Genomic DNA, 42,955 nt, shown 5'->3' with positions numbered 1-42,955 from the left:
GCCCGCCGTGCCGCGCGGCACGGCGGGCCTCACCCCCGGGGACGTGTCAGCCCTTGATCTCGGTCCAGGCCTGTACCCACCGCGAGTACGGCACGCACTTGACGTCGGTCCGGCCGTCGAGACACTGCTCGATCGGTGTCGTCCAGAACGCGATGTCCTTCCAGTAGCTCTCGTCGGTGGCATGGAAGGTGTCACAGAACGCCGGGTCGCTGGTCTCGTCGCAGGACTTGATGTTGGAGGGTGCCTCGCCGTAGTACTCGGCGACCTCCGCGTTGACCTTGGGAGAGATGATCCAGTTCATCCACTTGTACGCGCAGTTGGGGTGCTTCGCCTTGGCGGACAGCATCCAGGTGTCGGACCAGCCGGTCGCGCCCTCCTGCGGAAGGACCGCCTTGACCTTGGCGCCCTCGCTCCGTGCCAGGTTGGCTATGACCTGCCAGGTGGTGCCGATGACCGAGTCGCCGCTCTTGAAGGCGGAGATCTCCTTGAGGTAGTCGTTCCAGTACTCGCCGACGCTGGGACGCTGCTTCTTCAGCAACGCGACGGCCTCGTCGAACTGTTCCTGGTCGAGCGCGTACGGATTCTCGATGCGGAGCCCCGGCCGGGTCTCGCGCAGATAGAGAGCCGCGTCCGCGATGTAGATCGGCGAGTCGTACGCCGTGAGATGTCCCTTGTACCGGGAGGCGTCGTCGAACACCGCGGACCAGGACGATGGGGCGGGGGAGACCTCACGCGTGTTGTACATCAGCAGATTGGCGCCCCGGCCGTGCGGGATGCCGTAGGCCGTGCCGTCGACGGAGTTCCAGATCTGGTCTTTCAGCCCGAAGAAGACGTCCTTGTAGTTGGGCACCAGATCCGTGTTCACCGGCGCCGCCTCGCCGGAGGCGATGAGCCTGAGGGAGGCGTCACCCGACGCGGAGACGGCGTCGTAGGCGCCCGTCTTCATCAGCTTGACCATCTCGTCCGAATTGGCCGCCACCTTGTTGCTGACCTTGCACCCCGTCTGCTTCTCGAAGGGGGTGACCCAGTCGGCCTTCGGGTCCGTGGAGCCGTCCTCCACATAACCCGCCCAGGCGATCAGATTCAGCCGGCCTTCCGTGGAGCCCAGCGTCGACTGCGCCTTGAGATCAGGTGGGTCGAAGCCCGCCGAGGAGGACGCGTCCGACTCGGCGAACAGCCCGCAGGCGCTGACGAGCAGCAGTGAGCAGGCGGCGGCCGTCGCTTTCAGGGATCTGTTCAGGCGCACGGAAATCTCCACGGTGTGGGGGAGTGGGGGGAATCGGGGGCGGATGTGTGGCGGCGGGTGGCAGCGGGTGCGTGGGGCGAGCAGGATGCGACGCGGACGGAGATCGCGGCGGTGCGGCCGTGCACGGCATCCGGCGTCGGGACGGGGCTGGCTGTGGGCCCGGCAGTCCGCCCGCGGGGCAGGGTGACGCCGTCGGCCGGACTGGGGTGGCCCACACCATACGGAGCGTCGCCATTTCGATCAACTTGCCTCTGTGTAGAGCCAGTTGACGGAGAGTCAAGATGCGGTGAAGCGAACCGGGCGTATACGGTCGAGGTCATGCCCGACTTCCCGCAGCAGACCGGCTCTTCGCCGTGCCTCGCCGTCCCCCAGGCCGTCCCGACGGGCTCGAGCCCCACCGTGAGAGACGGCGGCCGTGGCACGGGTGCGGCCACGGCGACGCTCGGCACGGACACGGAGGCCGGCGTGGCGGCCCGGGTCCGCGGCACCCTGGAAGCCGTCTTCGACACCGTGTCCCGGGTCCGGGCCGACACCACGGCCCTGCTGACCCGTATCGCCGCCCAGGGCCGTTCCCCCGTGACCGCCGACCTCGCCGAGCTGCGCCCCGGCCTCCATGGGGACCTCGCCCGGCAGGAACTGGTCTCCGGCGTCGGCTTCGTGACGGTCCCGGGACTGCTCGACGACGCGCCGGCCTGGCTGGAGTGGTGGCAGAGCGGCTCCGACGGGGTCGTCCGGCCGCTGCTGCTGGACCTCGATCCGCGGCAGTCCGCGTACTCCGACTACACGCACTGGGACTGGTTCACGCTGCCCCGCGACACCGGCCGCCGCGCCGTCGCCGGACCGTACGTCGACTATCTCTGCTCCGACGAGTACAGCCTGACCCTGTCAGCGCCGGTGCACCTGGCGGGCCGGTTCGCCGGGGTCGCTGCGGCCGACATCTATCTGCGGCACTTCGAGGCGGCCGTGATGCCGCTGCTCCAGGGGCTGCCCGGGCCGGCGCACCTGGTCAACGCACGCGGACGGGTGGCGGCCTCGGCCGACCCCGCCCACCTGGCCGGCTCGCTCACCAAGGGCCCCGACTTCGGCGCCCTGCTCACCGAGGCGCGACCGGACCGCCACGAGGGAATGCGGCTCGTCCCGTGCGACGGCATCCCGCTCGTCCTCGTCGTCGCGGAGGGCTGACCCGACCGAGCGCCACCGCCCGGCGTGGGCCGGCACCCCTGTCGCCGGATCAGGCGCGTGGCGCCGCGCCGAGCGCCTCCGCGGCCGCCGCCGCGACCGTCTCGGCCACCGCCGCGAGCGCGGCGGACTCCAGTTTCCACTGCTGCCAGTACAGCGGGACGTCCGACGGCCGGTCCGCGGCCAGGTTCACGAGCCGCCCGGTCCGCAGCAGCGGCCCGGCCTGCTGCTCGGGCACCAGGCCCCACCCCATTCCGGCCGCGACGGCGTAGACGAACCCCTCCGACGTCGGCACGAAGTGACGCCGCGTGCCCGCTCCTTCGGCGGTCCGCAGATCATGCAGGAAGCGGTCCTGGAATTCGTCGCGCCGGTCGAAGGCGACGACGGGCGCGTCGCCGATCACCTCGCGCAGCGGCACCTCGGGCCATCCGCCCAGCCACCGGTCGACGAACCCGGGACTCGCCACGGCCAGGTACCGCATCCGTCCCAGCTGCCGCACGCTGCACCCCGCCACCGGCTCCGGCGACGACGTCACGGCGGCCATCACCCGCCCCTCGCGCAGCAGCGCGGCCGTGTGGGCCTCGTCCTCGCGGCGCAGTTCGAAGCAGATCCGCAAATCCTCGGGCACCCGGGCGAGCGCCGACAGGAACCAGGTCGCCAGCGAGTCCGCGTTCACCGCGATCGACAGCCGTGTCGTCTCCCCGGTACCGGTCATACCCAGCTCGGCGCGGGCGTCCCGCTCCAGCCGGGCGAGCTGGCGGGCGAACCGTACGACCACCTCACCCGACTCGGTCGGCCGCACCGGCTTCGTCCGGGTCAGCAGTACCCGCCCGGTCCGCTGCTCCAGCGCCTTGACCCGCTGGCTCACCGCCGAGGGCGTCACGTGCAAGGCGCGCGCGGCCGCGTCGAACGTGCCCTCGTCCACCACCGCGAGCAGCGTCCGTACCTGGTCCAGAGGGAGCTCCCACATCACGAGCGCTAAGGATACGTAAGGATCTTTAGCTGTACTTCCGAAACTCTTCCTCCTTAGCGTGCCTGTCATGACCCACGCACTGACCGCGCTCGTCGCCGGATTCGGCACCGGACTGTCCCTCATCGTCGTGATCGGCGCCCAGAACGCCTTCGTCCTGCGCCAGGGACTCCGCCGCGACGCCGTCCTCGCCGTCGTCGGCATCTGCGCCCTGTCCGACGCGGCGCTGATCGCGCTCGGCGTCGGCGGGGTCGGCGCCGTCGTCGTGTCCCGGCCCGGGGCGCTGACCGCGGTCGGCCTGATCGGCGGCGTCTTTCTGCTGGTCTACGGCGCCCTGGCCGCCCGCCGGACGCTGCGGCCCTCGGCCCTGCTCCTGGAGGGCGCCTCCGAGCGCTCCCGCAGGCGAGCCGTGCTCACCTGTCTGGCAATGACCTGGCTCAACCCGCACGTCTACCTCGACACCGTCTTCCTGCTCGGCTCCCTCGCGGCCGGCCACGGCCCGCTGCGCTGGACGTTCGGGCTCGGCGCGGCCCTCGCCAGCCTGAGCTGGTTCGCCTCCCTCGGCTTCGGCGCCCGGCTGCTCGGCCGTTACCTGTCCCGCCCCTCCGCCTGGCGCGTGCTGGACGCCGTGGTCGCGGTGACGATGATCACAACCGGCGGCCTGCTGATCGCCGGAGCCTGAACCCGAAGCCGGGCCCGAGCCGACGGGGCCGCCCCGCGCGGGGAGCACCAGCCCATCGGTGATAGTGAACCGGGAATCAAAAGGTGTACGAGGCAGCTAGGAAGTCCGTGGACACGAGCGAGAGCACCACCGACAACGGAACAGCGGCGCAGGGCGACGGGCAGAACGGGACGGGAGCGAGAGGACGGGGCTGGCGCCGCTGGGCGATGGACACCCGGCCGCTACGCCGTCCCGCCTACCGCCGCCTGTGGTCCTCGACGATCGTCACGTCGGTCGGCAGCCAGCTCACCGCTGTCGCCGTGCCCAAGCAGATCTACGACATCACGGGCTCCTCGGCGTGGGTGGGCTACGCGAGCCTGGCGGGCCTCGTGCCGCTCGCGCTGTTCGCCCTGTGGGGCGGTGCGATCGCCGACAGCATGGACCGTCGCAGACTCCTTCTGCTCACCAACTCCGGTCTGGCCGTCACGTCCGTGCTCTTCTGGGTCCAGGCGGCCATCGGTCTGGACTCGGTGTTCGTGCTCATGGCGCTGCTCGCCCTCCAGCAGGCCTTCTTCGGACTCAACTCACCGGCCCGCAACGCCTCCATCGCCCGCCTGGTCCCGGCGGACGAACTCCCCGCGGCCAACGCGCTCGGCTCCACCGTCATGCAGACCGGCCTGGTGGCGGGCCCCCTCCTGGCGGGTGTCCTGATCCCTGTGATCGGCTTGTCCGAGCTCTATCTGATCGACGCCGTCGCCCTGTGCGCGACGGTGTGGGCCGTGATACGGCTGCCCGCTCTGCCGCCCCTGACGACGGCGGCGAAGAACAGCGCCGGCTGGCAGGCGATAGCCGAGGGCTTCCGCTACATCTCCCTGCACAAGGTGCTGTTGCTGTCCTTCCTCGCCGACATCATCGCCATGGTCCTGGGCATGCCCCGGGCGCTGTTCCCGCAACTCGCCGCCCGTACCTACGCGTCCTACGGAGAAGGCCTCGCCCTGGGACTGCTGTTCGCGGCCATTCCGATCGGCGCGGTGCTGGGCGGCCTGCTGTCCGGCACCTTCTCCCGCGCCCGCCGCCACGGTCTCATGGTCATCGTGTCGGTGATCGCCTGGGGGGCGGCCGTCGCCGGCCTCGGGCTGACCACCAACCTCTGGGTGGCCGTGGCCTTCCTGGCCGCCGCCGGAGTGGCGGACATGGTCTCGATGGTCTTCCGCGGCGCCATCCTGCTGTCGGCCGCCACCGACGAGATGCGCGGCCGGATGCAGGGCGTGTTCACGGTCGTAGTCGCGGGCGGCCCGCGTCTCGCGGACGTCCTGCACGGCACGGTCGGCTCGGCCCTCGGTGTCCGGGCGGCCATCGCGGGCGGTGGCCTCCTGGTCGTCCTGGCCACCCTCGGTCTCGCCGTCGCGACACCGGCACTGCGCGACTACCGGATCTGACCGGCACCCCATCGCGGAATACAGGGCCGGCGGGACCGGTCTTCCCCGGACGAATCCCCGGACGCACGGCACCCGTACTTCCAGCGGTTTCCCCGGGATTCCCGGGCAATTCCCAGGAATTCCCGGGGGCGATTCCCATTCCGCGGGGGTATGGTCAGGTCATGAATACGGTGAGCTTTGTACTCCTGGCCGTATCGCAGGAACAGATCAACGTGTTCGTCGCCTTCATCGGCGGCATGGTCGTCTCCGGGGCACTGATCTGGGCCGTACGGGTCGGCATGACCGTACGGGACCAGGAACCGGAACCACCCACCCCGGAGGAGCAGCCCCACCTGCCCGACGGCGGCGCGGTCCTCGAGGAACGGGAGGTCCGGGAGCCGGAAGAGGTACCGCACGCCGCGCAGGAGAGCGAACGCCTCATGCCGTACCAGCTCCACCACGCGGCGAGCAAACGCTGCGACGACCAGCACCGCAAACGCTGGCTCCCCGGTTCCAGCGGCGCGTTCGGCAGCGGCGGCCCGGGCCACCACTGAGCGGCCGGCCACCGCCCCGGCACGCCACAGCAGCGCGTCCGGGACGCCGGGCCCCGGCGCCCGTCACGGCAGATCGGCCGCCGACTCCTCCGGCGTCAGGTCCGGTCGCATCCGCAGCCATGACGGCTGTCTGAGCAGACCGGACCGGGTGCGGGTGCTGTAGCGGACCTCGCCCACGAGTCTCGGCAGGACCCAGCGGGCCCCCGGTACCCGGGGGTCGCGGTCGAAGGGGCACACCCGTGACTCCACGCCCTGAAGCATCCGGGCGAGCTCCACTCGCTCGGCCTCGCTCCAGCCCGTCCCCACCCGGCCCACATAGCGCAGCCGCCCCGCCTCCCGCTGCCCCACCAGCAGCGCCCCCGGCAGGCCCGACAGCCTGCCTTGGCCTGGCAGCCAGCCGCCGACGATCACGTCCACGGCCCGTACGTTGCGGATCTTGATCCAGGACCGGGACCGCACCCCTGGCTCGTACACCGAGTCCAGCCGCTTGCACACCAGCCCCTCCAGACCGTTCTCCCGGGTCGCCTCGAGGGCCTGGGCGCCGTGTCCCACGATCGCGCCCGGGGTCGACCAGTGCGGCCCGGCCAGCGCGAGCGCCTCCAGCTCCTCCCGTCGCCGTGCGTAGGGCAGCGCGGTGAGGTCCCGCCGCAGGAACATCACGTCGAACAGCACCAGGTGCACGGGCGTCTGCGCCGCGCGGCGCGCCGCCAGCGCCGGGGAGTGGGCCAGCCCCATACGGGACTGGAGCCGCTGGAAGTCGCCCCGCCCCCGCTGGTCCGGCGCCACCACCTCCCCGTCCAGCACGGCGGGTGTGGCACCCAGGACGCCTCCCAGCGGACGCAGTTCGGGATACGCCCCGGTGATGACCTCCCCGGACCGGGCGCGCAGTTCCAGGCTGCCGTCACCGGGCAGATAGACCACCGCTCGCTGACCGTCCTGTTTGGTCTCGTACGCCCAACGGTCGTCCTGCCGGGCGGGCGGCAGCGAGCCGGGAGTGGCGAGCATGGGGGCGATCAGCGGAAGTCTCACGGGTCAGTTGTGGACGCCACCGGGCGCCGCCACGCGCCCCGGCCCGGCGTTTTCCCCTGAACGGCGCCTGAGCTGTCCCTGTGCGGCCTGAGCGATCAGCTCCTGGAGTCGCAGCCCCCGCCGGGCGTCCAGCTCGCCGGACACCCCGGCGCGCACGGCGGTGGCGAACTCGCGCCGCAGCATCGGCCAGGCCTCCTCGTAGTCGAGCCCGTCGGAGTCGTACACGAGGGGAGGCCGCGGTCCGAACAGCTCGATGCGGGTGCCGCCCTGCGGGACGTTCACCGAGCCCGACAGCGAGCACTGGCTGATCGCCCCCGTGGTGTGCTCGCACGTCAGCTCGATCCAGTGCCGGGGATCTCCCGTGCCGCGTACCCGGGCGACGGGACCGACCGCCGCGTCCAGCAGGTCGAGCAGATGCGGCCCCACGTCGAGCAGCGCACCGTGCTCCAGGCGCCACGGGGTCGCGAAGTCTCCGCCCAGGAAGGCGCCGCTCAACCCGTGGGAGCGCGCGCCGGCGACCTCCGTCTGCCGCGCGGCGGCCAGGAAGCGACGGGCCGCGGGGTGGTAACGGTGGGACAGAACGAGCTGCGAGACGACACCCGCCTCCCCGACCGCTTCCGCGAGCCGCCGCGCCGAGGGCAGATCCGGTCCGAGCGGCTTCTCCAGCAGCAGGGCCTTGCCCGCCCCCGCGGCTCGCCCGGCCAGCTCGGCCTGGACCGCCGGGGGGACCGAGAAGGCCACTGCCTCGCACGCGTCCAGCAGTTCCTCGAACCGGGTGGTGGCTTTCGCACCGTAGAGGGCCGCGATCTCGCGGGCCGCCTCCTCGCGGCGCGCCCACACCGCCGTCAGACGGGTCTCGGGCCCGGCCGCCAGCACCCGCGCATGCACCGCGCGCGCCCAGGGCCCGGCGCCGACGAGCCCGACCCTCACAGGTTCCCCGGTCCACGGTGGCAGCAGGTCAGTCATGCAACGAACTCCATCACGTCTCCGCGGGCTTGAACAGAACGGGCATCGGCGGAGCGGGCATCGGCAGCACGCGCATCGGCGGAACCCGCACTGGCGGAAACGGCAGCGGAAACGGGCATTGGCAGCACGGGCTTGAAGAGTAGGGGTATGAGCGGATCCGCCTCGCGATGTGTGTTCAACGGGCCTGAAATTCAAAGGACTTGACCAAACACCGGTGATTCCGGAGCAACGCCGGCCCCCTAGGCTGACGGCCGTTGGCCACCACCTCCACAGGAGTCACCGTGACGCCACACCGTCGGCAGACCCGCAGACGCAGCACCGTCCTTCCCCGGCAGGCCGTCGCAGGAACGGTCCCCGTGGCGCTCGCCGCCCTGCTTGCGGCAGCGGGGCCCACCGCGGCCGGCACCGTGGGCTCGTCCGGCGCGGGAGACCCGTACTTCCCGTTCGAGGGCAACGGGGGCTACGACGTCCGTCACTACGGCCTGACCCTCGGCTACGACCCGGGCAGCGGCCATCTCGACGGGCAGGCCGTTCTGCGTGCCCGGGCCACCCAGCGCCTCACCCGCTTCGACCTCGACCTCAAGGGCCTGACGGTCACCGGGGTCACCGTCGACCACATGAAGGCGTCCTTCCGCCGCGACGGACAGGAACTCCTCGTCTCCCCGAAGCACACGCTGCGCAGGGGCCAGGACTTCCGTGTCGCCGTGAGCTACCGGGGCAGGCCCCGGCCGGTCACCGACCCCGACGGCTCGCTCGACGGCTGGCCCCACCGACGACGGCGCGTTCGTGGCGGGCGAGCCGCAGGGCGCCATGACCTGGTTCCCCACGAACGGCCACCCCCGGGACAAGGCGTCGTACGACATCACCATCACGGTCCCGCAGGGCCGCACCGCCGTCTCCAACGGTGTCCTCCTCGGCCGGAAGAGCGCCCACGGGCACACCACCTTCCACTGGCGCCAGTCGGAACCCATGGCCGCGTACCTGGCCACCGCGACCGTCGGGAGATTCGAGGTCGAACACTTCACCACCCGGGACGGCATCGAGGTCTACAACGCCGTCGACCCGCGTACCGCGTCCGCCGCGGACCCCGTCCTCAAGAAGCTGCCGTCCGTCCTCGCCTGGGAGAGCAGGCTCTTCGGCCCCTACCCCTTCCGCGCGGCCGGAGCAATCGTCGACAAGGCCCCGCAGGTCGGCTACGCGCTGGAGACGCAGACCCGGCCCCTCTACGACCGGGCGCCCGACCTGAGCACCCTGGTCCACGAGAGCGCCCACCAGTGGTTCGGCGACTCGGTCGGTCTGGTCCGCTGGCAGGACATATGGCTCAACGAGGGCTTCGCGACCTACGCCGAGTGGCTCTACGGCGAACAGCACGGAGGCGCGACGGCGCAGCACACCTTCGACGCGCTCTACGCCCGCCCCGCGAGCGACGGCCTGTGGGCCTTCCCGCCCGCCGATCCGGGCAGCGGGGCCCACCTCTTCGACACACCCGTCTACGCCCGGGGCGCCATGGCCCTGCACCGGCTGCGCACGGCCGTCGGCGACCCGGTCTTCTTCCGCATCTTGCGCGCCTGGGCGGCCGGGCACCGGGGCGGCCACGGCACCACGGCACAGTTCGTCCGTCTCTCGGAGCGGCTGTCGGGCAAGGACCTGGGCGCGCTGTTCCACACCTGGATCGGCGCCGCGGGCAAGCCGTCCAGTCCCCGGCTCAGGGGCGCCGGAAGATCGTGATCGAGTGACCGATGTCGTCGATCGCCGTGCTGCCGCGGATCAGCCGCTTCAGCCGGCCCTCGGCCTTGGCGATCGACGTGTCGGACACGACGAGCAGTCCGTGCACCCGGTCCGGCGGCACCTTCAGCGGGTCGCGGCCGTGGATGCCGTACCAGGAGGGCACGCCGCTGCCCTTGTAGACGAGCCAGACGTCCCGCTCCCGCGGGTAGCGCTCGCGCAGCCGGTCGGCGAGCCGCCCCAGGTCCTGGCCCCAGTCGACGTTGGAGTCGTGGAGCCTAAGATGGGTCTTCGAGGGACCGCCGAAGGCCTCGTTGGAGTACGGCAGGTAGTACGGGTAGGTCCGCAGTGAGCTGACCGCGACGAACACGACGAGCACCGCCGTCACGGCGTACGCCCACCGCCGTCGCAGAGCGAGCACACAGGCGGCCGCGACGGCCAGGAACACCGGAACGAACAGGGCGTAGCGCACCCCGAGGTCGCGCGAGCCCTGCATGGCCGCGGCCAGCAGCACCGCCGGTACCACGAGCACATACGGCACGGCGGCCCGCAGCGGGGGCACCGCCGCCATGGCGCCGGCGCCGGCCAGCCACAGCGCCAGCATGCCGAGCGGCGTCTTCACCAGCAGCGCGGCCGGCAGGTAGTACCACAGGGCACCGGTGTAGAGGCGGCCCAGCAGATAGCCGCGCCATCGCGCGTTCTCGAAGCCGAACTGGATCCGCATCCCGTCGCGGTACGCGTCGGGCAACGGCAGCCAGTCGATCAGCATGCCCCGCAGGCCGTGCACCGCCGGCACATCCGCGGGTGTCGTCCACCGCAGCCGGGGATCCACGGCCAGATACACCGCCCACACGACTCCCACCAGGATCAGCGCGACCCCGGCCGCCGCCGCCAGGGCGTGCGCCGTACGCCGCCACCGGGGAGCCGTACCTCCCGTCGCCCGCCAGTACGACCAGGCGGCCAGTGCCAGCAGGACGGGGACCGCGGGCAGCGTGCTCATCTTCGTGGCGACGGCGGCACCCGCCGCCGCACCGGCGAGCGGCAGATACGGCAGCGGCCGTCGCCGGGCGCGCCACAGCATCCACGCCGCGGTCACCACGAATCCCGCTGCGGGCACGTCCAGGGTGGCCAGGGAGCCGTTGGTGATCAGGTCCGGGGAGAACGTGTACAGGGCCAGCGCCGCCAGCCCGCCCAGCCGTCCCGCGAGGTCGCGCGCGAACCCGAAGACGACCAGCCCGAACAGCAGCGTCACCACCATCACCGGCAGCCGGGCCCAGAACATCACCCGCCACGGGTCGTTGCCGGACTCGTACAGCAGCCGCCGTCCCAACTGCCCCTGGTCGCCCTCGAAGCCGGGCTTCAGGCGCGGATGCGCGAACACCGCGCCGGTCGCGACGATCAGCTTGCCGAGCGGCGGATGCTCCGGGTTGAAGCGCAGGCTGTGCTCCCGGGCGTACACCACCGCCGTGCCCACGTAGACCGGTTCGTCGATGGTGGGCGTCTGCCGTACGGCGGTGGTGACCATCGCGACCGCCATCTGCGCGAGCAGGGTGACCACCAGCAGCGCGAGCAGCGGCCGCCGGTGGCGCCGCAGCCGCTCCCGGCGGAGCCGGCCCTCATGCCCGCCGTCCGACGCGGCACCGAAGGCAGCGGTGCGCCCGTCGTCGGCTGTGAGGAGCGACCGCTGTTCGTACATCGTCATGCCCTTTGCTACGTCGGCACGGTATGACCTTGCTCAACGGCGAAGGGGCCACGTCGCCCGCACCGGAACGGCGAACGACGGACCGCGGCCGCCCGGGCCGTTCAGGGCCGGGCATACTCCTGCCGCACGGTGGAGGCGAGGTGGGCGAGGGCCTCCTCGGCGCGGGTACGGTCGGCGGCGTCCAGGGCCGCGAGCGCGTCGGCGGCGGCTTCCCGCACCGGCCGGGGCACTTCGTCGAGCGCGGCCATCCGGTACGCGACCGTGCGCCGCGCGGCCCGCTCCTCCGCAGTGACCCCCGCCGGTCCCGTGCGCGGGAAGACCGCGGCCTCGTACACGGCGACGTGCAGGAGCACCCCGTGCGCGATGCCTTCGGCGTAGCCCCGTACACCGGCCTGCCGCCGGGCCGCGGCGAAGTGCGTCAGCGCCCGTCGGCGGAGGAAGAACGCGCAGAGCGCGGTCGCCGCACCGGTGCACGCCGCGGCGGCCAGGGCGATCCGGGCCCCGCCGAAGAGCGCGCCGACGAGAGCGCCGCTCGCGGTGGTCAGGCAGACCAGCCCGGTGACGAGCAGGCGCAGTGCGCGGGCGGGCGTGATCGGGGCCATGGCGTGCAGTGTGCCAGCCGCCGCTGTGACCCTCCGAAAGCGCCCCGTGGCCGGTTCTTTGCGGGTGGCGTTCTGCGTGATGTGCGACACGTGCGCGATCGCCCCTTCCGGGTCCTTCGGGCGATCCTTGCTGCGCACGGCTTGATCGGTGATCAAGAGCGGCAAAATCGCTGGCCACGTGGTGTTCGGCGCATTTGACACTTTGTTGCGCGCGCGGATAGGAAACATGGCGCGGAAGTGGAGAGGTGGACTGTGCGCGAGCCCCAGGTGATCGGTGACTGGCAGGAATGCTCGGACGAGCATGCCGGTCTGCGTGTCCGCGTACACCGTCTGGAAAAGGCGGAGCCGCCGCGCGGGCGGGACGATGCGGCCGAGGGCCTGACGTATTTCCGCTTCCGGGTGACCGTCGAGAACCGGGGAGGGGACGTCGTCGGCATCCACCTCGAAGACGGTCAACTCGACATCCGCACCGGCGCCGACGGCGAGAGCGCTTTCCTCGACTGGCGCAACTCGCAGTTCATCGAGGGCTTCGATCTCTATCCGCTGCGCCGCGCGACCGCGGTGCTGTACGCGGCCGCTCCGGAGTCCTGCCTGGCCCTCGTCGACATCCAGGTGCAGATCAAGGCGGGCGACGAATGGGCCGACCGGTATCTGTGGTCCGGCGATCTGAGCGCGCCGGACGGCATGCCCGGAACGGGTGCCCGTCCCGACGGTGTGTCGGAGATTCTGGCCGGACAGATCAGCACGTTTCTGCGCGAGCAGGCGGAACGAGGGCCGAGCTGACCCCAGGGGCCGAGGCGACGCGCCCTAGTCGCCACGGTGCCGCCAGTACCACACGGCACCGGCCACGAGGGCGAACAGGAAGACGAGCGGCACGATCAGGCCGGGGATGCGAGCCGGGCTCATGGCGCCGCCCGGAAGACGGGGCCGTGGCGCGGTGGTGCGGTCTTTCCCATGGCTGTGATGGTGCCCTGCTCCGGGGCTCCGGGCGATGCTCCTGGTGTCCGGAATTGCGTACGAGGTGGTCCCCGCGCCCGGTGGCGGCTCCACCGGCTCACTCGCGGTAGACGGTGAGCACGGCTCCGTTGACCTCGATGCGCTGCGGGGTGGGTCCCTCGCCGCGGCGGAGCATGGCGAGGCACTGGTCGAACAGCGCGAGTTCGTCCTCGCTCAGGACGGCCGCCGCAAGATCGAGCAGTTCACCGATGGCGGCGTCGGTGAGGTCGGCCGGCAGTTCGCCGGAGAGCAGGACCACGGATTCTCCCGTCGGCCCTTTGACGATGGCGGTGGTGGGGCCGCCGTGTACGAAGAGCAAGGTTCCCCCCAGTAAGCCCGGGGCGAGCGGCTCACGGACCCGGGCAGGAGGACGAGACTAGCGGCGGATCATGGGTGTTTGGGCGGGAGTGGCTTCTTTTTGCGGAAGTGGCCGGTGGGGTGCCGGTCCGCTCCGCTTGGCGCCGACTGCGGTCAGGAAGCGTCCGAACCGCGCTTGAGCAGCGACTCGACCAGCGCCGCGACATGACGGCGGTCCTCCGCCGACAGGCGCTGCACACTGGCGATGAGCACATCCACCTCGGGGTCCCCGGAGGCGTCGGAGACGGGCGCCGGCTCGCCGGCCGGGGCGTAGAGATGGATGCCGCAGGCCTCCGCCGCGGCCTGGCGGATGGTCCGCAGGGGCAGTCCCAGGCCCTGCGCCAGCCCTTCGAGGGTGGCCGGCTGGGGCATACGGGTCATGTGGTCGGCGGTGGCCAGGTGGTGGACCGTGGAGCGGGGGATACCTCCGCGGCGGGCGACGTCGCCGTACGACCAGCGTTCGCCGTCCAGCCGCTCGCGGATGATCTGCTGCAGTGCGTTGGCCACCGATGGTCACTTCCTGCTCGCCGCCGGGCGGAACTCTTCCGTGTCGGATCATTCTAGGGGCGACTTGGGTGAGTGACGGAAGGTGTTCTCCCGAACCGCTTGCGTCACAGCGGTCGCGGCGCCTAGTGTCCAATCTCGTTGGACAGCCCGTCCGACGGAGTTGGACACGATCCGGGGGGACCTGATCGTGTCCGACGGGAACACATCGCGAACCCTGAGGGGGAATCGATCATGATGGATCCTCGTGAGCTGGACGCCGAGTCCGCGGAGCTGCTGCCGGGCCGTGAGGCCCTCGGTCGGCTGAAGTTCAGCTTCGGCAAGACGGTGAACGTCACCAAGCACGTCGCCAACGTCTCCGCGCACAACGAGTCGGCCGCGCTCAACGACCACTCCCTGTGGTCGGTGGCGGACTCGGGCGCCGCCCAGTCCATCAACATCAGCCAGTGATCCGGTGCCGCACGGGTCGGCGCCCCGGCACCGTGCGGCACCCGGTACCGCCGCGGCGACGCATCACCACACACCTCCGCCCGCCGCGGCGGTACCCCCACCTGGCTTCGCAAGCCGACGACACGTCACCACCTCTCGCCGGGCGGTACCTGAACCCGCCCGGCCCCATCAAGCCTGTCAACGAAGTTCTTCAGGAAAGGACACGCCATGAGCATGAACGCGTACGAGCTGGAAGCCGAGTCCGCGGAGCTGCTGCCGGGCCGTGAGGCCCTCGGTCGGCTGAAGTTCAGCTTCGGCAAGACGGTGAACGTCACCAAGCACGTCGCCAACGTCTCCGCGCACAACGAGTCGGCCGCGCTCAACGACCACTCCGCGTGGTCGGTCGCCGAGTCCCAGGCCGCTCAGTCGATCACCATCAAGCAGTAACCCCCGTAAGACGAGGGCACATTCGGCGGACCGCGCTCAGGGCACGCGCGGTCCGCCTCTTGGGGGAGGAAAGGCGCACATGACGCTGCTGGGGGACAACGCCGCGGCACTGTACGACACCGGCCCGGTACCCGGGCCCGGGGGGATGCCGGTGACCTACGAGCAGGTCGCCACCGGCGGCTCGACCGTCGTCGGCCTCGAGAAGCCGGTCGTGCCGCGGCTCAGTGCGGGACTGCAACTGCACGGCGAATACCAGGGATCGGGGTTCACCGAGCCCAGGTACATCGCCCGTCGGGGGGACGGGCAGGTCGTGCAGCTGACCCGGCTGCTCCATCTGGTCGCGTCGTCGATCGACGGCAACCGCGACATCGAGACGATCGCCCACCGGGTCAGCGCCCGGTTCGGACGCGAGGTCAGCGCGGAGAACATCCGCTACCTGATCGAGAACAAGCTCGACCCGCTCGGTGTGACGGTCCCCGAGGGGCAGGAGGACGACCAGGTCTCCGCGCCCCGATCGGACCTGCTCCTGGCCCTGAAGGGGCATCGCGTCCTGTTCAACGAGCGGCGTGTGGCGAGGATCGCCCGCGCGCTGGCCTGGCTGCACCGGCCCCTGGTGGTCATGGCCGTGCTCGCGGGGATCGCCGTGCTGGACGTCTGGCTGTTCCTGTTCTTCGGCGCGATCACTCCCGTGCTGGAGGTGCTGGACCAGCCCGTGCTGCTGCTCGTGGTGTTCGTGCTGACCGTGGCGTCCCTGGTCTTCCACGAGTTCGGCCACGCCTCGGCCTGCCGCTACGGCGGCGCCCGGCCCGGCTGCATCGGCTGCGGACTGTTCCTCATCTGGCCCTCGATGTACACGGACGTCACCGACGTCTACCGCATCGGGCGGGTCGGCCGGCTCCGCACCGACCTCGGCGGCGTCTACTTCAACGTCGTCTTCATGCTGGCCATGGCCGGCGGCTACGCCCTGAGCGGCCAGGCGTTCTTCCTGGCCGCCGTCTATCTGGGGCACTTCGAGATCCTCGAACAGCTGATGCCGGCCGTGCGCCTGGACGGCTACTACATCCTCGGCGACCTCGCCGGAGTTCCCGACCTCTACGGCAAGATCAAGCCGATCCTGCTGAGCCTGGTCCCGGGAGCCAAGGGACGCAGGGCCCGCGCCGAGGTCGCCGCGCTCAAGAAGTCGGCCCGTGTCATCGTCGCCACCTGGGTGCTGACGATGGTGCCCCTGCTGGTCGGCGAGCTGGGCTACGCACTGTGGAACCTGCCCCGGATCACCACCACCATGTTCCGTTCGCTGACCGAGCAAGTCCTCGGCACCGGCGGCGCGTTCGCACACGGGCAGATCGCGGCGGGCCTGATGGGCGTGGTCGGCTGCGTCATGCTGCTGTGCCCCATGGCGGGCGTCGTCTATCTGTCGGTGAAACTCGGCGGGCGCCTGTGGCGGGGCGCCGCGAAGTCGACGGCCGGACGGCCCGGACTGCGCGTGGCGTTGTGCGGGGTGATCCTGGTCGGACTGGGCGGCCTCAGCTACGCCTGGGTGTCGGGTCTGACGCCGGAGCCGCTGCCGAAGAAGCCCCCGATCGCCCCGATACTGCAACCCGGTGTGTCCACCTCCGCCCCGCCCGCACGGCGCGCCACGACACCCGGCCAGCCCGGCGTCACGCCCTCGGCGACGGTCTCGGGCGTGCCCTCCGGCACGGTGTCCCCGAGCGCCTCGGCCGGTCCCTCCGCCTCCGTGAGGCCGTCCGGCTCCGTGAGTCCCGGGCCCAGCCCCTCGAACCCGCCGTCCGGGGCCCCCGGCGGCAAGCCGACCGGCAGTCCCGACCCGAGCGGGGGCCCGGCGTCGGTTCCCCCGACCCCCGCCTCCGCCTCGCCCTCCACGCCGTCGTCTCCGGCCGACACCCCGTCCGTGCCGGCCGCGTCGAGCGAGCCGCCCGCCGGGTCGCCCACGCCCACCGCTTCCTGAACACCCCGGGCCACGCCCCGGGGGTCGTACGGACCGGTCCCGGTCCTGGGCCCGGGACCGGTCCCCGCCACCGGCCGGCGGTGCCGTGCATGCACCCCGGTCCGGCGGCGCACCGTCCGTCGACATCACTCCAGCGGGAGACCCAAGTGAACCAGCACCGCAAACCCCGTACGCATTCGGCGTTCACCCAACGCGCCGTCCGCATCGGTCTGTTCGCCGCCGGCGCGGCCGGCATCGCCACCGCCGTACCCGCGCAGGCGGCGACGGGAACGCCTGAGCACACGGCGGTCGCCGTCGACCAGACCTTCAGCCGCGCGGACTTCCATCACCACGCGCAGGCCAAGGACTCCTTCACCGTGCGCCAGTTCGGCACGGTCGACGCCGCGACCGTGCGCAATCAGGCCAATGCCGTCGGGGTGGGCTGCTCGGTCGACGACCACTGCCGCTCGGTCGCCCTGTCCTTCCAGATCGTGACGATGGCGGGGGAGCACACCCATCTGACCGCCCTGAACCGCGGTGACGCGGTCAACAACCACTGCGGCGGCTGTCAGACCCTCGCCGGCGCCTACCAGTTCGTCGTCTCCACGCCACGTCCCCTCACCCTGGACCAGGAGACCAGGCGGCGCCTCGCCGACATCCACGGGCGGCTGGACGCGCTCACCCGTTCGACCCTGCCGGCCACCGACCTGAGGAAGCGGGCCGACGCCCTGGCCGCCGAGGTCAACACCGTGCTCCACGACGCGGTCGCGCACGCGCCCAAGGGCGCCGAGCAGCCGACCGTCACCCTCCACCGCCACCTGGACGGCTGGCCCGCCCACTGACCGGGCCGGCCCGGTCCGCCGCCCCCGGAACGGCGTGGGGCGGCGGACCCATGCCTTCGGCGACCCGGCGCCAGCACGCGACGCACGATTGGCCGGAGATGGACGTTCCGGCTGTGTGGCGCAGTACATACGATGCGGTCGCTCCCGGCCTTCACAGCTCTTTCACAGGCCGGGTGCTGCGCGTGTGATTGGCATGCGCATGCTCGGTACGGCTCGGTATCTGATCCAACGCACCTGGTCCGCGACGGTCCCGCCTGCCCGCGGGACCGCACCCCCCAACACCCGGCGGTGCGTACCGCCGGAGAACCGATGCAACGGATGGGAGAACCATGGCTGGTGGACTGTTCCTCGGCGGCGCGATCGCCGCGCTCGTCGCCACCGCAGTGCCCGCGCAGGACCCGTCCGGCGGGTTCACCGACCCGCCCCCGGACAAGATCGTCATCAAGGTCGCCACGGTGAACGGCTCCGGCTGCCGCCAGGGCACCGCAGCGGTGGCCGTCTCCCCGGACAACACCGCCTTCACGGTGACCTACAGCGACTACCTGGCCCAGGTCGGCGGGAACGCCGACCCCACGGCGTTCCGCAAGAACTGCCAGCTCAACCTGATCGTGCATGTGCCGCAGGGCTTCACGTACGCCGTCGCCAGCGCCGACTACCGCGGCTTCGCCGCCCTCCAGCGCGGGGCGAGCAGCACGCAGAAGGCCTCGTACTACTTCCAGGGCTCGTCGAGCACGGCGGCGCGCACCCACCCGTTCTCCGGTCCGTACAACGACAACTGGCAGGCCACGGACAGCACGGACTGGGCGCAGCTGGTGTGGGCGCCCTGCGGAGTGCAGCGCAACTTCAACATCAACACCGAACTGCGCGTCAATGCCGGCACATCGGCGCCCGGCAGCTCGAGTTTCATGACGATGGACTCGACGGACGGTGACATCAGCACCATCTACCACCTGGCCTGGAAGGAGTGTCCCGAGTCCTGACGTCCTGCCCGTCCTGCGTCACCGGCTTCCTCGCACCGGAGCCGGTGACGCAGGACGCAAGGCGCTGCCCGGCCCAGGGTGGCCGGCCGTCAGGTCCTGCGGGCGCGCAGGGCGGCCAGCGCCCGGTCGGCGTGCGCGCTCATCCGCAGTTCGCTGCGCACCACCTCGAGGACCGTGCGGTCCTCGCCGATGACGAAGGTGACCCGCTTGGTGGGGGCGAGGGAGAAACCGCGCCGGACGCCGAAGCGCTCCCGGACCGTCCCGTCCGCATCCGACAGCAGAGGGAATCCCAGGGCGTGGCGGCCGGTGAACTCCCGCTGCCGGTCCACGTCGTCACCGCTGATGCCGACCGGCCGCGCCCCGACGGCCGCGAACTCGGCGGCCAGGTCCCGGAAGTGGCACGCCTCGGCGGTGCAGCCGGGCGTGAGGGCGGCCGGATAGAAGAAGAGCACGACCGGCCCCTCGGTGAGGAGTTCGGACAGTCGCCGCTGCGTCCCGGTCTCGTCCGGCAGGGCGAAGTCCTCGATCCGGGTGCCCACTTCGATGCGATCCGTCATGATCTCTCCTCTGAGTTCCTGGCCACGCCACGCGCCCACAGCACCAGCGGCACCTGGAGCGGCAGCCGGGCCAGGGCGGCGGCCCGCAGGGGTGCGGGACGCTCGCTCCAGTCCACGGCCATCTGCACGTTCGCAGGGAACACGCCGACGAAGAAGGCCGCCGCCGCCCGTGCGGCCGTACGGCGTGTACGGGGCGACGCCACCCCGGCCGCCAGCGCCAGTTCCACGGCACCGCTCGCATAGGTCCAGGCCCGGGCCCTGCCCGGCAGGGCGCGCGGGACGATCGCGTCGAACTGCCGTGGCGCCGCGAAGTGCCCGACGCCCGCGGCGGCCAGCAGGCCCGCGAGCAACAGGGGTGAGCGTTGCGACCGTGACACCGTTCCTCCTCCGGACAGGCTCGAGCGCATATTACTGGAGGGTACGCGTCCGGGTGGACGGCGTACTTCGCCAGACGGCTGGCACCGGCCGACGACCCTTCCCTAGGATTGGGACGCCCGTCGAGCCGGTCCCGACGGCATGGCATGGATCTGGGGGAACGATGCAGCCAGGAAGGCAGTTGTCCACGTCGATCGACGCCACGGTGCCGACGGCCGCCCGCATGTACGACCACTACCTGGGCGGCAAGGACAACTACACGGTCGACCGGGCGGCCTGCGAGGCGCTGGACAAGGTCGTGCCCAGCACGCGGGCGCTCGCGCTGAACAACCGGAGGTTTCTGCAGCGCGTCGTGCGGACCCTCGCGGGGGAGTACGGCATCCGGCAGTTCCTCGACCATGGATCCGGACTGCCCACCCAGGACAACGTCCACCAGGTCGCGCAGCGGATCGACCCCGGCTCCCACGTGGTGTACGTCGACAACGACCCCATGGTTCTGGTCCATGGCCGGGCGCTGCTGGAGCAGGACGAGCGGACCGCGGTCATCCAGGCCGACATGCGGGACACCGAGGCCGTCTTCTCCCACGCGGAGACCCGGCGTCTGATCGACTTCTCGCAGCCGGTGGCCGTGCTCTTCAACTCGGTCATGCACTGCATTCCGGACAGCGAGACCGACGGGCCGCCCGCCCTGGTGCGCCGTGTGGCCGAGCGTCTCGTGCCCGGCAGCTACCTGGTGATGTGCCAGCTGGTCAGCGAGAACCCCGAAGTACGGGACTTCGTCACCGATTTCATGGCCCAGGCCACCCAGGGGCACTGGGGCCGCGTCCGTGAGGAGAAGGACGTCGCCGCCTGGTTCGAGGGGATGGACATCCTCGAGCCGGGCCTGGTGGAGGTGTCCACCTGGCGACCCGACACTGAAGTGGCGCCGCGGCAACTCACCCAGGAATGGATCGAGTTCGGCGGCGTGGGGCGCATCCGCTGACCTGGCCGGAGACCGTGGCCCGCTGATTTGGCGTCAGCGGGCCGAGTAGCGATCCTCCAGCGTCGTCCGCAACCGCTCCAGGGACGCACGGGGGTTGAGGGCCTCGTCGGCGAGCCGGTCCAGCACCACCCGGTACTCCTCCGTCTCGTCGCGGTCCTCCAGGAAGTTGGCGCTCCTGATGTGCTCCAGGTAGACGATGTCCGGCAGATCGAGACCACCGAAGCGCAGATAGGTCACCGGGATCGCCGGGGCCGACGCGTGCGTCACGTCCAGCGGCACGATCTGCACGGTCACATGCGGCAGCCGGGCCATCGCGACAAGGTGCTCGAGCTGTTCGCGCATCACCTCGCGGCCGCCCAGTACCCTCAGCAGGACCGACTCGTCGAGAATGGCCCACAGCTGAGGGGCGTCGGCGCGCGTCAGCAGCTCCCGCCTGCGCATGCGCAGTTCCACCCGGCGTTCCACCTCGGCGGCCGACGCGGTCGGCAGACCCCGCTCCACCACGGCCCTTGTGTACGCCGCGGTCTGAAGCAGTCCGGGAACGTATTGGATCTCGAAGGTACGGATGGCGGCCGCCGCCTCCTGGAGCCCCACCAGACGGTCGAACCACTCGGGCATCAGACGCTTGTCGTAGCGCTGCCACCAGCCGGGCTCACCGGCGCGTTGCAGCAGCTTGACCAGGACGGTGCCCTCGTAGTCGTCCGCTCCGTAGAGCCGCAGCAGCGCGCGGACATCGCCCTCCGTGGGCGGCCTGCGGCCCTTGCCCGCCTCGATGCGCGACAGCTTCGCGGGACTGAAACCCAGAGCCCGCGCCGCCTGTTCCTGCGAGAGTCCGGCAGCCTCCCGGATGCCTGCCAACTGCACCCCGACCAGCATCTTCAGCAGAGTCGGAGCGGGCTCCGTCCGCGTCAGATACGGTTCGAGGCGGGAGATGCGGTGCGACTCGGCGGACATCGTGGCTCCCAGCTGGCCGACGGAAAAGCGGAGCCGCAGTATCGCATCCGTCCGGCCCTCGCCGCATGCGCCGATGAGACGACTTTCCGCACCGCCTCACGTCAGATGGTCGAACTCCCCGTCCTTCGCGCCGGCCAGGAACGCCGCCACCTCCGCGGGCGTGTACACGAGCGCGGGCCCTTCCGGATCGCGCGAGTTGCGCACCGCGACGCTGCCGTCGGCCAGGGCGGCCAGCTCCACGCAGTTGCCCTCGGCGTTGCTGTGCCGGCTCTTTATCCAGCGGGCTTCCAACGCGCTGGCCCGCACTCCGTTTGGCACTGAAGACACCGCAGTCTCCTCACTGACGTTCCGTCACGGGACCGGAGCACGCGGGCGTGCCCTTCCTGCATCCCGTCGTTCCACTCGTCGTGCAATTTCCCATGCAATTGCACGACGGCACTGACTGTGTGGATAATAGCGGCGGCGTCAATCGCACGACGTACGCCACATGCTGACGTCGCATCAGGGAGATGTCGTGTCATCACCTGGGTACCGGATGGCAGGCCCGCTCGTCGGGGCCGCGCGCGGGGCAGGGACGACGGGGGCCCGGCGCCACACTGTTTGCGGGGAGCGGACATGGCGACACCACTGAAGGGCCTGGAGCGGGTGCCATGGGGCACGATCAAGGACTCCAGCGGATCCGCGGAAGCGATCCCGCTTCTGCTCCGCACCCTCGCCCGGGGTGACGAAACCGCCGCGAGAGCGGCACTGGGCGATCTGCGGGCACGTATCTGCCAGTACGGCTTCGTCGTCGATCAGGCGACGGCCGCCACGGTTCCCTTCCTGTGGGAGCTGGCCAAGCAGCCCCAGGTGACATGCCGGGTGCAGATCGTCCGCCTGCTCAAGAGCATCGCCGCCGCCCGGCAGTGGGAGAGCACCGCCTCCGTGTACCCCAAGCTGCTCCACCACCGTCACAACTACGTGGGCTGGGAGCGGGAGGCCCGGCGCGCCGTACACGCCGACCGTGGCACTCTGCGGCAACTGCTCACGGAACCGGACGCCGAACTCGCCGAGGCCGCCGCCGAACTCGCGTCCGCACTGGCCGCCTGAGTTCGGAAACGCCCCGGCCGGCGCCGGGAACGGACTGCTTGCGGATGACCGCCCAACGCGAGATGGTTGCCGTACGACAACAGCCTTGTCCCTCGTGCGACGGAGAAAGGAACAAGCCGCGGACGCGAGCCCCCTGCCTGTGGACACTTCCCAGCGGTCCTCGTCCGCCCCGCCCGGCAACGGTCACAGCGCGGCCTGGGGCAGTGCCCCCTGCCCGGTCGTGGTCGCGGACGGGCGTGGCCGCGTGGTGGAGCTGAACGCCGTTGCGGCGAGCCTGTTCCCGGAGGCGGGACACGGGTCGTCGCTGCGTGACGTCGTACCCCCATGGCTGTTCGAGGCCCACGACCGGTTCGCCTCGGATGCGGCCGAACAGCACCCAACCGACGCAACTCCCGCGTCCGGGCGGATCGGTGAGCGCTCGTTCGAAGCCCGCCCCGCCCCCTCCGGGTGCGACCACGTGATGTGGTGGCTCATGGACGACACGGACCGCCGTGCCGCCGAGGAGGCGCTCCGCAGCGAACGGGAGCGGACCGCCTTCCTGGCCAGGGCCTCCACCACCCTGCTGGCCTCGCTGCACGTCGAGACCTGCATGGAAGCCGCCGCCCGGCTGGCCGTCGAGCATCTCGCCGATGCGGCCGTCACCGTCACTCCCGGCCGCGGCCGGGGCCACCCCGTCACCTCGTGCGGGCCCTCGGGCGAGGTCAGGCACACGACCGTGCGCGGGAACCCGGAGGACGTGCCGGGCCTGGCCGAGGCCCTGCGCGGCTTTCCGCCCGTGCCGTCACGCTGGATCGACCCCGGAGCGCTCCCGGACTGGGCGGTGCCCCAGGACCTGGCCGGACCGGTGGGCTCCGTCGTGGTGTCACCGTTGCCGGGGCACGGGGTACCCGCGGGAGCACTCATCCTGCTGCGCACCGAGGACCGCAGGACGTTCGGCGAGAACGAGGAGGTCTTCGCCCGTCTCTTCGCCGCGCGGGCCGGCGCCGCGATCTCGGCCGCGCGGATGTACGCCGACCAGACCGCCATCACCACGACCCTGATGCGCGAACTGCTGCCGCCGCAGTTGCACAGCGTGCACGGCGTGGAGTTCGCCGGCGCCTACCGGCCCCACGGCGGGGACGAACGCGCCGGAGGCGACTTCTACGACGTGCACCCGGGCGCCACCGACGAGGAGGAGACCCTGGTCGTCCTCGGTGACGTGTGCGGCAAGGGGCTCGAGGCGGCCGTGCTCACCGGGAAGATCCGCAACACGCTCCAGGCGCTGCTGCCACTGGCCGCCGACCACCAGAGCGTCCTCGGCCTGCTCAACGGCGCGCTGATCGACTCGCATCACACACGCTTCGCCACCCTCGCCCTGGCGTCCGTCATCCGTCGAGGCGGCACCGTACGGCTGCGCGTCACCAGCGCGGGACACCCCGCGCCCCTGCTGATCCGCGCCGACGGCCGCGTCGAGGAGGCGGACACGCGCGGCACCCTGGTGGGTGTCTTTCCCGAGATCACCTCCACCACCGCACATCTCGAACTCACGCCCGGCGAGACCTGTCTGCTCTTCACCGACGGGATCGTCGAGGCCAGGGGAGGGCCCTGGGGAGACGAACTCTTCGGTACCGACCGTCTGAAGGCGGCGCTGGCGGAGTGCGTCGGCATGCCGGCGGAAGCGGTGGTGGAGCACGCGCAGACGCTCGCGGCGCAGTGGGTCGGCGGCGGCGGCCACCACGACGACATGGCGGTGGTCGCCGTGACCGCACCGCACCACGCGCACCTCAGCGCCGTCGACGGCCGCACCCGGGGGAGGTACACCGCGTGAGCACGACACCCGTCCGGACCGCCGCGACGGCCGGACGGGATGCGGTCCGCGACCGGCTCTGGCAGGCGGTTCGCGCCGGCGACGAGTACACCGCCTCCGCGGTGGTGCTCGCCGCCCTCCGGGACGGAACCGGCGGGGAGGCCGCCCTGCTGGACCTGATCGCCCCTGCGCAGGCCGGAGTCGGCATGGAATGGGCCGCGGGACGCCTCACCGTCGCACAGGGGCACGCGGTCACCGCCGCGCACGACCGGGTCATCGCCGCGCTCGCCCACCACCCCGAACACCGCGGCGAGACCCCCGGCCGGGCCCGCGTGACGGCGGCCTGCGTGGACGGGGAATGGCACGCCCTGCCCGCCCGGTTGCCGGCGGAGGTCCTGGGACTGCGCGGCCGGCGGGTGGACTTCCTCGGCGCTCAGGTGCCGACCGCGCACCTGATCACCCGTCTGCAACACACCGGCCCGTACGCCGTCGCGTTGTCCTCGTCCCTCGCGACCGGACTGCCCACGGCGCACGCCGCGATCACCGCGGTTCAGGCCGTCGGGGTGCCCGTCGTCGGGGCGCGGCCTTCGGACCCGGCGGCCGGTACGCGCGGGCGCTGGGTGCCGACGGCTCGGCACCGGACGCCCGCGAGGCCGCCGTGCCGCTGGACCGCGGCCTGGACAAGCCCGATCCGCTCGGCGCCCGCCGGCCCGTGGACGCCGCGCGGCGGCCCGCCCGTTGTGCCCGGCGCTGAGTTCCTCGCGACCAGGCTGGGGGACTTCCCATGGGCCCGTCGTATTCTCGGCGAGGCACACGACGCCGTGACGGCGCGCCCCGCAGCACCGAACATCCCCGGCCCCGGAAAATTTAGATGACGCCCTCTGACAATCCCTCCTTCGCTCTCACGGTACAGATAGAGCGGAACACGATCGTCGTGCACGTCGCCGGCGACCTCGACTACGAGACGTGCGACGAACTGGTGCGCACCGTCGACGGCCGGCTGGCCCAGTGGCCGAAGGACGGCCCCCGGCTGGCCGCGCTGCACCTCGACTTCACTGAGCTCGGAGACGTCGACTCCATGGGTCTGTCCGCCCTGCTGACCATCCGTCGGCGGACGGACGCGGCGGCCATCGGCCTCAGTCTCGACGAACGTCCCCCCGCGCTCCAGCGGCTTCTGGAGATCACCGGATCCCTCGAGCACCTCACCGCTCCCTACGAGGAGCGCCGCGCCGGGGAACAGCCCGGGGCGGGCTGACGGCGAGCGGCCCGCGAAGGCCGTCACACCTCGAATGGCGCCCGAAGACGCGGGTATCCGCTGCTGCATAGCCATCGAGGGAGGGAGCTTCGTGACCATCGACAGACCGTGGAGGTACGAGCCGGGAACCGGCCACACGGAAGGGGAGGACCTGACCGGCTTCGCCGTCGAGGCCACGGACGGGGTCGTGGGACACGTCGACCGGCAGGCCGACAGCCTGGGCATGCGCCATCTCATCGTCGACACCGGGGTGTGGGTCTTCGGCAAGAGCGTCCTCATTCCCGCGGGTGTGGTCACCGGCATCGACACCCGGGAGCGGCGGATCACGCTGGCCTGCTCCAAGGAGGAGGTGAAGGCCGCCCCGCTCTTCCGCACCGACCGGGAGACGCTGGATCCGGAGTACCTCGCCAAGGTCGACGCGTACTACCGCAGGCTTTCGCAGAGCGGGGAATGACCACCGGCGGTACCCCCGGGGCGCCTGCGCGCCGGCACGGCGCTCCGGGGGCGGCAACGACCGGGCGTAAGGACCCATGGCTTCTTCGAGGCCGGGTAGAGGAGGGGCGATGAACGTACGAGATCACGCCATGCCGCCCACCGGGCAGCGAGGTCCCGGCACCACTCGTCGGACCGGCGCACTCCGCTCCTCCGCCCCGTACCGGCGGGCCCCCGCCGTGCACCCGCCGGTCTCGTTCCTCCGCCTGGTCCCGCCCGGGTCGCCCGCATGCCCGAGGGAGCGATGAAACCGGCCGAGCTGCCGGCACGGGACGGTGAGAATCCGGTCTGCGGGGGAGAGGAGCAGGCAGCCGCGCACACCTACGGCGGCGGCCTGCGGGAGGGGCCGGCACCCGTATCCCCGGTCATCAGCGCCGCCTCGGCCCGCGCGCACGTCCTGGCGGTCGTCCGGCGCCACTGGGACACCGCGGCGTGCCGCCCCGCCGAGCAGGCCGTCACCGATCTGCTGCTGGTCACCTCGGAGCTGGTGTCCAACGCGATCCGCCACGGAGGCGGTCTGAGGGCCTTCGAGGCGGCACCCACCAGGGACGGGGTCCGGCTCACCGTCTACGACCGCAGCCCGGACATCCCCCCTGTGGCCTTCGGCTCCGGAGCGCTGCCCGTCGGGCACGACGGCGGGGGCTATGGCTGGCCGTTGATCATCAAGCTGGCGCACGACATCGTCATCGAGCGGTGTGACGACGGCGGCAAGTTCGTGAGCGTTCTCGTGCTCCTGCGCACCGGGCCCGGGGCTGAGGGCTGAGGGCTCCCGGCCGGTCCGTGCGGCCGACCGTGTTTTCACGGGCGAACTGCGGCAACGCGCAACGGTACACCCGTGGAGGGAGCTCGCATGATCGCCGTACCCCTGCTCATGATCGCCGTACCCCTGCTCATACCCGTGTCCATGCTCTGCCTGCTGTTGGCCCTCGGACGGTACGAGGAGCGCATGCTGGGCCCGGCGGGCCCCGAGGAAGCCCCCGATGCGTCCGACCGCCCCCGCCTGCGTGCCGTGCCCGGGGCGTCACCGGGCACCGAGCCGCTCACTCCGCGGCCGGCCGGCTCCGAAACGCCGCGGCAGGCCGCCTGAGGGACGTGCCGCGGACCGCGTACGGGCTACCAGGGGAGGAAGACGTGCACGTCCTTGCCCTCCGGCTGGACGATCACACTCACCTGGTCGCAGAGCGTGTGCACGAGATGCCATCCGACCCCGCCCGGCCGCCCGGGACGGAAGGGGCGCGGTGAGGGCGGAGTCGTACTGGTGTCGTGCAGGGTGACATGGATCCCGTCGTACGTCGGACGCATCCTCAGCGCGAAGGGGCCTGGCGCGTACTGGACGGCGTTGGCGGCGAGCTCGTCCACCACCAGCAGCACATCGTTCCAGTGCTCCGGGCTCGCCGGTGGCGACGCCCGCGCCAGCCGGCGCAGAAAGCCCTCCGCGGCCAGCCGCGCATCCGTGACATCGTGCAGTTCACCCTTGAAGTCGGCAACGAGGTTCTCGACCGCCTCGAACGGCCAGGCCTTGTCCCAACGAGGCTCGGTTGCCATGCGGTCCTTCCCCCGGCCGTCGCACCGGCCGGTTGCTCGTGGTGCATACCGCTGTCGCCCGGCTCCCCTTAAGACGGTTGCCAGAACGCCGAAAGCCACACATCCGGATCGGGGACCAGCCGCCCCGACGGCGGTGTCGCGCCCGGCAAGGGGCCGCCATGCAGTGATCTTGTGAAGATGACAGTCCGGCGGCGTACTCGGAGGCGCTCTGGGTACAGGCGCCGATCGGACCGACCATGTCGGCTGAATCGAAGGACGGAAGCGTTCGTGCGCACTGCTGCGGGGCGCACGGCGCGACAGGTAAGGGAAGCGCGGTGGGAGATGACCGTGAGGTGACGGAGGCAGAAGAGACAGGAGGGGCTCCCCGGGCAATGGCCCGACAGGTCGCGGACGCGGTGGAGAGCCTCGTGGCGCTGTGGACCGGGGCGGCCGAAGCGGTCACTCCACGGCTCTCCAGCCATCAGTTGAAGGCGCTCACAGCCGTCCGGCGGCGTGCGGAGCTGAACCTCACGACGCTCGCGGAGACGCTGGGCATCGCACTGCCCGCGGCCAGCAGGCTCTGCGACCGGCTGGAGGCCGCCGGACTGCTGGAAAGGGTGACCCATCCCCGCAACCGGCGCGAGCTCCAGTTGCGGGTCACCCCCCAGGGGCGCAGGGCGCTCGCGGAGATCGCCGAACGCCGGTCGGCGAGCCTGGCCGGTGTGCTGGCCGCGATGACACCCGCCCAGCGGGCCGCGCTGGAACACGGACTGCACGCGTTCCGCGCGGCCCGTGCGGTGCAGCCGGACGGGGAGGCATAGCGGCCGGGCGGCTCCGGGGCCCCTTGCGGGCGGGCGGTGCGGCCGCGCGGCGCCTTCACGGGCGTCGGGACGGCGCCCCGATCACCGGCGCCGTCTGCCCGCTGCCGAAGTGGCACAGCAGCAGGCATACGTCGTCGTCGCCCTCCGAGTCCCGCAGCATGGGATCGAGGACCCGGTCGGCGGCGCGTTCCAGATCGCCGTCCAGGTCCGGCGGGCCCAGCGCGGACAGCGCCTCGGTGAGCCGCTCGATGCCCGGGTCGATGCCCTGGGCCCGCCGTTCCACCAGGCCGTCCGTGTACAGGGCGAGGGTCGATCCGGCCGGCAGTGAGACGGTGTGGTCCGCGATGTCCTGCCGCAGCGGAATGCCCAGCATCGCCCCCGGCTTGTCGTCGAGGGTGTGGACCCGGCCGTCGGGCGTGCGCAGCACCGGGGGCGGATGTCCGGCCGCCGCCCAGGTCAGTTCCGGTTCCCCGGGACGGAACCGGACGATCACCGCCGTGGCGTACAGATCCGGCTGCAAATGGTGCAGGAACAGGTGCAGCCGGGTCAGGAGCTGGCCCGGGGTGCCCCCGTCCACGGCGTAGGCCCGCAGGGCGGTGCGCAGCTGGCTCATCATGACCGCCGCGTGCAGCCCGTGACCGGTGACGTCGCCGATGACCGCGATCAGGCTCCCGTCGGGCTGGCGGAAGGCGTCGTACCAGTCTCCGCCGATGTTGAGGCCATGGGTCGCCGGAAGGTACCGGGCGGCCAGCTGGAGCCCCGGAGTGGCGGGCAGGTCGGTGAGCAGGGCCCGTTGCAGCGTCTCGGCGATGTCCCGGTTGTGTTCGAAGCGCTGGGCGTTGTCGATCGCGATGCCGGCCCGGCGGGCCAGCTCGATCAGCATCACGGCGTCGTCCGGATTCCACCGGTCGCCCGGCGGTGTGAGGATGAGCACGCCGAGGGGCGTCCGTCTGGCCGACAGGGGGACGCACAGCAGGGGCCCGGTGGGGTGCAGGGCGGAGGGCGGCCGGTCGTCCACGCCGGGCAGGCCGCCGGGGTGGGGTGCCGCGTACTGCGGTCGTCCGGTGCGGGCGGCGACGACGGCCGCGGCGGGACGGGGCGCGTGCCCGTGCTCCTCCACCTCGTCGCCGAGCAGCCACACGTCGACGCTCCGCGCGTACGTCGGGATCAGCAGCTCGGGCAGCAGCCGCACGATCTCCCCGTGGTTGAGGGACGCCGTGAGTGCCGCGCTGGCGTCGGCGAGGAAGGTGAGCCGCCGGCGGGCCTCCTCCGCCTCGGTGCGGGCGGCCCGCTCGGCGGCGAACAGCTTCTGCTGGGCCCGCCCCGCGGCGTCCAGCTCCGCGTGCAGGGCGAGGACGCCCTGGTTCGTCTGGTGCAGCTCCTCACGGTGGAAGGCGACCAGCGCCTCCTGCTCCGTCAGCGTGTCGAGCACCCGCGCCGTGTCGTCGTCGGCGCCGAACAGGGCTTCGGCGAGGGCCGTCGTACGGGCGGGGACCACGGCCGTGCGGGCCCGGCCCTCCCGCTCCGTCGCGGGAGCCGAGGCCTGCCAGGTCAGATCGGCGTCGGAACGGTCGCCCGGGTCGGGGCGGAGGGTGATCCACAGCCGGGGCCGGTCCTCGGCCGGGGACGGGGGAGTGGTCGTGAAGGTCAGCCGCCAGGCCCCTCCCTTGGTGAGGCACTGCCGCAGCTGTGCGGTGAGCGCGGTGACCAGGCGGGTGCGGTCGAGGACGGGGACCCCGTGCTCGGCCGCGAGCCGGGCGGTGGCGATCCGGGCCCGGGCGGCGTCGACGACGGTGGTGATGTGCCAGGTGTGGGTCATGGTTCACGATTCGGCGGTGTGGGGGACAGCACGGCCACCGTGGTGTCGTCACGGACCGGCCGGGCCGAGCTGCTGGAGTCGCGCACGATCAGAGCCGCCGTCACCCCGGGATCCAGGACCGCGGCGGGCACGTCCGGGCGCAGCGACCACCGGCTGGGCAGACCGTCGCTGTGCAGGACGAGGAGGCAGTCGGGGGTCCAGGGCAGTCGCTGGTGGGGGATGTGCGCGGGGCGGTGGGCGCCGACTATGCCGGGATGGGACAACAGCGGCTGCCAGTCGTCGCCGGAGCGCAGCCGGGCGCCGACGTTGCCGATGCCGGAGAACTCCAGACGCTCCGCGGCGAGGTCGAGCTGGGCGACCGCGACGGCGGCGCCCCGGGTGTCGCGCAGCGCGGTGTGCAGCGTGCCGAGCAGCTCCGGCGGCGTCAGATGGGGGCTCAGCCGCAGTTGCCGTACGGCGGCGTCGGAGGCCTCGGCCGCGCGCGGGCCGTGCCCGAGGCCGTCGGCGAGGAGCAGGGTGAGGCGCTCTCCGGAGCGTACGCAGGCCCAGGCGTCACCGGAATGACCCTCAACCAGGGGGATGTTGACCCCTCCGGCCCGCACCGGTGCCCGGTCGGGCTGGTACCGCGGTCCGCTCCGCCGGACGGACGAGGGACCTATCCGGGCCAGGGCCACGGTGCCCCGCCCGGGCGTGCTGTGCAGCTCGAAGTCGTCCGCCACACGGCGGCACGTGCCGAGTCCGGCCCCCAGCGAGGCCGTGGTCGAGAAGCCGTCGTGCAGCGCGGCCGAGAGGTCCGGGATTCCAGGGCCGTGATCGATCGTGACGATCTGGAGAGAGGACCGCTCGCGGGGCGCATCGGTGCCGGGCGGCGGGTCCACCGTCTCGAGCAGTATCTGGCCGCCGCCCGCGTGCTTGAGCAGATTGGTGGCGAGCTCGGTGGCGACGAGCACGGCGGCCGCCTCCCGCTCCTCACCGAACCCGGCGTGACCGCAGGCCTGCTCCGCCGCCACCCGGACGTCCCGGACCCGGGTCGCGTCGTGCACGGGTACGTCCCAGATGCGGCTCATCGCGCCTCCTCGCGCGGGCGGGGCGGTCCGGCCGCCCAGCAGACGACGGTGACGGAGGTGCCGTGGCCGGGCCGGGTGTCGATGGAGAACTCGTGGACCAGCCGCCGGGCCCCACCGAGCCCCAGGCCCAGCCCCCCGCCCGAGGTGTACCCGTCGGTGAGCGCCCGCTCGACGTCGGCGATGCCCGGCCCCCCGTCGGTGAAGGTCAGCCGCAGGCCACGGGCCCGGCCGTTGTCCAGGAAGACGGACTCGACCTGTCCGCCTCCGCCGTGGACCAGTGTGTTGCGAGCGAGCTCGCTGGCCGCGGTGATCAGTTTGGTCTGTTCCACCAGGCCGAGACCGATCTCGGCGGCCGCCTGCCGCACATGCTGTCGTACCCACGCCAGATCCATGTCCGAGCGGATGGGCAGGCATGCGGCGAGTCGGCCCGATGTCTCCGTCACGCGTTCTCCTGGCGTTCTGGAACGTGGGACAGGGAGGTGGACGCCCGGGTCAGCATCCGCAGGGCCTCGTCGCTGTCCAGCGCGGTGCGAAGGCCCGGGAGGGTGAGGCCGAGTTCCACCAGGGTGATGGCGACCGCCGGGCGCATGCCGGCCACGACGGTCTCCGCCGCGAGCAGCCGTGTGCTCGCGGCGATCTCGGCGAACACACGGCCCAGGAAGGAATCGACTATCTCGACTCCGGAGACGTCGATGACGACTGCGCGCGCGGAGCTGTCGGTGATGGCCGCCGCGATGTCCTGCTGGAGCTGTTCGGCCGCCTTGTCGTGCAGTTCGCCCTGGAGTGTGACGAGCAGGACGTCACCGAGCTTGAGTACGGGGACATGGGTGCCGTCCGGGCTTCCGGGACCGCCGCTCACCGCGGGCCCCCTCCGGTGGCCGCCCGGTCGACGATCACGGCACCCAGCTGGTGCAGGGCGTGGGCGAGGGCGTCGGCGAGGCTCGCACGGGTGACGACGGAACCCAGGTCGATGCCCAGGTGCACGATGGTCTGGGCGATGGCCGGCCGGATACCCGAGACGATGCACTCGGCCCCCATGAGGCGGGCCGCGGCGACCGTCTTCATCAGGTGCTGGGCGACCAGGGAGTCGACGGTCGGCACGCCGGTGATGTCGAGGATCGCGTACCGCGCCTGCTGGGTGACGACTGCCTCGAGCAGACTCTCCATCACGACCTGGCTGCGGGCGCTGTCCAGGGTGCCGATCAGCGGGACGGCGACGATGCCGTTCCAGAGCTTGATGACGGGGGTGGCCGCTTCGAGCAGTTGCAGACGCTGCCGCTCGATGATGTCAGTGCCCGCGCTGAGTGCCGTCTCCATGACGACCAGGCGCAGTGTGCCGAGCAGGAGGGCGAGCGTCACCTGGTGCGCTCCGGTCGCCTCCCCGTCCGCCTCGACCAGATCGGCGGTCAGCAGCTCGCTGACCGAGGGGCGCAGCGCCGCCACCTCTTCGGCGATATGGGCGGGGGTTGCTCCCACCCGCGCGCGGGAGGCGGCCATGCGGGCGAGCTGTTCGCGCACCCCCGCGAAGCCGGGGGCCCGGACGTCTTCGGTCCGCCCGGTGGCGGCCACCACGGCGAGCGCCTCCACCAGGGCGCCGGCGGCTTCCACCGCCTCGTCGCGGGAGACCGTGAAGACCGTCCGGAACAGTGTCTCGCCGGCCCAGCGCTGGGAGATCTGTTCCCGGCGGCGTTGCAGGAAATCCCCGACGACGCGCGCTGACGCCACATGGTTCGTTGCCGACTCCTGGTCCGTCACGTCCCTGTCTCCTTCGTATATCTGCTCCCCCGGCCGCCAGGGAGCCACCTCGGAGAGCGCGGTTCATTGTCGCGCGACAACTGTAATCATGGGAGATCGCCTCCGACACCCGCGGCCTCCCGGAAGATCGTCCAACGAACGGGGGAACTGACCAACTGCCGTCCGTATCCGGCGCGTCGGGCGCACCGGGCGGGCAGCCGACGCGGCCGGGAGCCTAGGACTCCTGCTGACGCCCGAACCAGTCCAGGCACACCACGAGCGCGTCGTCCTCCGGAGCGGGTCCGCCCCGGTGGCCCGACAGCTCCCTGAGGACGGCCCGTGGCACGTCGGCGGCCGGGAGCAGCCGCGTCGCCGCGATCGCCTTGGCCAGCGCCTTCTCGCCGTAGGGCTCCCCGCCCGGTGCGGCGACGCTGTAGACGCCGTCGCTGACGAAGACGAGCCGGTCGCCCGGCGCGGCGGAGAACTCCTGGGCGACGTAGTCGGTCTCCTCGAACATGCCGAGGGGCAGCTGGGCCTCGAAGTCGACCCGTTCCACGGTCCGGCCGCGCAGCCGCAGCATCTGCGGGGAGCCGGCGTCCACGACCTTCACCCGGCCGGTGGACAGCTCGAAGTCGAGCAGGAGCACCGACAGATAGGAGGCACCGTGATAGTGGGCGTAGATGGCCTGGTCGGCGAGGGCGGCCTGGTCCTCTATGGGAACTCCGGCGCGCCGGGCATTGCGCAACGCGTTGATGCCGAGGTTGGTCAGCAGGGACGCCTCGATGCCCTGGCCCATGCCGTTGGTGATGTACAGCATCAGCCGGTCGGACCCGGCGGACCAGTCGAAGTTGTCGCCGAAGATCCCGTAGGCGGGCTCCAACTGGGCGCCGAGTGCGTACTCCGGCCGGGCGCACGACCGGCCGGGAAGCAGCTGCCACTGCATCTCGGCCGCGAGCGTCAGCCGGTCCCGGCGCCTGGCCCGGACATACAGATCCGTGTCCCGTTCGGCCACGATGATCTCGTGGCCGAGGACCTCCGCGATGTCGACGAGTTCGGCAAGGGCTCCGGCGGCCGTCTCGGAGGGCAGGGTGACCGTGAGCACACCGATCCGCTCACCGCGTACCGTCACGGGCAGGTGAGCCCGGGTCAGTTCGCCCTTCTCCTCCATGACGGGGTGCTGCGCGCCGAAGGCCCTGCCGGCCGTGGTGCCGTGCATCGCCACGGATTCGCAGGTGTGGGGCTGCGCGGAGACGGGCTGCAGGACGGAGAGCCCGTAGTCGGCCATCAGAAGTTCGACGCACTGGGCCGTGTACTGGCCGTGCAACACTTCCCGGAGCGCCTCCACCAACCGGTGGGGAGCGGCGTTCCGGAGCGCTCTCTCGGCGGCGACGAAGCTGTTCACGATGTCGGATACGCCATTCTTCCACTAGTACGATTCCGGACCCACACGCCCTGGACGGCTGTGTGACCGTGCCCGTATCTATCGTTATGCGTGAGCTGTCGCCCTGGCAGGCCGACAGGATTCGAGAAGCCTGGGAGAATGAGAAGGTGATTTCCTCCGGCCCGCGTCCCGAGCCCAGCGAGGTGGCGCGTGTGACCTCTGAGGCGGCGGAGCTGCTGGAAGTCGTGTGGGGGCGGGCCTCGACGGCCCCCGTCTCGGCCTCCCAGTTGCGGGTGCTGTTCATACTGGAGCACCAGGAGGGCATCAATCTGCGCACGCTCGCCGACGCGCTGGGGTCGACCCCGCCGTCGACGAGCCGACTCTGCGACCGCCTCCAGGCCGTCGGGTACGTCGAGCGCGCGGCCAGCTCGACCAGCCGGCGCGAGCTGCGTCTGCATCTGAGCCGTCGGGGCAGGTCCTTCTTGGCGGAGCTGCGCGAACGGCGTGAGCGAGCTCTGGAGTCCGTCCTCGCCCAGATGCCGGGGGCCAAGCGGACGGCGCTGCTACAGGGCCTGGAGGCCTTCTGCGCCGTCGCGGCGGCGCAGCTCCACGAGGAGGGCGACGGAACCGGCGCGCGGACGGCCTGAGCCGCCGGCCTGCAGACGCGCCCCGCGGGTGTACCGGGCGCTTGCCGCGGTCGGCCGGCGCGCGCAGCCGGCTCCGCCCACCGCAACATCCCAGTTCCCTCCGTGCTTTCGATGTCCTCACTTTGTTGCCTGATGGCTACAGTTGTCAAACGGCAAGTATTGGGCCCGGCAAGGGGCTGCGGACCGGCCCAGGACGGGTCCGCGCCCCGCCGTCGACGTCTCCGCTAGGGATGGCTCAGCGCGTCGCGGGTCCCGTCGAGTGCCTCGTCCGCGTTCCGATAGGACGGCACCGTCAGGCTCACCCCCGTCAGATCGAGGATCCGCTGAACGGCCGGGGCCGCATCGATGACGCCGACCGAGCCGCCGACCTGCCGGGTCTCCTTGTAGGTCTTCAGAATGATGTTGATACCGGACGAGTCCATGAACGGCACCGACGAGAGGTCGAGCAGCAGATGACGGCGTCCGTGGTGCAACTGGTTGGCGAGGTGGTGATGCAACTCCGTCGCCGTGTCGACGTCCAGGAAACCCTTCACGATGACCAGCGCCACATCCTCCCGGGGCATCGTCACTTCGATGGACAGGGGGGTCTGCTCAGCCGACACAATGTCCTCCCATACGTACGGCGTGCGGGGCTCGCCTACCCCGGGGCGGACCGCGGATGCACCGCGGAACGCGCTCCGGTAGTGATCAACCTCTCGCCGCCGGGGCGGTACCCCGGCGGCGAGTCCGCCTGCGGGTACCCCTCAAACGCATCCCCACACCCACGGATTGAGGACACACGCCGCGACTGCGGGACCGGGGGTGCGGCGCACGGGGAGGACGGCCCCCCGGCGGCTGCCGACGGACCGGCGCACCGGCTACTCCCGGCTCTGCCCGCCCCCGTCGGCCGGTCCCATGGCGCGCGGGTCCTCGGCGCCCGCCGGGCGGAGCCCCTTGGCGCCGTCCCGGACGCGCTCCAGCGACTTCGCCAGGGTGCGCAGGGAGAAACCTTCCCGCTTGTGCGGCGCCTGCCGCGGCGAGGGCAGCGTCCTTCCCGAGTCCCGGTAGGCCGCCAGCGCCTCGTGGGCCAGCTCGGCCGCCTCCCGGTACAGATCGCGCGACTTCGTCATGGCGTCCAGGGCCTCGGCGTAGGCGGCGAGCTGACGGCGCGCATCCGCCAGCTCCTCCTCCAGGGTCGTCAGGTGCCACTGGGAACGCAGGTCGGACAGCGCTTCCCCGGCGCCCTCGGGCAGCGGCCGGGGCTCCAGGGCGTAGCGGCACACGGTCTCGATGAGCTCCACCGGGTCGGAACCGTCCAGGAACACGGTGCGCACGGCGAAGTCGTCATCGCCGACACCGGGGGCGGCCGGTGCCGAGGGCAGCACCACGGCACCTCCGCGGGGTACCCGTGCCCCCAGGTCGTAGAGCGCCCAGTTGACGACCTGGAACTGCTCCGGCGCGGCCCGGTGCTCCACGATCCGGTGGCGCAGGGCCGGCGGCAGCAGCGGCGCGAGGGGACGCAGGCCGCGCTCGTCGGGGGTCATCGCCTCGTGGACGATCACGTGGACGCCCCATGAGCGACGCGCGCAGTCCTTGAGCAGACGCCGCAGTGCCCGGTCCTCCCCGGGCAACGGGTTGATCTCCCGGAAGCGCAGGCTCCCGACCACATCGTGGTCCCAGGGCACGTCGGCGTCCTCGGGCCAGAAGACGGTGGCCGGTGAGGGCCAGCCCGGTTCCCAGGGCCGGTCCGCCTCCGCCACCAGCACCCACTCCTGTGTGCCGTCCTTCTCGTCGGGTGCCTCGAGGTTCAGGCGGGCCCGCACGACGACGTCGCCGGCCACGAGCCAGCGGGCCTCGAAGGCGCGGTGGGGCACATCGCCCCGGGAGCCCTCGAACTCGAGGTGGTCCTGGATGACCGCCTCGCTCTTCAGCTCTCGCAGCCGGTGCCGGACGGTGTCCTCGGCGCCCGGGCCGAGGTGGCGCCCGCGCGCCGGCCAGACGGTGTCGGGAGCCGTGACAGGGGCGGTGGAGGACTTTGCCATGAGGTCACTCTGTGTGGAATCGGGACGGGTGCGCTTCCCGGTGTGGTCGCGCACGTCGCGGGCCGGGGACGGGGTGGCGGTGGTCATGATCGCTTGTTTCCACCGTATGCCCCCGTTCCGGGCGTCGGCGCACCGCATCGCCGTATCGATTCTCCCCGTGCTCCGCGACGCACGAATCAATCGCTTCCACGGTGGATTCTGAAGTTCACCCTTGATTACACGCATGTTTCGGCCGTACAGTCTCGGCCATCATGTGTTGCCGGACCTAGGGGTACGCCATGGACCGCGCCCGTCTGCGTCAGCTCCTCGCCCGTGAGAGCGCCGAGGCCGAACGGCGGAACCCGCGTTCGCGGGCCGCCTACGAACGCGCCGAGCATCTCTTCGGCCGGGTCCCGATGACCTGGATGAACAAGACCGCGGGCGCTTTCCCCCGTTATCTCGCCACCGCACGCGGCGCCCGGGTCACGGACATCGACGGCCACGACTACATCGACTTCTGCCTCGGCGACACCGGCGCGATGGCCGGTCACTCCCCGGACGCGGTCGCGACGGCCGTGCACCGGCGGTTCGCCGAGCTGGGCGGTGCGACGGCGATGCTGCCCACGGAGGACGCCGAGTGGGTCGGCGCGGAACTCACCCGGCGCTTCGGGCTCACCCGGTGGAGTTTCTCGCTGACCGCGACCGACGCCAACCGGTGGGCGATCCGGCTCGCGCGGGCGGTGACGGGCCGCCCGAAGATCCTCGTGAACAGCTACAGCTATCACGGCAGTGTCGACGAGTCGCTGATCGTGGTGGGACCGGACGGGCGCGGCACGAGCCGCCCCGGCAACGTCGGGGCGCCCTGCGATGTCACCCTGACCAGCCGGGTCGCCGAGTTCAACGACCTTGACCAGCTCGAACGCGAACTCGCCCACGGTGACGTGGCCGCGGTCCTCATGGAGCCCGCTCTGACCAACATCGGCATCGTGCTCCCCGAGCCCGGATACCTCGCGGGCGTACGGGAGTTGACCCGGCGGACCGGCACCCTGCTGATCAACGACGAGACACACACCTTCTCGGCCGGCCCCGGCGGCTGCACCGCCGCCTGGGGCCTCGAACCGGATGTGCTCTCCATCGGCAAGGCGATCGGCGGCGGCATCCCGGCAGGTGCCTACGGGCTCTCCGCCGAGCTGGCGGAGCGGCTGCTGGGCCGTGAGGACCTGGACCTCGTCGACATGGGCGGTGTCGGAGGCACCCTCGCGGGCAACGCGCTCTCGGTGGCCGCCACCCGGGCCACCCTGGAACACGTCCTCACGGACGAGGCGTTCGCCGCAATGGCGAAGCTGTCCCAGCGCTTCGAGGACGGCGTACGGTCGTGCATCGAACGCCGGGAGCTGCCGTGGTCGGTCAGCCGGCTCGGCGCCCGCACCGAATACCGCTTCGCGAACCCGGCGCCGCGCACCGGGACCGAGTCGGCGGCCGCCTCCGACACCGAGCTGGAGGACTACCTCCACCTCTTCCTGGCCAACCGGGGCGTGCTGCTCACGCCGTTCCACAACATGGCGTTGATGTGCCCGGCGACCACCGAGGAGGACGTCGACACCCACACCGAGGTGTTCGACGCCGCCCTGTCCGAGCTGGCCGGCTGACCGGCATCGGTAGGCTGGGCGTCGACCGCCGGGAAGGAACAGCGTGGACGAGATCGACCGGGCCATTCTGCGTGAGCTTCAGACCGACGGCCGTATCGCGTACGCCGACCTCGGTCCGCGGGTCGGTCTCTCCCCCTCGGCGGCCCGCCAGCGCCTGCAACGGCTCCTCGACACCAAGGCCGTCCAGGTCGTCGGGGTCACCGATCCTATGCGGATGGGCGGCCAGGCGATGGCTCTGCTCGGCGTCACGGTGGACGGCGATCCGCGGGCCGTCGCGGACGAGCTGGCCGCGCACCCTGAAGTGGTCTACTCGGTCCTGACCTCGGGCGGATTCGATCTGTTCGTGGAAGTCGTCTGCGACGGGCCACGCGAGCTGCTCGACTTCGTCGGTGACGTGGTCCGGGTGACCGAGGGGGTCGAGCGCGTGCAGGCCTTCCCCTACTTCGGCATCCACACGCATCGGTTCCTCTGGAACGTGGGATAGGACCCCTCCGGCAGACGGCCTCTCCCCGGCGGCTCTCTTCCTCTCCGGTCTTCGGGCGTAGAGATCGTGCCAAAAAAGCGCCTGCTTGAGAGGAGTTGTGCATGGTCCGTGCATGACTGGGCACACGGCTCGAAAATCGAGAGAGAGGGCCTCGCTGTGCTCGTTCCGGATCCGAAGGTGGTCAGAGGACTGCTGACCCGGTACGCGTCCCTCCGGATCGCACTCGCCGAGAGGGAGACGCCCGCAGGGGCACGAGAACTGGAGGACGTCAGCTACACGCTGTGCGTGATGATGGGGACCCGCACTGTGGACGAGGCCGTGCAGGCCGCGGACGCACTGCTCGTCGCGGGAACCGGGAAGGACACCGTGCAGCGGGCGGACGGGGAGAGCGGTCTGCCGGTGCCGGTCTGACCCGCGCCGTCGCCGCGGGCGCCGCGCCGCGGCCCCGAGGCTGGGACCGGTCCGAAAGTCACCGCGCCGGAGACTCGAGCGCTCCGGCGCGGTGACTTTCGGACCGGGATCACTAGGGCAGCAGCTTGTCGAACGCCGCTCGCCCCTCGGAGGCGAGCTTGCGCTCCGCCCATGCGAGGGTGCTGGGGGTGATGTCCCTGCCCGAGGCGAGGACCAGATCCTCCGGTGTGGTCTCCGCCGGAACGTCGTGCAGCAGTTCGTCCGGCGTGGCCCGGTCGTCGGACGGAAGACGGGACGCATCAGGCTGTGACGTCGACATGGTGTCTCCTATGCGAGTCGATCCGCAGTGGTGGCACCCGCGGTCGCCCCGAAGGCGGGACGCCACCTTTTCCCTCACCTTTCATCGAGATGACGCCGCGCGCATCCCGAGAGGCGCACGACAAGCCGCGAGGGGCCCTGCACCCGGCATTTGAGCGCGGGGAGTCACGTGGAATGCACACAAGGTGACCGCTGCTCGGGAGGTCAGCCGGCGCGGTTCCCTGGGGAGGCCTTGCTCTTGGGGCGGGGCCGGACGATGTCGAGCACGGACATCATGCCCGCGTCCTCGTGGTTGAGAAGGTGACAGTGCAGAACGGTCCTGCCGGTGAAGTCGCGGAAGCGGATGCGCACGACGATGATGCCGCGCGCCGGAACGTTCACGGTGTCGTACCAGCCGTGGGAGGACGGATGGGCCTTCCCGTTGGTGCTCATCAGCTGCATGTCGTTGGTGTGGACGTGGAAACTGTGGGCCTCGTCCGTGTCGTTGCGGACCGTCCACTCCTCGACCGTGCCCAGGGCGGAGGTGAAGTCGGTCCGGTGGGGGTCGTACGTCTTGCCGTTGATGAAGAACTTCGTCCCCGCCTTGTTCTCCGTGTAGATCATGGTCTTGCGGCCCGCGATCGCCGCGTGGGTCAGGTCCTCGTGGGGGGCGAACTCGGTCGGCAGGGTGGCCCGCGTCATGGGCGTGCCACTGGTGACGACGGCCGCGAGGTCGGCCCGGGGGAACTTGTTCCCGGCCTTGCCGCTGTTGTAGGGGAGGGTCTCCAGCCGTGTGGTGCCCGGACTGCCGCCCTGGACGAGGACGTCGAAGCGGGCACCCGCCGGGATGAGCAGAGTGTCCACGGCGTAGACCCTGCGCACGGGAATGCCGTCCTGGGCGATCACATGGAAGCGGGTGCCCGGGAGGTGGAGCCGGTAGTAGATGTTGGCGCCGATGTTGGCCAGCCGCCACAGCTGTGTCTCGCCCGGCCGAATGATGATCACCGGATTCTGCTGGCCGTTGACGGTGCGCTGGGTGGGTGCGCCGATGCTCAGGCGACGGGTCTTGATCGAGTCGCCCTGGACCTGGAAGTCCTTGAGCGCGATCGTGTGCTCGGTGATGGCGCCCAGCGATGCCGGCAGGTACTGGTGCAGGCTGTCGACGATGAGAATGCCCGACTCTCCGCCGGCGACCTGCGGGGCGGAGAGCATGCCGGCGTGTGAGTGGTACCAGTACGTGCCGATCGGCTGGTTGCGCGGGAGCTGGTACGAGTAGTGGTACGACTGCTTGTACTTGATGGCGATGAAGTTGTCGTCCGCGGGCTGACGCGGTGAGACATGCAGCCCGTGCGTGTGCAGATTGGTGTCCTGGTCGACGTTGTTGGTCATCGTGAGGTCGATACGGTCGCCGGGCCGGACGCGCAGGGTGGGCGGCATATAGGCGCCGTTGTACGTGGTGGCGTACAACCGGCGGTTGCCGACCTGCACTTTGCGCCGTTCCACGACGATGCCGGCTTTCAGCACGCCGTCGTGACTGACCAGCTCCGGAGGGTCCTGGAGCCGTGGGCCCAGGCCCGCGGCCACGGGGCCGTCCTCCCCCGCGGGCTCGTGCGGTCCGTCGGTCAGCCCCGTCGGCGACCCGCTGGTGCAGCCGGCCAGCCAGGCCGACGCGAGGGCCAGGCCCAGCACCGACCGGATCACCGGAGAACGAGTAATGGGCCCGAACACATCTCTCCCCAGACAAGCCGTGCGGCCGCGCGACGGACGCCCGGCCCGAGGGTGACGACGGAGCGTTGACGGCCCGTCAGCCGGAGCGTAGGCAAGAGCACGTCCCCCATCGCGCCGCCGACGCGCGGACGGTGGCGGCATCCACTCGAACAGCACTACCGCGTGGCCGGTGCGGTGAGGCCGAAGGAGCGGCGCACGGAGCCCGGGGTGGGCCCTCGCGCCTTCAGGACACGGCGTCGACCAGGGTGGCCAGCGCCGACGCGAGGCGGGTGAGCCCCGGGCCCGCGGCTCCGCCCGGCTCCGCCATATAGGTGTCGCGGCGGAGCTCCAGCATCAGTGCGGACACCTGCGGCCGCGTGCCGTGGAACTCCAGCGGTACGTACGCGCCCGCGAACGGGCTGTCGATGCCCGTCCCCCCGAACTCCGCGAACGCCTCACGTGCCAGGGCGATCAGCTCGGGCGGGGTGTGAAAGGGGTCGGTGCCCAGACAGACGGGCGGGCGGGGACCGTCGCCGTGCAGCTCGTAGGGCAGGCGCGCGGTGGGATAGGAGTGCACGTCGAGGACGACGGCCCGCCCCGCGGCGGCCAGCCGGTCCGCCACCGCCGCCGTCATCGCCCGGGCGTACGGGCGGAAGTAGCCGCTGAGCAGCGGCTCGGGATCGGTTCCGGCCGCTCGCAGGGGCCGTCGGTGCGTGGTGCGCGTGTAGACGGCCCCCATCCCCACGGTCAGCATCTCCTCGCGCTGGTCCGGGAACCGTTCCGGGTCGACCACGAGCCGCGACAGTCCGTTGACGAACCGCCAGGGGGTGACCGTGGAGGAATCGGCGGCGAGGGACGCGAGTTCCGCGGTGTGGGCGTCCGTGATGTGGTCCAGTTCGCGGGCCAGGCCTGTGTCGTCGAGCAGGATGCCCGCGCGTACGGCGGGCGGTATCCGGCGTGCGGAGTGCGGCACATGAAGGATCACGGGTGAGTCGTCGGCACCGGGCAACAGCTCGAACGGTGCGGCGGCGCGGGACATGGCGGCTCCTTGGGCACGGTGACCAGGCGACCGTACACAGGGTGGAACAGGCGGCCGTACACGCGGTGGGGCAGGCGGCCGGAGGGGTTCGTCGCCCCCGGAACGGGACCGCGGAGTGGGCGGCCGGATCACGGCCGTGGCCGGCTCACCGGCTCACCGGTTCAGCGCCGCCCGTGCCGCCGCGAGCGCCCGCTCGCCGTAGCCACGGCCGAACAGCACCGAGTGGACCAGGAGCGGGAAGAGCTGGTGCAGCGGGACGCGGTCCGCCCAGCCGTCGGCCAGCGGTGCCGCCTCCTGGTATCCCTCCAGGACCCGGCCGAGATGGGGGCACCC

At 71.6% G+C, this 42,955-nt stretch carries 47 protein-coding genes and 2 pseudogenes (1 of these 49 only partly in view); 24 read left to right on the top strand and 25 right to left on the bottom strand.

Going from position 1 to position 42,955, the window contains the following annotated elements:
- Positions 1-46: 46 nt before the first annotated feature.
- Positions 47-1,246 carry an ABC transporter substrate-binding protein gene (locus tag ABZ876_RS24200; protein WP_361784799.1) on the bottom strand — a complete coding sequence of 400 codons (1,200 nt, stop codon included), beginning with the start codon at positions 1,244-1,246 and terminating at the stop codon, positions 47-49.
- Positions 1,247-1,564: 318 nt separating this feature from the next.
- On the opposite strand from ABZ876_RS24200, the gene ABZ876_RS24195 reads away from it, so the two are divergent.
- Positions 1,565-2,428: a hypothetical protein gene (locus tag ABZ876_RS24195; RefSeq protein ID WP_361784796.1), complete on the top strand. Its 864-nt coding sequence runs from the start codon at positions 1,565-1,567 to the stop codon at positions 2,426-2,428.
- 49 nt (positions 2,429-2,477) lie between these two features.
- Here the strand turns inward: ABZ876_RS24195 and ABZ876_RS24190 are convergent, their stop codons facing one another.
- A complete protein-coding gene (locus tag ABZ876_RS24190) occupies positions 2,478-3,398 on the bottom strand; it encodes a LysR family transcriptional regulator ArgP (protein WP_361784793.1) in 921 nt (306 codons plus the stop codon).
- A 67-nt stretch (positions 3,399-3,465) separates the two neighbouring features.
- On the opposite strand from ABZ876_RS24190, the gene ABZ876_RS24185 reads away from it, so the two are divergent.
- The 3 genes from ABZ876_RS24185 to ABZ876_RS24175 all read left to right on the top strand — a co-directional run bounded on the left by ABZ876_RS24185 (position 3,466) and on the right by ABZ876_RS24175 (position 6,028).
- Entirely contained in the window at positions 3,466-4,077 is a 612-nt protein-coding gene (locus ABZ876_RS24185) for a LysE family transporter (protein ID WP_361784790.1), read from the top strand.
- 107 nt (positions 4,078-4,184) lie between these two features.
- A complete protein-coding gene (locus tag ABZ876_RS24180) occupies positions 4,185-5,495 on the top strand; it encodes an MFS transporter (protein WP_361784787.1) in 1,311 nt (436 codons plus the stop codon).
- A 161-nt stretch (positions 5,496-5,656) separates the two neighbouring features.
- Positions 5,657-6,028 carry a DUF6479 family protein gene (locus ABZ876_RS24175; protein WP_361784784.1) on the top strand — a complete coding sequence of 124 codons (372 nt, stop codon included), beginning with the start codon at positions 5,657-5,659 and terminating at the stop codon, positions 6,026-6,028.
- A gap of 63 nt (positions 6,029-6,091) precedes the next feature.
- Here the strand turns inward: ABZ876_RS24175 and ABZ876_RS24170 are convergent, their stop codons facing one another.
- Entirely contained in the window at positions 6,092-7,057 is a 966-nt protein-coding gene (locus ABZ876_RS24170) for an ATP-dependent DNA ligase (protein ID WP_361784781.1), read from the bottom strand.
- Between the two features lie 3 nt (positions 7,058-7,060).
- The gene (locus tag ABZ876_RS24165) at positions 7,061-8,023 is read right to left on the bottom strand and encodes a Gfo/Idh/MocA family oxidoreductase (RefSeq protein ID WP_361784778.1); all 963 of its coding nucleotides are present in this window, start codon (positions 8,021-8,023) and stop codon (positions 7,061-7,063) included.
- A gap of 281 nt (positions 8,024-8,304) precedes the next feature.
- Here ABZ876_RS24165 and ABZ876_RS24160 point away from each other — a divergent pair.
- A pseudogene (locus ABZ876_RS24160) lies at positions 8,305-9,751 on the top strand (M1 family metallopeptidase).
- Here the strand turns inward: ABZ876_RS24160 and ABZ876_RS24155 are convergent.
- Together ABZ876_RS24155 and ABZ876_RS24150 are read right to left on the bottom strand one after the other, a co-directional pair.
- The gene (locus tag ABZ876_RS24155; RefSeq protein ID WP_361784836.1) at positions 9,729-11,285 is read right to left on the bottom strand and encodes a phospholipid carrier-dependent glycosyltransferase; all 1,557 of its coding nucleotides are present in this window, start codon (positions 11,283-11,285) and stop codon (positions 9,729-9,731) included. The pseudogene ABZ876_RS24160 and the gene ABZ876_RS24155 sit on opposite strands and share 23 nt — an antisense overlap.
- 266 nt (positions 11,286-11,551) lie before the next feature.
- Entirely contained in the window at positions 11,552-12,052 is a 501-nt protein-coding gene (locus ABZ876_RS24150; protein WP_361784775.1) for a hypothetical protein, read from the bottom strand.
- A gap of 252 nt (positions 12,053-12,304) precedes the next feature.
- On the opposite strand from ABZ876_RS24150, the gene ABZ876_RS24145 reads away from it, so the two are divergent.
- Positions 12,305-12,835, top strand: coding sequence for a hypothetical protein (locus ABZ876_RS24145; protein ID WP_361784772.1), 531 nt, complete (start codon positions 12,305-12,307; stop codon positions 12,833-12,835).
- A gap of 271 nt (positions 12,836-13,106) precedes the next feature.
- Here ABZ876_RS24145 and ABZ876_RS24140 read toward each other — a convergent pair whose 3' ends face one another.
- Positions 13,107-13,367 carry a hypothetical protein gene (locus tag ABZ876_RS24140; protein ID WP_234518760.1) on the bottom strand — a complete coding sequence of 87 codons (261 nt, stop codon included), beginning with the start codon at positions 13,365-13,367 and terminating at the stop codon, positions 13,107-13,109.
- 152 nt (positions 13,368-13,519) lie between these two features.
- Positions 13,520-13,912: a helix-turn-helix transcriptional regulator gene (locus ABZ876_RS24135; protein WP_361784769.1), complete on the bottom strand. Its 393-nt coding sequence runs from the start codon at positions 13,910-13,912 to the stop codon at positions 13,520-13,522.
- A gap of 231 nt (positions 13,913-14,143) precedes the next feature.
- Between ABZ876_RS24135 and ABZ876_RS24130 the strand changes: the two genes are divergently transcribed.
- The 5 genes from ABZ876_RS24130 to ABZ876_RS24110 all read left to right on the top strand — a co-directional run bounded on the left by ABZ876_RS24130 (position 14,144) and on the right by ABZ876_RS24110 (position 18,552).
- Positions 14,144-14,359, top strand: coding sequence for a hypothetical protein (locus tag ABZ876_RS24130; protein WP_361784766.1), 216 nt, complete (start codon positions 14,144-14,146; stop codon positions 14,357-14,359).
- 207 nt (positions 14,360-14,566) lie between these two features.
- Positions 14,567-14,785, top strand: a complete 219-nt coding sequence (locus ABZ876_RS24125; RefSeq protein WP_361784763.1) for a hypothetical protein — start codon at positions 14,567-14,569, stop codon at positions 14,783-14,785.
- Between the two features lie 79 nt (positions 14,786-14,864).
- Positions 14,865-16,751 carry a hypothetical protein gene (locus tag ABZ876_RS24120; RefSeq protein WP_361784760.1) on the top strand — a complete coding sequence of 629 codons (1,887 nt, stop codon included), beginning with the start codon at positions 14,865-14,867 and terminating at the stop codon, positions 16,749-16,751.
- A gap of 146 nt (positions 16,752-16,897) precedes the next feature.
- The gene (locus tag ABZ876_RS24115; RefSeq protein WP_361784757.1) at positions 16,898-17,572 is read left to right on the top strand and encodes a hypothetical protein; all 675 of its coding nucleotides are present in this window, start codon (positions 16,898-16,900) and stop codon (positions 17,570-17,572) included.
- Positions 17,573-17,901: 329 nt separating this feature from the next.
- Positions 17,902-18,552 carry a DUF4360 domain-containing protein gene (locus ABZ876_RS24110; protein WP_361784754.1) on the top strand — a complete coding sequence of 217 codons (651 nt, stop codon included), beginning with the start codon at positions 17,902-17,904 and terminating at the stop codon, positions 18,550-18,552.
- A gap of 89 nt (positions 18,553-18,641) precedes the next feature.
- Here ABZ876_RS24110 and ABZ876_RS24105 read toward each other — a convergent pair whose 3' ends face one another.
- Both ABZ876_RS24105 and ABZ876_RS24100 read right to left on the bottom strand, forming a co-directional pair.
- A complete protein-coding gene (locus tag ABZ876_RS24105; RefSeq protein WP_361784751.1) occupies positions 18,642-19,109 on the bottom strand; it encodes a peroxiredoxin in 468 nt (155 codons plus the stop codon).
- A complete protein-coding gene (locus ABZ876_RS24100) occupies positions 19,106-19,486 on the bottom strand; it encodes a hypothetical protein (RefSeq protein WP_361784748.1) in 381 nt (126 codons plus the stop codon). Before ABZ876_RS24100 ends, ABZ876_RS24105 begins: the two co-directional genes overlap by 4 nt.
- A 161-nt stretch (positions 19,487-19,647) precedes the next feature.
- Here ABZ876_RS24100 and ABZ876_RS24095 point away from each other — a divergent pair, with 161 nt between their 5' ends.
- The gene (locus ABZ876_RS24095) at positions 19,648-20,466 is read left to right on the top strand and encodes an SAM-dependent methyltransferase (protein WP_361784745.1); all 819 of its coding nucleotides are present in this window, start codon (positions 19,648-19,650) and stop codon (positions 20,464-20,466) included.
- Positions 20,467-20,499: 33 nt separating this feature from the next.
- On the opposite strand, the gene ABZ876_RS24090 is transcribed toward ABZ876_RS24095, so the two are convergent.
- Together ABZ876_RS24090 and ABZ876_RS24085 are read right to left on the bottom strand one after the other, a co-directional pair.
- On the bottom strand, positions 20,500-21,420 hold the full coding sequence (locus tag ABZ876_RS24090) for a helix-turn-helix transcriptional regulator (RefSeq protein WP_361784742.1): 921 nt from the start codon (positions 21,418-21,420) through the stop codon (positions 20,500-20,502).
- A gap of 96 nt (positions 21,421-21,516) precedes the next feature.
- Positions 21,517-21,747, bottom strand: coding sequence for a DUF397 domain-containing protein (locus tag ABZ876_RS24085; RefSeq protein ID WP_361784739.1), 231 nt, complete (start codon positions 21,745-21,747; stop codon positions 21,517-21,519).
- Positions 21,748-22,035: 288 nt separating this feature from the next.
- Here ABZ876_RS24085 and ABZ876_RS24080 point away from each other — a divergent pair, with 288 nt between their 5' ends.
- The 7 genes and pseudogenes from ABZ876_RS24080 to ABZ876_RS24050 all read left to right on the top strand — a co-directional run bounded on the left by ABZ876_RS24080 (position 22,036) and on the right by ABZ876_RS24050 (position 27,129).
- Complete coding sequence (locus tag ABZ876_RS24080; protein ID WP_361784736.1) at positions 22,036-22,509, top strand: hypothetical protein; 474 nt, start codon at positions 22,036-22,038, stop codon at positions 22,507-22,509.
- A 139-nt stretch (positions 22,510-22,648) separates the two neighbouring features.
- Positions 22,649-24,316, top strand: coding sequence for a SpoIIE family protein phosphatase (locus ABZ876_RS24075; protein ID WP_361784733.1), 1,668 nt, complete (start codon positions 22,649-22,651; stop codon positions 24,314-24,316).
- Positions 24,313-24,953, top strand: a pseudogene (locus ABZ876_RS24070) (B12-binding domain-containing protein); the annotation flags it as partial. The gene ABZ876_RS24075 and the pseudogene ABZ876_RS24070, both read left to right, overlap by 4 nt.
- Positions 24,954-25,166: 213 nt before the next feature.
- Positions 25,167-25,550, top strand: coding sequence for an STAS domain-containing protein (locus ABZ876_RS24065; RefSeq protein WP_361784730.1), 384 nt, complete (start codon positions 25,167-25,169; stop codon positions 25,548-25,550).
- Positions 25,551-25,641: 91 nt separating this feature from the next.
- Positions 25,642-26,004 carry a PRC-barrel domain containing protein gene (locus ABZ876_RS24060; RefSeq protein ID WP_361784727.1) on the top strand — a complete coding sequence of 121 codons (363 nt, stop codon included), beginning with the start codon at positions 25,642-25,644 and terminating at the stop codon, positions 26,002-26,004.
- 282 nt (positions 26,005-26,286) lie between these two features.
- Complete coding sequence (locus ABZ876_RS24055) at positions 26,287-26,805, top strand: ATP-binding protein (protein WP_361784724.1); 519 nt, start codon at positions 26,287-26,289, stop codon at positions 26,803-26,805.
- A gap of 87 nt (positions 26,806-26,892) precedes the next feature.
- The gene (locus ABZ876_RS24050) at positions 26,893-27,129 is read left to right on the top strand and encodes a hypothetical protein (RefSeq protein WP_361784721.1); all 237 of its coding nucleotides are present in this window, start codon (positions 26,893-26,895) and stop codon (positions 27,127-27,129) included.
- A gap of 26 nt (positions 27,130-27,155) precedes the next feature.
- On the opposite strand, the gene ABZ876_RS24045 is transcribed toward ABZ876_RS24050, so the two are convergent.
- Positions 27,156-27,587: an ATP-binding protein gene (locus ABZ876_RS24045; RefSeq protein ID WP_361784718.1), complete on the bottom strand. Its 432-nt coding sequence runs from the start codon at positions 27,585-27,587 to the stop codon at positions 27,156-27,158.
- A gap of 371 nt (positions 27,588-27,958) precedes the next feature.
- Here ABZ876_RS24045 and ABZ876_RS24040 point away from each other — a divergent pair, with 371 nt between their 5' ends.
- Positions 27,959-28,387: a MarR family transcriptional regulator gene (locus ABZ876_RS24040; RefSeq protein ID WP_361784715.1), complete on the top strand. Its 429-nt coding sequence runs from the start codon at positions 27,959-27,961 to the stop codon at positions 28,385-28,387.
- 55 nt (positions 28,388-28,442) lie between these two features.
- On the opposite strand, the gene ABZ876_RS24035 is transcribed toward ABZ876_RS24040, so the two are convergent.
- From ABZ876_RS24035 to ABZ876_RS24010, 6 genes are all read right to left on the bottom strand, one after another.
- Entirely contained in the window at positions 28,443-30,206 is a 1,764-nt protein-coding gene (locus tag ABZ876_RS24035; RefSeq protein WP_361784712.1) for a SpoIIE family protein phosphatase, read from the bottom strand.
- Entirely contained in the window at positions 30,203-31,273 is a 1,071-nt protein-coding gene (locus ABZ876_RS24030; RefSeq protein ID WP_361784709.1) for an ATP-binding SpoIIE family protein phosphatase, read from the bottom strand. The genes ABZ876_RS24035 and ABZ876_RS24030 overlap by 4 nt, the downstream gene beginning before the upstream one ends.
- Positions 31,270-31,665 (bottom strand): anti-sigma regulatory factor, encoded by a 396-nt coding sequence (locus ABZ876_RS24025; protein WP_361784833.1) that lies wholly within the window; start codon positions 31,663-31,665, stop codon positions 31,270-31,272. Before ABZ876_RS24025 ends, ABZ876_RS24030 begins: the two co-directional genes overlap by 4 nt.
- Positions 31,666-31,712: 47 nt before the next feature.
- On the bottom strand, positions 31,713-32,132 hold the full coding sequence (locus tag ABZ876_RS24020; RefSeq protein ID WP_361784706.1) for an STAS domain-containing protein: 420 nt from the start codon (positions 32,130-32,132) through the stop codon (positions 31,713-31,715).
- Entirely contained in the window at positions 32,129-33,028 is a 900-nt protein-coding gene (locus ABZ876_RS24015) for an STAS domain-containing protein (protein WP_361784703.1), read from the bottom strand. Before ABZ876_RS24015 ends, ABZ876_RS24020 begins: the two co-directional genes overlap by 4 nt.
- A 214-nt stretch (positions 33,029-33,242) precedes the next feature.
- Positions 33,243-34,409, bottom strand: a complete 1,167-nt coding sequence (locus ABZ876_RS24010; RefSeq protein ID WP_361784700.1) for a PP2C family protein-serine/threonine phosphatase — start codon at positions 34,407-34,409, stop codon at positions 33,243-33,245.
- Between the two features lie 191 nt (positions 34,410-34,600).
- Here ABZ876_RS24010 and ABZ876_RS24005 point away from each other — a divergent pair, with 191 nt between their 5' ends.
- The gene (locus ABZ876_RS24005) at positions 34,601-35,035 is read left to right on the top strand and encodes a MarR family transcriptional regulator (protein ID WP_361784697.1); all 435 of its coding nucleotides are present in this window, start codon (positions 34,601-34,603) and stop codon (positions 35,033-35,035) included.
- Positions 35,036-35,259: 224 nt separating this feature from the next.
- Here the strand turns inward: ABZ876_RS24005 and ABZ876_RS24000 are convergent, their stop codons facing one another.
- Together ABZ876_RS24000 and ABZ876_RS23995 are read right to left on the bottom strand one after the other, a co-directional pair.
- A complete protein-coding gene (locus tag ABZ876_RS24000; protein WP_361784830.1) occupies positions 35,260-35,598 on the bottom strand; it encodes an anti-sigma factor antagonist in 339 nt (112 codons plus the stop codon).
- Between the two features lie 294 nt (positions 35,599-35,892).
- On the bottom strand, positions 35,893-37,143 hold the full coding sequence (locus tag ABZ876_RS23995) for a hypothetical protein (protein ID WP_361784694.1): 1,251 nt from the start codon (positions 37,141-37,143) through the stop codon (positions 35,893-35,895).
- Between the two features lie 191 nt (positions 37,144-37,334).
- Between ABZ876_RS23995 and ABZ876_RS23990 the strand changes: the two genes are divergently transcribed.
- The 3 genes from ABZ876_RS23990 (at position 37,335) to ABZ876_RS23980 (ending at position 39,579) form a co-directional block, all read left to right on the top strand.
- Positions 37,335-38,684 carry a transaminase gene (locus ABZ876_RS23990; protein WP_361784691.1) on the top strand — a complete coding sequence of 450 codons (1,350 nt, stop codon included), beginning with the start codon at positions 37,335-37,337 and terminating at the stop codon, positions 38,682-38,684.
- 43 nt (positions 38,685-38,727) lie between these two features.
- Complete coding sequence (locus ABZ876_RS23985; RefSeq protein WP_361784688.1) at positions 38,728-39,168, top strand: Lrp/AsnC family transcriptional regulator; 441 nt, start codon at positions 38,728-38,730, stop codon at positions 39,166-39,168.
- Between the two features lie 156 nt (positions 39,169-39,324).
- Positions 39,325-39,579 carry a DUF5133 domain-containing protein gene (locus ABZ876_RS23980; RefSeq protein WP_361784827.1) on the top strand — a complete coding sequence of 85 codons (255 nt, stop codon included), beginning with the start codon at positions 39,325-39,327 and terminating at the stop codon, positions 39,577-39,579.
- Between the two features lie 112 nt (positions 39,580-39,691).
- Here ABZ876_RS23980 and ABZ876_RS23975 read toward each other — a convergent pair whose 3' ends face one another.
- The 4 genes from ABZ876_RS23975 to ABZ876_RS23960 form a co-directional block, all read right to left on the bottom strand.
- On the bottom strand, positions 39,692-39,898 hold the full coding sequence (locus ABZ876_RS23975; RefSeq protein ID WP_361784685.1) for a hypothetical protein: 207 nt from the start codon (positions 39,896-39,898) through the stop codon (positions 39,692-39,694).
- Positions 39,899-40,101: 203 nt separating this feature from the next.
- Complete coding sequence (locus ABZ876_RS23970) at positions 40,102-41,577, bottom strand: multicopper oxidase family protein (RefSeq protein ID WP_361784682.1); 1,476 nt, start codon at positions 41,575-41,577, stop codon at positions 40,102-40,104.
- Positions 41,578-41,827: 250 nt separating this feature from the next.
- Complete coding sequence (locus tag ABZ876_RS23965) at positions 41,828-42,622, bottom strand: N-formylglutamate amidohydrolase (protein ID WP_361784679.1); 795 nt, start codon at positions 42,620-42,622, stop codon at positions 41,828-41,830.
- A gap of 153 nt (positions 42,623-42,775) precedes the next feature.
- Positions 42,776-42,955: the final stretch of a fructosamine kinase family protein gene (locus ABZ876_RS23960; RefSeq protein WP_361784824.1), read on the bottom strand. 675 nt of this gene lie beyond the right edge of the window; only the last 180 of its 855 coding nucleotides appear in the window; its start codon lies beyond the right edge, outside the window; its stop codon occupies positions 42,776-42,778.

The organism is Streptomyces sp. NPDC046931, assembly GCF_040644655.1.
Lineage (GTDB): Bacteria > Actinomycetota > Actinomycetes > Streptomycetales > Streptomycetaceae > Streptomyces.
The sequence above is the reverse complement of the archived record's forward strand: the minus strand, read 5'-3'. Positions and strand labels throughout refer to the sequence as shown.

Excerpts from the sequence above, each read along its gene's own strand:
- ABZ876_RS24025 (WP_361784833.1), bottom strand. The coding sequence starts at position 31,665 with ATGGATCTGGCGTGGGTACGACAGCATGTGCGGCAGGCGGCCGCCGAG.
- ABZ876_RS24090 (WP_361784742.1), bottom strand. The coding sequence starts at position 21,420 with ATGTCCGCCGAGTCGCACCGCATCTCCCGCCTCGAACCGTATCTGACG.
- ABZ876_RS24110 (WP_361784754.1), top strand. The coding sequence starts at position 17,902 with ATGGCTGGTGGACTGTTCCTCGGCGGCGCGATCGCCGCGCTCGTCGCC.
- ABZ876_RS23975 (WP_361784685.1), bottom strand. The coding sequence starts at position 39,898 with ATGTCGACGTCACAGCCTGATGCGTCCCGTCTTCCGTCCGACGACCGG.
- ABZ876_RS24035 (WP_361784712.1), bottom strand. The coding sequence starts at position 30,206 with ATGACCCACACCTGGCACATCACCACCGTCGTCGACGCCGCCCGGGCC.
- ABZ876_RS24095 (WP_361784745.1), top strand. The coding sequence starts at position 19,648 with ATGCAGCCAGGAAGGCAGTTGTCCACGTCGATCGACGCCACGGTGCCG.
- ABZ876_RS24130 (WP_361784766.1), top strand. The coding sequence starts at position 14,144 with ATGATGGATCCTCGTGAGCTGGACGCCGAGTCCGCGGAGCTGCTGCCG.
- ABZ876_RS23965 (WP_361784679.1), bottom strand. The coding sequence starts at position 42,622 with ATGTCCCGCGCCGCCGCACCGTTCGAGCTGTTGCCCGGTGCCGACGAC.
- ABZ876_RS24080 (WP_361784736.1), top strand. The coding sequence starts at position 22,036 with ATGGCGACACCACTGAAGGGCCTGGAGCGGGTGCCATGGGGCACGATC.
- ABZ876_RS24030 (WP_361784709.1), bottom strand. The coding sequence starts at position 31,273 with ATGAGCCGCATCTGGGACGTACCCGTGCACGACGCGACCCGGGTCCGG.
- ABZ876_RS24045 (WP_361784718.1), bottom strand. The coding sequence starts at position 27,587 with ATGGCAACCGAGCCTCGTTGGGACAAGGCCTGGCCGTTCGAGGCGGTC.
- ABZ876_RS24065 (WP_361784730.1), top strand. The coding sequence starts at position 25,167 with ATGACGCCCTCTGACAATCCCTCCTTCGCTCTCACGGTACAGATAGAG.
- ABZ876_RS24105 (WP_361784751.1), bottom strand. The coding sequence starts at position 19,109 with ATGACGGATCGCATCGAAGTGGGCACCCGGATCGAGGACTTCGCCCTG.
- ABZ876_RS24120 (WP_361784760.1), top strand. The coding sequence starts at position 14,865 with ATGACGCTGCTGGGGGACAACGCCGCGGCACTGTACGACACCGGCCCG.
- ABZ876_RS23990 (WP_361784691.1), top strand. The coding sequence starts at position 37,335 with ATGGACCGCGCCCGTCTGCGTCAGCTCCTCGCCCGTGAGAGCGCCGAG.
- ABZ876_RS24185 (WP_361784790.1), top strand. The coding sequence starts at position 3,466 with ATGACCCACGCACTGACCGCGCTCGTCGCCGGATTCGGCACCGGACTG.
- ABZ876_RS24125 (WP_361784763.1), top strand. The coding sequence starts at position 14,567 with ATGAGCATGAACGCGTACGAGCTGGAAGCCGAGTCCGCGGAGCTGCTG.
- ABZ876_RS24050 (WP_361784721.1), top strand. The coding sequence starts at position 26,893 with ATGATCGCCGTACCCCTGCTCATGATCGCCGTACCCCTGCTCATACCC.
- ABZ876_RS24040 (WP_361784715.1), top strand. The coding sequence starts at position 27,959 with ATGGCCCGACAGGTCGCGGACGCGGTGGAGAGCCTCGTGGCGCTGTGG.
- ABZ876_RS24195 (WP_361784796.1), top strand. The coding sequence starts at position 1,565 with ATGCCCGACTTCCCGCAGCAGACCGGCTCTTCGCCGTGCCTCGCCGTC.
- ABZ876_RS24055 (WP_361784724.1), top strand. The coding sequence starts at position 26,287 with ATGAAACCGGCCGAGCTGCCGGCACGGGACGGTGAGAATCCGGTCTGC.
- ABZ876_RS24175 (WP_361784784.1), top strand. The coding sequence starts at position 5,657 with ATGAATACGGTGAGCTTTGTACTCCTGGCCGTATCGCAGGAACAGATC.
- ABZ876_RS24150 (WP_361784775.1), bottom strand. The coding sequence starts at position 12,052 with ATGGCCCCGATCACGCCCGCCCGCGCACTGCGCCTGCTCGTCACCGGG.
- ABZ876_RS24165 (WP_361784778.1), bottom strand. The coding sequence starts at position 8,023 with ATGACTGACCTGCTGCCACCGTGGACCGGGGAACCTGTGAGGGTCGGG.
- ABZ876_RS24000 (WP_361784830.1), bottom strand. The coding sequence starts at position 35,598 with ATGCCCCGGGAGGATGTGGCGCTGGTCATCGTGAAGGGTTTCCTGGAC.
- ABZ876_RS23995 (WP_361784694.1), bottom strand. The coding sequence starts at position 37,143 with ATGACCACCGCCACCCCGTCCCCGGCCCGCGACGTGCGCGACCACACC.
- ABZ876_RS24155 (WP_361784836.1), bottom strand. The coding sequence starts at position 11,285 with ATGGCGGTCGCGATGGTCACCACCGCCGTACGGCAGACGCCCACCATC.